This is a genomic window from Lactobacillus sp. N54.MGS-719 (assembly GCF_000980505.1).
In the GTDB taxonomy this organism is placed as follows: domain Bacteria; phylum Bacillota; class Bacilli; order Lactobacillales; family Lactobacillaceae; genus Lactobacillus; species Lactobacillus amylovorus.
Genome location: NZ_LARO01000008.1, coordinates 1 through 50,187 on the forward strand (window position 1 = coordinate 1; position 50,187 = coordinate 50,187).

Sequence of the window (50,187 nt, forward strand, 5' to 3'; positions counted from 1 at the left end):
TTTAACTCGATTCTCCGGGAGCCATTTCCCGATTAGGCCTGTATTTCAAAATAAAATTGCTTAAAATCGTTGATAACACTTGACTTAGAGTAGAAAAAAGCAGCCCCCAATGGGACTGCTTCCACCAGATAAAGGTTTACTTCTTCAAGCCGTACTTCTTGTTGAACTTTTCGATTCGACCATCTGCTTGAGCAAACTTTTGCTTGCCAGTGTAGAATGGGTGTGAATCTGATGAAACTTCAACACGTACTAATGGGTAAGTCTTACCTTCGTAGTCGATAGTTTCTTCTGGCTTCAAAGTTGAACCAGCTAAGAACTTAGCACCAGTAGCTGAGTCCATGAAAACTACTTTTTGATAATCTGGATGAATACCTTGTTTCATAATTTATTACTCCTTTGCCATGACCGTATTACAGATCATAGATTAATCGATTAACGTAGACTAGAATACCATCTTCAAGTTATTAATTCAAGATATTTTTTCAATAACTACTACTTAATTATTTTGCAGGCAAAAGCTTCATATGACTTAAGAGTAATATCGTTTAAATCATTTCTTTCGTCATAGTTAGCAACCAAAACTTGGTCGATCTGATCAGCTGAATTAAACTTCTGCTCCCTACCAGATAAGTTGGCAACTACTAGCCACTTTTCATCACCTAATACGCGGTAGTATGCAAGGACTGCATCCCCTGTATCAGGAATCAATTCGAAATCACCGTTTACCACAACATCATTTTCATGCCGCAACTTAATCAATTTTTGATAAGTGTAAAAAATTGAATCTGGATCAGCCAATGCTTTTTCTACATTAATATCAACATAGTTAGAATTAGTTGCTAGCCATGGCCTACCATCTGAAAAGCCGGCATTCTTATCATCATTCCATTGCATAGGACGACGAGCATTGTCACGGCCCTTAACATTGATGGCATGAATCAGCTCATCTTTGTCATTGCCTTCAGCTAAACGCTCGTTGTACATATTAATGCTTTCGATATCTTCTACTTCACTAATATCTTTTACCGGACAATTAGTCATGCCGATTTCTTCACCATTAAAGATGTATGGTGTGCCGTGCATCATGTGCAAAACGATGGCAAACATCTTAGCACATTGTACGCGATATTCTTTGTCATTGCCCCAGCGAGAAATTACTCGTGGAATATCATGGTTTTCCCAGAATAAACTGTTCCAAGCATGGTCAAAATCAATCTCAGTTTGCCATTTAACTAAAACTTTCTTCAATTCGCCCAGATCGAGCGGACGCAAATCCCACTTTTCTTTACCTGGTTGTTGGTCTAAAGATTGATTTTCAAATTGGAAGACCATCGATAATTCATGACGTGCAGGATCAGAATATTCTTCCGCAATCTTTGGTGTTGCATTCCAAGTTTCACCAACTGTCATCACATCACGCTTGCCAAAAGTATTCTTGTTCATTTCTTGCAAATATGGATGAAGCATTGGGCCATTTTCACGAATCATCTTGTCGGGATCCTTACCGATCAATTCGATCACGTCCATCCGGAAGCCGCCGATACCCTTATTAAGCCAGAAATTCATCATGTCGTAGATCTTATGGCGCAATTCTGGATTCTTCCAATTTAAATCTGGCTGTTGATCAGCAAAAAAGTGTAAGTAATATTGACCTGTTTTTCCATCAAATTTCCAAGCTGACCCTGAAAAGGCTGACTTTAATTCATTAGGTTCATGACCATCAACTGGATCACGCCAAATATAATAGTCACGATAAGGATTATTTTTACTCTTTCTAGACTCAATAAACCACTTGTGTTGATCTGAAGTATGATTGACTACCAAATCCATAACAATGCGAATATGATGTTCTTTTGCCTTTTTAATCAGTTCATCCATATCAGCCATCGTGCCATATTGCGGATCAATAGCCTCATAATCTGAAATATCATAGCCATTGTCGACGCCAGGTGATTGATAAACTGGTGAAAGCCAAATGGCATCAATCCCTAATTTTTCTAAGTAACCTAATCTTGAAATAATTCCTTGCAAATCCCCAATTCCATCGCCATTGCTGTCTTGGAATGACTTAGGATAAACTTGATATACAACTGCTTTTTTCCACCATGGAGTCATATCGTGTTCCTCTAATTCTAAAAATTTACTTTCTTACTATTAAGATAAAAAAAAATGTAAGCACTTGCAAGAAAATGGTAAACTGTTAACGGTATCAATTTTTATTTGGAGGATTTTTATGTCAGAGCTCCCTTTTAAAGCCGTCGCAGTAGATGTCGATGGTACTTTTGAAAATGATAATAAGGAATACAATCACGAAATGTTTGGCGAAATCTTATATAGATTACACAAACACGGTGCTCATTTCATTATTGCAAGTGGTCGTCCTGCTGGTCGCCTAAATGATGATTTTGGCGACTTTATCGATTCCGTTGACTTTGTAGCAGATAATGGCGCTGTTCTTGTTCGTGATGGAAAAATCATTCGTACTACCTGTTTTTCTAAAAAATGCATTTTAAATCTGATCGATTATTTCCGTTTACGCTACCCTGGAGCTGTTAAGACTTTATTAGTTAGTGGAGTTAAACACTCCTACTTTCTAAAAAGCACCCCACCACCCTTTAAACGTAGCCATCATTACTTTTATCCTAACAGCATTGAAATTGATGACTTCTCTCAAATCCCATCGGATGACCAATATACTAAAGTTACCGTTGATTATCCTAGCAAGGTACGACATGAACTAGAATATGGTTTTAATAGTCGCAGTATGGAGAAGATTCATGTTACCACTAGTGGCTGGAATTATATGGATATTATCCCTCAAGGCGTTAATAAAGCTACTGGATTAAAAGAATTTCTAGCCTACCTTGATGTACCAAGAAGCGAATTAATTGCTTTCGGTGACGGTGAAAATGACATTGAAATGCTTAAACTGGCTGGTTTTAGCTATGCAATGGAAAACGGCCAAGATAGCGTTAAAAAGATTGCCAAGTTTATTGCTCCAAGCAACAACGACAACGGTGTGTTCAAAGTATTAAATAAATACCTAAATGAAGCCAATAACTAAAAAGAGCTGCTGAGAAAAATCCCAACAACTCTTTATTTTTGCTTATTTTTATTTTGGACGATGTGTTCGGCATATGGATCTAATTGATCACGACCACTCTTAACGCCCCAGTAATAGAATAAAAGTGAAACGACAATGATAACGACAAAGTCAAATGGGTACTTGATCCAGTTTTGACCGCCAAAGCCGTTACTGCCGATATAGGACATAAACGACATAAAAATCAAATAGCCAATCATCCACCAGCAATTATGCAACTGCTTCTTTAAATCTGAATGCTGGTAGCGAATTTCATAATAGAAGTAAATTGGCAAACCTAGCGCAATTACCAAGATAACTTGAATCGTTGTTGGCCACATTGACCAATATATTGCCAAACTAGTTAAGACAAAAGCAATTGGTGCTAGCCATGGCATGTAACGTGGCTTAAATGGACGATCAAGATCTGGACGAATTTTTCTTAAAGTCATTACCGTCACTGGACCAGTTAGGTAGGCAATCAAAGTAGAAGCTGTAATTACAGTAGCCAATAGGTTCCAGTTTCTAAATAAGCTAACCAAGATCACGGCCAAAATCAGATCGGTAGCCATTGCGTAACGTGGAATCATGTACTTTTGATTAATTCGTCCTAACCACTTAGGCAAATGACGAGTATGAGTCATAGCGGCTAATGCTCTTGAAGCAGTAGCTACAAAAGCAACTCCTGTACCAAACGGCGAAACAAAAGCATCAAGATAAAGCAAAATCACCAACCAATTGATGCCCATTAAAATTGCTAAATCCGCAAATGGCGAGGTGAAATCAATACCATGCCAACCTACTTTGGCTAGCATGCTTGGCTCCACAGCCCCGATAAATGTAACCTGCAACATAATATAAATTGCAGCCGTAATCAACATAGAGATAAGCACACCACGCACAATATTTTTGCGTGGATTTTTTAATTCTCCACCCATATTGATGATCGTTTGAAAGGCATCATAAGACATAATAATCCCTGAAACTGATGTAGCCTCAAAGATTGAACGTGAGCCATATGGCATAAATTCATGGATATTTGTACCAAAGTTATGTTCATGGAATCCACTACAGATCAACGTCACAATTGTTAAAGTAGGTAACAGAATCTTGAAAATCGAGATTAAATTGGTAAAGTGCGTCATAATTTTTACTGACCAAAAGTTAATCATAGTAAAAATAAGCATAAAGATGAAAACAACGCCGATTCCTTCAAAAGTAATATCGCCATTCTTAATGAAGTTCTTCGTCCAATTAGCCCAACTCCACGGCCATGAACTCATATATTGCACGGCGGCTACGGCTTCCATCGGCACTAATGTAACCAGCGAAATCCAGTTAGCCCAAGCCGCGATAAAACCTAACAGCGGTCCGTGGCTATATTGCGCATACCGGCTCATCCCACCACTTTCAGGAAACATCGAACCTAATTCTACATAGGTTAACGCAATCGCAATAATAATTACTGCACCCAAAATCCATGAAAGAATGGCGGCTGGACCAGCAATCTTTGCGGCTGATCCTGAACCAAACAGCCAACCAGAGCCAATCAATGAATTTAGCGCCAGCATAATGGCAGAAAATAACCCTATTTTATGTCGTTTTAGTTTTTCCAAATCATCACTTATCCTATCCTCACCCCAATATCATACATAGCTCTAAATTGTAACAAAAAAACCCCTAGTTTTCTACTAGGGGTTAGCTACTTTATTCAACTGGATGCTTTTGCGTTAAAGCATGTACTTCATCTTTAATATGCTCAATCGTCTTTTCATCTTTTGGATTAGATAAGATTTCGATAATCAATGAAGCCGTCTTCTTAGCATCATCTTCGTCAAAGCCACGGCTGGTAATTGCTGGTGTACCAATTCTTAAACCACTAGTAACAAAAGGACTACGCTTATCACCCGGAATTGATTCCTTGTTAGTCGTAATGTTAACAGAATCAAGCAAGTTTTGCGCATCCTTACCAGTCAAACCAGTGTCAGTAATATCGATGATCATCAAGTGGTTATCAGTACCACCTGAAACCACCCGAATATTGTCTGATTGAGCAAAAGTTTCGGCCATTGCCTTAGCATTCTTTATTACTTGCTTAATATAATCAGTAAATTGTGGTTGCAAATCCTCATAAAAAGCCTGTGCTTTCCCTGCAATTACATGTTCAAGTGGACCGCCTTGAATGCCTGGGAATAAAGCTGAATTAATTTTTTTACCGATTTTAAGATTATTAGATAAAATCATCCCACCACGTGGACCACGCAAAGTCTTGTGCGTTGTAGTCGTGACCACATCGGCAACCGGAATCGGACTAGGATGTTGACCGGTGGCGACCAAACCAGCAATATGGGCCATATCTACCATAAGATAAGCACCAACTTCATCGGCAATTTCACGGAACTTTTGCCAATCAATAATTCGGCTGTAAGCAGATGCACCAGCTACAATTAATTTTGGCTTAACTTTTAAAGCAGTTTCTCTAATCTGATCAAAATCTAATTCTTCAGTTTTTACATTTAAACCATAGCTATAGGAATGATATTCTTTTCCACTAAAGTTGACTTTAGCTCCATGGGTAAGGTGACCACCGGCATCCATCCCCATACCCAAGATAGTATCGCCTGGTTTTAAAAGTGCCTGATAAACTGCCATATTCGCTTGCGAACCAGAATGAGGTTGAACGTTAGCAAACTTCGCATTGAATAATTTCTTAGCATAATCAATAGCAAGCTGTTCAACCTTATCGATATATTGGCAACCACCATAATAACGTCTACCAGGATAACCTTCGGCATATTTATTGGTTAAAACAGAGCCTTGTGCTTCACGAACGGCATCAGAAACAATATTTTCTGAAGCAATTAGCTCAATGGTATTCTGCTGGCGTTTTTCTTCTTGATGAATTGCATCCCATAATGCGGGTGATTTTTCTGCATATTTCAAGGATTTAGCCCCCTTATTATTTTTATTGAAATTATACTATTAATAAGAATGATTTACTATTCTAGCACTGTCATCAGATAAGCTCGATTGCTACGAGGAAACTCTTTTCTAAAAGCTGCTTGTACAGCATGTCGACAAGTAGATATTTCTTTTAATGAATAATTTTTAGAAAAATGCAAATAACCATTTTCAATTAAAGTTAATTCAGTGCCATTATTTTTAACTGTAATAGAGCGGTCCTTTTTAGCAGTGAGCAGTTTAATTTCACGATATTTACTTTTATCGTTACATATTCTTTTAAGCAAAGTAGTTGCCTGCTTAACAGGAATCAAACGCATACAATTCTTCCTTTCAATTTTTGAAAAGTACTCTTCAAATCCAATAATGGTTGTCATCTACTATATTTTTTCTTACAATAAAACCGTCTGTAAAAATACAGGCGGCTTTATTGTATTATGGGACATCATGCTTAGCTTCACGGAAAGCTAAGCATGTTTTTTACACGCCAAATAATAAAACGCCGTTTTTATAATTCTATGTGTACTAATTAATGAAAAAACGTAAAAAAGCTGCTTTTTGTTAAACTTAAAGGAAATACGATGTCAATTCAAATTAAAGCAATTCATAATCAAATAGATATTAATTTACCCAATGAACCATTTAAAATCTGGGGTCAAATGATTCCTAGTCTAGAAAACGGAAAATGGGATTATACTATTAAAAGATTTGAACAAACTTCAACTCAATGTTTTCCCAATGAAAATTATGATTATGATGATAATGCAATCTACTTAGGTGCTTATGAGGGCGAAAAATGCATTGGCTTAGCTATCTTGCAAAAAGACATGTTCAAGTATCTTTATTTAGATGATCTAAAAGTTAATTCTGCTTACCGTAAACATGGTATTGGTAGCAAACTTATCGCAGCCTGCATGAATGAAGCAAAAAAGAGAAAAATGCAAGGCATCTATACTATCGGGCAAGATAACAACTTATCTGCTTGTCTATTTTATCTAAAAAATGGTTTTGAAATTGGCGGCTTTAACAATCGTAATTACCGTGGCACACCACAAGAAAACAAAAGTGATATCTACTTTTACAAAGATTGTGATGCCAATGCTTAAATTGAAATTTAGTCATAAAGGCTGTAAAGCATTTTTTAAAAAACATCCTCAAGCTAAAAAGTTAGCTCAAACCAAAATTACAACTGCAATTACTAAAGAAGTGCAAACCGGCATGACAAAAGTCAAGGTTGCCACTCAACAGAAAATTAATGGACTTCCCTGCTATGAAATGCGACTAAATTTAGGGAAAATGGGTTCCGTCAGAATTGCTTTCACAGTTTATGATAACCAAGCTCAAATTCATTATCTAACTACTACATTGCAAAAAGACGAATTTAGTAAAGAATTAGAAAAAATTTTGAATTAACGCATTCTTTAGCCTTTCCCCGAATATTTCTTTATTAAGATAAACCTATTCAAGCTGAAAAAGATGATTTATCTAAAATTTTGTGCTATTCTGCTATACATCGAAAGAAAATATGTTTATAATTTTTAGGTTGAATAGGGGTGAAATTTCTGATCATGAAAAGTGTTAATTATACAAAAAAACATCACATGTATTTAATGAATCATGTTAATGGTGATGTTATCGAAGTTAAAATGGACCACAAAGATAAGTCTTTCAAAAAATTAAGACTCTATCGTCAAGACGGTTTAGGAAACTATTATTTGGATCCACACGCACAATTGGAAGATCAGAATGGTTTGGCCACTAAGGAGAACATCGTCAATGCTGGTAAGAAAGTGAGCCAACACATTGCCGATACAAAGAATTGGCACCATAAAGTTCATCCAATCTTTAACGCTGATCATAAGATCATCGACTTTGAGCCTAGAATTGCATTAAAACATTATACGCATATTCAAAATGCTAAGAGATATTTGCGTCACCTTAATAATCATCACGCCGATTTTTTATTCCGGCGTAATAATAAGGGGCGTTTATTAGCACCATGGAATTATGTAAAGGATGTCATCTACGAAGATCGTAACAAAGAAATGGTTCTAGCTCATAAAGTGCACAAATTATCTAAATAATGAGAAAGCTCTCAGCATTGTTTCGATGCCGAGAGCTTTTTTGGTGGTCTATTCCCTTATTCTCCATCACAGCTACAGCAGCTTTAGCATAATCACGTTTGTATTCCTGATTAACTTGATTCCAATTAACATTTTTAAAGTGCTTTTTCTAGACAATCACTTACAACATGTCTATAGTAAACACAAAGAGGCGATTTTATTATGGAAACAAAACAATTCTGTTACAGAAAAGCAAACTTTCAAATTTCTAAAGCCCCAACTTTTGTAGAAGACTCTAGTAAAAAATTAAAGAAAATAAAAAAACAAATCAAACAAAATATTAAGCACATTGATAAAGCACAAGCTAAAATGAATGCTCGACATGAATATAGCATTCTAATTGTATTACAGGGTATGGATGCGGCTGGTAAAGATAGTATGGTTAAGCATATTCTCTCTGGCGTTAACCCTAGCGGCTTTAATGCAGTCAGTTTTAAACAACCAACAGCAGAAGAATTAAATCATGACTATCTTTGGCGGGTTAATCGAGAATTGCCACCACGTGGACATATAGGTGTGTTTAATCGCTCTTACTATGAAGATGTTTTAATTTCACGTGTTCATCCACAGATTATATTGAATGATAATTTGCCAAATATTCATTCTCTAACAGATATCGATGATCATTTCTTTGAGAACCGTTATAAAGATATTCGTAATTATGAAGAATATTTAACGAGAAATGGCTACGTAATTCTTAAATTCTTCCTCCATATTTCTAAAGATGAACAAAAAAGACGTTTTATGGCAAGAATTCAAACACCAAAAAAGAATTGGAAACTATCTTCTTCTGATATTAAAGAACGTCATTATTGGAATAAGTACCAAAGTGTTTATGAAAAAGCCATTAATGCCACAGCAACTGAGAAGAATCCTTGGTATGTCATTCCATCAGATGATAAATGGTACTCACGTTTAATCGTATCTGATATTCTGACTAAGCGATTAGAAAAGTTACCATTAGCTTATCCAACGATGTCTCCAGATCAAGAAAAGGAATTGAATTTAGCTAAGCAATTACTACAGGATGAAGATAAATATTAATGCAATATAAACATACTAACCTAGTGTTGGATCATGAATCGACGGATTCGTGATCTGGCACTTTTTATTTTGTCTAAAATAAAAGGTGAAGATAAAGCAAACAAAGTCTTGTCCCTTTTGGCACACTATTTAGAGATGAAAAGATAGTATCATAACTACAAAAATATATTATTACACTTTTTCCTTGCTCTTTTCTAATTCAAGTAAATACTTCTTATTTTCTATTCCCGCTGCATAGCCGGTTAAACTACCATTTACACCAATCACACGATGACATGGTATTAATATCAAAATAGGATTAGTATGGTTAGCCATGCCAATTGCACGAGCAGCCTTCGGCTTACCCATCATCTGTGCGACTTCACCATAAGTTCTTGTTTCGCCATAAGGAATTTTTTGAAGAGTTTGCCAAACCTGTTCTTGAAAATCAGTCCCTTTAGGTGCTAATGGTAAGTCGAAATTTGTACGTTGACCTGCCAAGTATTCTTTTAGCTCTTGAGCACATTTTTTAACTAATTCGTTGGCATCCTCAGATAGTAATCTATTCTTTTCAACCTCAATAGGCTTAATCGCAATAATTGCTTTATCATTTGCTGTAATTTTGAGAAGACCTATTGGTGTTTCTAATGTCAGGCTATAGTTTTTCAATTCTTCACTTTCTTTTGCTTGGGATGTTCCTGTTAACTTTGCTGACATACATCGACCAGCACAAAAAATAAAAACGCCGCTCAATCTATTAACTTGGGTAAGTTATTGAGTAGGCGCATGTCGAAAATATAACTTTTAGCCACCGCTCTTAAGGCGGGCTGCAAAAAGAGATCTACAGATCTCTTTTTTCTTTACTTAAATTATAACAAATTTACATCTAAAAAGCCCACAAAATTAATTGTGAGCTTTTCTTATATTCATTTCTATTCCCATTCAATAGTGGAAGGTGGCTTACTCGTTACATCGTAAACTACACGGTTAACGTTATCTACTTCGTTAACGATTCTATCTGAAATGTGACCAAGTACGTCCCATGGAATTTTCGCAAAGTCTGCAGTCATACCGTCAATTGAAGTTACGGCACGAATACCAATGGTGTAGTCATAAGTACGACCATCACCCATCACACCAACTGAACGAATTCCTGGCAAAACAGTAAAGTATTGCCAAATCTTTTCTTGCAATCCAGCTTTCTTAATCTCGTCACGCAAAATCGCATCAGATTCACGCACGATCTTCAGCTTAGGTTCAGTAACTTCGCCAAGAACACGAATACCAAGACCTGGACCTGGGAATGGTTGACGCCATACTAAGTCATGTGGAATACCAAGTTTTTCACCAAGTTCACGAACTTCATCCTTGAACAACTTGCGAAGTGGTTCAATAAGTTTAAAGTGCATGTCCTTAGGAAGACCACCTACGTTGTGGTGTGATTTGATAGTTTGAGCAGTATTAGTACCTGACTCAATGACGTCAGTGTACAAAGTACCTTGTGCTAAGAAGTCAACATCCTTAATCTTTTTAGCTTCTTCGTTGAAGACTTCGATAAATTCCTTACCGATGATCTTACGCTTCTTTTCAGGATCAGTTACGCCCTTAAGCTTGTCCAAGAATCTCTTTTGTGCGTTAACACGGATAATGTTAACACCGAGGTCCTTGTTCAAAGCCTTCATAACTTGGTCGCCTTCGTCCTTACGAAGCATCCCGTGATCAACGAAAATAGCAGTCAATTGATTACCAATTGCCTTGTGAAGCAAAGTGGCAGTAACACTTGAGTCAACACCACCAGAAAGACCTAAGATAACCTTCTTGTCACCGACTTCCTTACGGATTTCGCCAATCTTCATGTCGATGAAGTCATCCATCGTCCAGTTAGCTACGGCACCACAAACGTCAAAGGCAAAACGCTTCAAGATGTCCAAACCATATTCTGAGTTACGAACTTCAGCGTGGAATTGGATACCGTAAAACTTCTTGTCTGGGTTATTAATTGCAGCGATTGGACAGTTCTTGCTTGAAGCAGTTACTTCAAAGCCCTTAGGTGCTTGGGTTACTAAGTCACCGTGGCTCATCCAAACGTATTGCTTGCTTGGTAAGCCCTTGAATAAAGCACTGTCTGGATCTTCGACAGTAATGTTTGCTCTACCGTATTCCTTGTTATCAGCAGGTTCAACCTTGCCGCCCAAGTCATAGCTCATCAGTTGCATCCCGTAACAAATACCCAAAATAGGAATACCCAATTTAAAGATTTCAGGATCAACCTTCAAAGCACCATCGTCATAAACACTGTTTGGACCACCTGAGAAAATAATTCCTTTAGGATTCATTTCCTTGATCCTGTCAATTGAAAGATCGTGGGGCAAAAGTTCTGAGTAGATGCCAAAATCACGAATGCGTCGAGTGATTAATTGATTGTATTGACTACCAAAGTCAAGAACAATAATCTTGTCAAAATCGTCTAGATTTTTAGCCACTTGATTCTCCCTCTTTTCAACTACACATTTTTAATCAACTTTACTAGGAATTTTCAAAAAGGTCAATCAATATTTATGAAACCGAAGTTAAATGTTCAGCTTTTAGGTAATGCAACTACCAGTTGCAACCGCTAGTTGCCTAAGACGCAAGCAAAAAGTTCTTGTTAGCAACTAATCTTTTTTATAAATTAAAATCATCACCAAAACAGAAAGGACGACCAATTATGAAACTAGGTCAAAAAATTGCAGAATTACGCAAAAAATCTGGTCTTTCTCAAGAAACTTTGGCTGAAAAAATGAATGTCAGTCGCCAAGCCGTTTCTAAGTGGGAAAGTAATCAATCGATTCCTGATATTGAAAAGATTGTCGATTTATCAGAATTATTCGGTGTTACCACTGATTATTTATTAAAAAATGGTACACCTTCTTTTGAATTACCCGGGAAAACAACGGAAGAAGAAACTAAAAAATTACCCAAGATTAGTGATCATGAAATCACTCAATATTTGGAAGTTGCAAAAAATGCAGCTCATTTTGAAAGTTTAACTCTTGCTCTAATTTTTCTATCAATTGCAGCATTTTGTCTATTTTCTTCTTTCACATTTATCTCTCCTAATATTTTAGGGACAGTATCATATGTCTTACCTGTTATTATTATTGCCATTGCATTGGGCTGCTTTATTCATGAAAGATTAATAATGTGTGAATATAAATTACTCAAGAGCAATTCGATTTAACGACCACGCAAAAAGTCAGCTAATTTAACTGCCACAGGAGTTTTACTTTGCATTCTAAGCTCGGCTCCCCTTCTTGCGCTCATTAGCTTTGCCAAGCTTGGTTCATCTACACCATCAGTAGACACGATGACTGCATTAGGCGTCATCATTTTACTGATCATCGTCGCTACCGGTGTCGCATTCTTCATCGCATCTAATCGCTACATCAAAATCTATGAAAAACTAGAATACGAGAACTGCACTCTAGACGAGGAAACGACTAAACAAGTTGAAGCCGAAAAAGAACAATATGCTTCAACCTACACAGCAATGACGATCACCGCCACCGTTTTATGCATCATCTCCGCCATTCCAATTCTCTGCGGCGCATTCTTCACCCAACATCTTTCCGGCAATCAAATCGATTCACTGATGACCGGTTCAGTTGCCATCACCCTGATTTTAATTGCTATCGGAGTTTTCTTCTTTGTCAAAACCAACACCATCGAAGATGGCTACGACATTCTTCTTCAAGTTAAAGACTACACGCCGCAAAACAAGCTGGATCGTTTGGCCTATCTCCGGAATTACCTACGGCATTTTAGAAAAAATCTTCAGTATGAAAAGCGACGACGTCGCCTCCGATTAGAAATAATCGAACATTAATGCTTAATTTCCCACTTGTGTTCGGCAATGTATTTTGTTACTATTAAACCAACACAAGAATATCTATATATCGTCGAAATAAGGTCGACAGTTTCTACCCACTACCGTAAATGGTGGACTATAGGTGAATGAAAGTTAAGAAAAACATCTTAAGGACTTCTTTTACCTAAACGTAGGTAGAAGAGGTCCTTATTTCTTTAGGAGGATTAAGTAGTTGAAGTTATTAGAAGACAGAATTAAACGAGATGGGGAAGTTTTAGACGGCGATGTTCTTAAGATTAACTCATTCTTGAACCACCAAGTTGATCCCAAGTTAATGATGCAAGTTGGTGAAGAATTCAAGCGACTTTTCGCCGATGAAAAAATCGACAAGATTTTGACCTGTGAAGCATCAGGTATCGCACCTGGCATCATGACCGCTTATCAATTGGGCGTGCCAATGGTCTTTGCCAGAAAGAAGAAGCCATCTACTCTTAACGACGCAGTTTACTGGGCAGATGTCTTCTCATACACCAAGAAAGTTACCAACAAGATCTGTGTTGAAGAAAAATTCTTACACAAAGGTGAACACCTTTTAATCGTTGATGACTTCGTTGCCCACGGTGAAGCCGTTAAAGGTATGGTTAACATTGCTAAACAAGCCGGCTGTGACATCGTTGGTGTCGGTGCCGTCGTTGCCAAAACCTTCCAAGGCGGAAGCGACTGGGTTAAAAACGAAGGCTTACGCTTTGAAGCTCTAGCAAGTATCGACAGTTTCAAAGACGGTAAAGTACACTTCGAAGGAGAAGAATAAATAAAAAATGGCACAAAAAGAAGTTAGTCACAAAAAAGCTGCTGTCTTAGGTTTGCAACACCTGCTCGCCATGTATTCCGGTGCTGTTGCCGTTCCTCTTTTGATCGGTACCGCACTTAAATTCAATAGCGAACAAATGACTTACCTTGTTTCCATTGATATCTTCATGTGTGGTCTTGCCACCATGATCCAATTGTTCCGCAACAAATACTTTGGTATCGGCCTTCCCGTTGTTTTAGGCTGTGCCATCCAAGCTGTTGCCCCACTTGAAATGATCGGACAAAAATTTTCGATCAACACGATGTACGGCGCAATCATCGTCGCCGGTATCTTCGTTTTCCTAGTCGCTGGTTGGTTCTCAAAAATTAAAAAGCTGTTCCCGCCAGTCGTCACAGGAACTTTAATTACAGTTATTGGGTTAACTTTGGTTCCTGTTGCTGTCCAAAACATGGGCGGTGGCAATGCTCAAGCCAAAGACTTCGGTGATGCGAAAAATCTTATCGCTGCCTTTCTTACCATCCTCATCATCGTTGCCATCGAAGTCTGGACCAAAGGATTCCTTCGTTCAATTTCTGTTTTGATCGGATTAATCGCCGGAACCGTTATTGCAAGTTTCATGGGACTTGTTTCCTTAAAACCAGTTATACAAGCTTCATGGTTCCACCTGCCACAGCTTTTCTACTTCGGAGCGCCTGAATTTGAATGGTCGTCTTGTTTAACAATGATCATCATTGCATTGGTTTCTATGGTTGAATCAACCGGTGTCTTCTTTGCAATCGGCGACCTGCTTCATAAAGATATTACCGAAGATGACCTTAAACGCGGTTATCGTGCCGAAGGACTGGCACAAGTCTTCGGTGGGCTTTTCAACACCTTCCCCTACACTACATTCTCACAAAACGTTGGCCTGCTTCAATTATCTGGTATTAAAACAAAACGCCCAATCTACTGGGCTGCCGGCTTATTGATGGCTATGGGTCTTCTTCCTAAAATCGGCGCTTTAGTAACCATTATTCCTGATTCTGTCTTAGGCGGCGCCATGTTAGTCATGTTCACCATGATCGCCGTTCAAGGGATCAGAATGTTAACCAAAGTTGACTTTGAAAACAACCGTAACATCTTGGTTGTAGCTATCTCTATCGGATTAGGTTTAGGCGTTACCGTTTACCCACAAATTTTCCAAGACCTTCCTCAAACTATTCAATTGTTCTTGGGTAACGGTATCGTAGTAGCCAGCATTTGTGCTACTTTGCTTAACCTTATATTTAATGGAAGAAGTGGTGCCAAATAAGCTGAATATCCCATTTCATAATTTATAAATCTCACATATTTTTTCTATAAATATTTCTTTAGACCCTACATAAAACGCCTGACAAAAAATCAGGCGTTTTACTTTTTATGATAATGTCGTCTAGGTGCTCGATCAGGTGCGAAGAACGAAATGATGAGCAAAACTAAGTACATGATTAAGGTGATTTTAGGCAAAAGAATTAAAACTACAGCTAGTGGCATCCCGATCAACAGCGTTCTAACTAACGCGGTCTGCCAAACGGCTCCATTATGAACACGGCCATAATTGCCAGCCACAAAGATCCAAAACGCACACACTTGCACCAACAGATAAACGCCGCCGTAGACTGCTAGCGCCATTTGCGAAGGATCAATGATAATCCACTTAGTCATCACGGGAATAAACGATAGTGTCAGTAGAAAAAAATCTGCGATGACGACCTGTTTCGTCGCTCTTTTAAAGGTGATAAAAATGCGGTGCGCATCATACCAAAAGTCGCCGTCACTTCTAAGTGCAGGAATCGACAACACCATAATCGTAATAATAATCGCAATCACGCCATCGTTAAAAGTGAGTAGGTGTTCTCTTAGCGATGTCTGAAATCGTTCAAAAAATCTATCCTGCTTGTCTTTTTCCATACTCATTCTTCCCCTTAATCTTAATCATTCTCTATAATAGGAATAGAAGAAAAGTTTTTCAATAGCGAGGAAAATATGCCGAACCAATATCATAATTTCAACAATCAAAATCTCGAAAGCCACATTCTATTTTATGGTGAGCAAGCTTGTCAGCCTGACGAATACTTCGAAGGCAATAATTTGCGCAAAAACGATGTCCTCTATTACATCATGTCGGGTAAAGGCACTTTTACTTCAAGCGGCCACCACTCAGTCAAATTAAAAGAAGGCGACCTATTCTACATTCCACGTAGTCAAACCTGCTACTTTCAAGCAGATCATGATGAACCATGGCAGTATTTCTGGATTGGGTTAGCCGGTCCTGGCACCAACCAGATGATTAAGGCTTCTAATTTGCCTAATAAAAACTTTTTGCGGCAGATTCAAAACACTAAGTTCTTCACGACTTTACATAAAATCTACGGCATTTTAAACAAGAAGACCTCGCTACTTAATAACATTCAAATTGCCTCTCTCACCTATCAGCTCTTCTATCACCTCGTTAACGAATTTCCTGATCACCCACCGGTTCGCAAAACACCTAAGGTCGATCAATACCAAATCGCTATTGATTATTTGAACAAAAACTACACCGACCCTACTTGCAACATCGTGGAGCTCTGCAACCGGCTTGGCGTTTCGCGTAGTTTTTTGTATGCCCTATTTAGAAAGAATACCAAGATTTCGCCGCAAAAATATCTGATGCAATTGCGGATGGAGGCCGCTAAGAAGGAGTTGCAAAATACTACGCATAATTTAAAGCAAATCGCGCATACGGTCGGCTACGGCGACGAATTCACCTTCTCCAAGGCATTTAAACGATATAGCGGCGTCAGTCCTAACGTATTTCGTGGAAATTAATGTCTTTTTTGCATACAATATTAATATGAAGTAAATCTTATCTAGTAAAGGAATGATCAAATGAAACAAACAGAATGTACTACTATCTTAGTAGGTAAAAAAGCAACTATTGACGGTTCAACTATGATCGCTCGTAGTGAAGATGGTGGTCGTGTTATTATCCCTGAAGGCTTCAAGGCAGTTAACCCAGAAGACCAACCTAAGCACTACACTAGCGTTATCAGCAAGCAAAAGATCGACGACGAAGATTTAGCTGCAACTCCTCTTCGTTACACCTCTGCACCTGATGTTTCAGGCAAAAATGGTATTTGGGGTGCTGCAGGTATCAACGCAGAAAACATTGCGATGACTGCTACTGAAACTATCACTACTAACTCACGCATCCAAGGCGTTGACCCACTTCTTGACCCATCAGAAGGCGGTTTAGGTGAAGAAGACTTTGTTACTTTAACTCTTCCATACCTTCATTCAGCATTTGACGGTGTTAAGCGTGTAGGTTACCTTGTTGAAAAATACGGTACCTACGAAATGAATGGTATGGCCTTCTCAGACAAGGACACTATTTGGTACCTTGAAACTATCGGTGGCCACCACTGGATCGCACGTCGCATCCCTGACGATGCATACGTTATCGCACCAAACCGTTTGAACATCGATGAATTCGACTTCGATGACACTGACAACTTCGCTGCAGCAAGCGACTTGAAGGACTTAATCAGTGAATACCACTTGAACCCAGACCGTGAAGGCTACAACATGCGTCACATCTTTGGTTCATCAACTATCAAGGATGCTCACTACAACAACCCACGTGCTTGGTACATCCACAACTACTTCGACCCAGACTTCGGTGGCACTCCTGCTGACCAAGATCAACCATTTATTTGCCACGCAAATCGTTTGATCTCAATCGAAGACATCAAGTGGGCTGAAAGTTCACACTACCAAGACACTCCATACGATGCATATGGTGATCAAGGTACTCCTGAACAAAAGAAGACCTTCCGTCCAATCGGTATCAACAGAAACTTCGAAACTCACATTTTGCAAATCAGAAACGACGTTCCTGCAGAAATCGCTGGTGTTCAATGGTTGGCATTTGGTCCAAACACCTTCAATTCAATGGTGCCATTCTATACTAACGTAACTACTACTCCAGAAAGCTTCCAAACTACTCCTAAGTTCAACTTGAACAAGATTTTCTGGCTTAACAAGTTGACTGCACAACTTGGCGACACCAACTACCGTGTATACGGCGAACTTGAAGATGCCTTTGAACAAAAGAGTTTGGCACAATGCCACAAGATCCAACACGACACTGACAAGGAAGTTAAGGATCTTTCAGGTAAGGAATTACAAGATAAACTTATTGCAGCTAACCAAAAGATGGCTGACACTGTTTACAACAACACTGTTGAACTTCTTGGTCAAATGGTTGACGAAGGTCACGGCTTGATGACTTTGAAGTACGACTTGCTCGATTAGTAAAAAACTAAATTTTAGATAATAAAAATCGCATGGCGAATGTCATGCGATTTTTTTGTACAAAAAAAGACGGAACAGCCTACCCTGCTATTCCGCCACAATATATGATTTTACTAATCTAAAATAATTATGCAAGTCCTGCTTTTATATATTATCTAAAATGCCGGGAACGGAAGGGTCATCTTTGATACTCACATCAGCACCAAGTTGACGCAACTTCTCTTCGACACGGTCATATCCACGCAAGATATTACCTGCCTTGTCGATTATCGTTGTTCCTGTAGCCATTAAACCTGCAATCATTAAACATGCACCTGCTCTAATTTCACCGGCAGTTACTTCTGCACCGTGAAGTTGAGGGGTTGGATGAGCCAAGATAATATTATCTTCAACCTTAATGTTAGCACCCATCTTTTGCAATTGCGCAATATGACCAATTCGCTTTGGATAAATGTTATCGATCACTACGCCTTCACCAGACTTAGCGGTCAAAAGAAGTGGCGTAATTGGCTGTTGTAAATCTGTCGCAAAACCTGGATAAACATCAGTCTTAACTTGCACCATCTTCAAATCACCGGCTGGGTACACATAAAGTGAATCTTCATCCGCATCAATAACAACGCCCATTTCCTCTACCTTAGCTAGGTATGAATCAAGGTGTTCCTCAATAATATTATGAATTCTAATGCCATTGCCGATGCATGCAGCAAGCGATACATAAGTACCTGCTTCAATTCGATCAGGAATAATCGTATGTGGAATTTGTGCCTTAAGCATGTCCACACCTTCAATTCTGATTGAGTCAGTACCTGCACCACGAATAACTGCCCCCATGTTGTTCAAGAAGGTAGCTAAATCAATGATTTCTGGTTCTTTGGCTGCATTTTCAATAATAGTTTGGCCTTGCGCAGTCACACTGGCCATAATAATATTCATCGTAGCACCAACGGATGGCATCTTAAGGTGAATCTTCGCACCATGCAAGCCATCTTCAGGAGCCGTAATTATAATTTGATCATTTTCATTTTTTACGCTGGCGCCTAAGGCTTCAAAGCCCTTAATATGTTGGTCAATAGGACGTGGTCCAATATCGTCACCACCAGGGAAGCCCACAACTGCTTTGCCAAATCGACCAAGAAGTGCACCCATAAAGTAATATGAAGCACGCAAACTCTTAATCTTACCAGCTGGCAAAGGACTCATCTTAATATCGGTTGGATCAATGCACAAAGTTGTCTCTCCGAAGTCGCAATGCACATCCATCTCACTCAACAAGTCCATCAAGTTAATAACATCAGCAATTCTTGGGACGCCTTCCAAAGTTACCGGTGTTCTAGACAAAATCGATGCCGGAATCAATGCAACAGTTGAGTTCTTAGCTCCACCAATCCAAACATCACCCTGCAGGGGCTTTCCACCATGAATAATCATCTGCTTCATTGGCGAAAACAAATCCTTTTCTACTTTCAATTAATCATAATAATGTTAAAGGATATTCGCAAAAAAAACAAGAGCTGAGTCCCTCGGTTCTTGTTTTCTTAAGATTTTGTATAATTCAAATCTATTATTCTAGAATTTTTCAGCTGGAAGACCACTAGCTGCACCAATAAATGACTTGAACAAGCCTTCTGGACGTTGTGGACGGCTCAAGAATTCTGGGTGGTATTGAGCTGCGATGAAGAACTTCTTCTTTGGCAATTCAATAATTTCAACTAAGCGGTTGTCTGGTGAAACACCTGAGAAGACCATACCGGCCTTTTCAAATGCGTCACGGTACTTGTTGTTAAATTCGAAACGGTGACGGTGACGTTCTTGAATAACATCTTGGTCGTCGTAAGCTTCACGAGTCTTAGTACCCTTCTTAAGAGCAGCTGGGTAAAGACCTAAACGTAAAGTACCACCGATATTTTCTTCGTCACGCTTGTCAGCCATGATGTCGATAATGTTGTTCTTGCAGTCTGGTTCAGCTTCTGCAGAGTTGGCATCTTCAAGGTGCAATACGTCACGGGCAAATTCAACACTAGCCATTTGCATACCCAAGCAAATACCTAAGAATGGGATATCATTTTCACGAGCGTACTTGATAGCAGTGATCATACCTTCAAGACCACGAGTACCAAAACCACCAGGAACGATTAAACCGTCTGAACCCTTCATGATTTCTGCAATGTTGTCTTCAGTTACATCTTCAGCTTGAACCTTATCAACTTCAATCTTAGTGTTGTAAAGGTAACCTGCGTGTTGCAAAGCGTCAGTAACTGAAATGTAGGCATCTTCAAGTTCTACATACTTACCTACTAAAGTAATCTTAGTCTTGTGCTTCAAGCTCTTAGCACGTTCGTCAAGCTTCTTCCAAGCTTCCATGTCAGCTTCTGGCTTTGGACTTTCAAGGTGCAAGAAGTCACAAACTTTTTGATCCATTCCTTGCTTTTGGAAAGCCAAAGGCACATCGAACAATGAAGGAGCATCAATTGATTCAATGATTCGGTCAACAGGAACATCGGTGAAGGTTGAGATCTTGTCCTTGTGTTCTTGGTCGATTGGCTCTTCCGCACGAAGAACAAGCATGTTTGGTTGAATACCGATGCTGCGAAGTTCTGCAACTGAATGTTGAGTTGGCTTAGTCTTCATTTCGTGAGCTGCGTGAAGAAGTGGTACTAAAGTACAGTGAATGTACATTACGTTGTCTTCACCAACTTCACGACGCATTTGACGAATAGCTTCCATGAATGGAGTTGATTCGATATCACCAACAGTACCACCAATTTCTGAAATGATTACGTCAGAATCAGTAGTAAGAGCTGCACGCATGATCTTCTTCTTGATCATGTCAGTAATATGAGGAATTACTTGAACTGTTGCACCATGGTAGTCACCACGACGTTCTTTTTCCAAAACTTCTTGGTAAATCTTACCAGTAGTTACGTTAGAGTACTTGCTAGTTCTAACGTCTACGATTCTTTCATAGTGACCTAAATCAAGGTCTGCTTCTGTACCATCGTCGGTAACATAAACTTCACCGTGTTGGTATGGGTTCATTGTACCTGGGTCAATGTTGATGTATGGGTCAAACTTTTGCATGGTTACCTTTAAACCACGATTCTTGAGAAGTCGACCTAGACTTGATGCAGTAATACCTTTACCAAGTGAAGATACGACACCGCCAGTTACGAAGATGTATTTTGTCATTTTCTGCTCCTTTATTATTTATCCTTCAAACAAAAAAGCTCCCTCAAATTAGGGAGCTAAACGCACATAGGGTGCCCAAGAAAAATACTATCTGCTTTTTCTTCTTAAGTCAAGCGTCAAGCAAATTAATTATCTTCTTCTTCATCATCGTCATCGTTTAATTGTGACAATTGACCTTCGATACCGTCTGGCAATACGTCATCAGTATCATCGTTATCTTCATCGTAATCAGAATCGGCGTCGCCGTAGTCGTCATCGCTATCATCAGCAGTGGCATCTAAGTCGTCGTCTTCTGGGTCGTCATTGTCGTAGTCGATGATGTCATCGTCACCAGTTGCACTGGCTAAGAAGGCATTAACCTTCTTGTGGTGCTTACGTGCATCGTCTTCGTCTTCATCTTCTGGGTGGTTAACTTCTTCGTCAACTGATTCGTATGGGAACCATGAGCGAAGTGCCCAAACATTTTCACCCATGGAAATAAATTCACCATCGGTGTTCATGTCAGTATAGAATTGTGGCAAACGTTCACGAATTTCTTCGTCACTCTTGTTCAAGTATTTTTGTACGGCATTAACAATATCGGCAAATGCCATTCTCTTACCATTATCTTCCAAAATTGCACGAGCAACTTCGATCATTGATAATTCGTCGCGGTTTTTGTCTTTAAATTTGTCTAATCCCACAGCTGTACGTCCTCTCTTTTACAATCTTTACTATTCTACTAGGCGTTTAAGTAAAAATCAACGTGACTGCATAGTTACCTATTAAGTATAGTCCATTAAAGAGGTCATATTCAACCCGAAGTTTATGAGAACCTTCATCTTCTGTGTATTCGAGCAGGTTGGTCACGCTGACCATATCCATTTGTCTGCCTTCAACTACATAACGGCAGCTCTCCTTTTCACCGGGAACAAACTTCATGAACGAGTAGTTGTTGTGATCAACGCCTCGTCTGATCAACAATTTGTCGTCCTTTAAAAGCACTTTGACGGGAATTGCACCCTCTTCAGCGTAGGAAATGCGAATAATGTCCCCGTCTTCGGTCATCTTTCCTGGTGCTGTTCTGGTAAAAGTTTCAGTATCGTTATCTTGAGTAATTTTGCTAGTTAAATTGATTGTAATATCGGTCACGCTCTCATCCCTTCCGTTAAGCACTTCAGACACATCTTTGCTATAATTTATATAGGTATACTCTATTTTAATATATTTTTTCAAAAATTAAATTAACAAGCTTGGTGAATGTTTATGGCAAGATTTCAAAGTAAAAAACTAAAACAAGAAGTTGTACTCCGTGACCCGGTGCACGGCTACATCCATATTGAAGATAAAGTTATCTTCGATATCGTAAAATCAAAAGAATTCCAGCGGCTGCGCAGAATTAAGCAGCTTGGACCTGTCAGCTATGTCTTTCCTGGGGCAACGCACACCAGATTTGAACATAACTTGGGCGTTTATGAATTAACGCGCCGCATCTGCGATATCTTCGCAAAGAAATATCCTTCGATAATACCAGGAGACGGCCTCTGGGACGATGATAACCGTCTGTTAGTAGAATGTGCTGGCCTGCTTCACGACATCGGCCACGGCCCTTATTCGCACACATTCGAGCACCTTTTTGGCACCAACCACGAAAAGATTGGGCAAAAGATCATCAAGGATCCTAATACTGAAATCAACAAGGCATTAAAACAAGTTGCGCCAAACTTTCCTGAACAAGTTGCTAGCGTAATTGCTAAAACTTACCCTAACCCTCAAGTAGTTAAGATGATTTCAAGTCAGGCTGATGCCGACAGAATGGACTACTTGCAACGTGATGCCTACTTCACTGGCGTTAACTACGGACGCTTTGATTTGTCCCACATTTTGCGCGTGATTCGCCCATACCAAGGTGGCATTTGCTTTACCAATAACGGGATGCATGCCGTAGAAGACTATATCGTGTCACGTTACCAAATGTACCAACAAGTCTACTTCCACCGCGTTGGTCGTTCAATGGAAGTTATCTTACATCATTTGCTTGAACGCGCTCAAGACATTTACAAAGAAGGCAATTTAAAAGTTACACCAAGTTTGGCCAAGTTTTTGGCTGGCAACTGGGCGCTTGAAGACTACTTAAAGTTAGACGACGGCGTCATGGAAACTAACTTCTTGATGTGGACAGAAGCGCAAGATCCCATTTTATCTGATTTAGCCAAGCGCTATTTATACAGAAAGCCACTCGCTAGTGTCAGAATCGATGAAGAAACTAAGAACTTGTTGCCAAAATTGAAGAATTTGATCAAGCAAGCCGGCTTCAACCCAGATTACTACACCGCTACTAACTCAGCTTTTGACGAACCATACGATGCTTACAAGCCTACTGGTAAAAATGCCAACAGCCAAATTGAAATCATGCAAGATGATGGTAGCTTAATCGAATTATCGCAATTAAGTCCATTGGTTTGCGCCTTAAACGGTACCTTCCAAGGTGACGAGCGTTTCTTCTTCCCTAAGACAATGTTGTCCCACAATGAAGAGCAGCCTCAGATCTTTGACCCACTTTACGAGCAATTTCAAAAATATATTAAAAATGGTGCATTAAGGTACTTAAGAAGACCTAGAAAAAGGTAGAATATAAGGTGAAAGTGAGGTATTTGTTATGAACAATGATGTAAGAACTCAAATCAACCCAGAGGATGAACCAAAACGTGCTGAAAAGAGTGGCTACACTCAAGTGAAAGACCTGATGAACACTATTCACGGCTACTGCATGGATTACACTAATGCATCTTTCAAATTTATCCATGAAAATAAGGATTTAGTCAAAGATATTGTCGACATTAGTTGTAAGACAGCAATGGTCGCTTGTGTTGCGGCAGCTAGCGTAAGCATTGCTAAGTTCATGTCAGACGTTAAAAAATAAGTAGATCAAAATAGCCTAGTTCAAACGAACTAGGCTGTTTTTTATTGCTTATTCAGTTCAAGCAAAAGCGAATACAAGGCACCATATAAGTTAGAATCGTTGCCATGCTTTGCGGCAACAATTTTTGGTGGGATCATCTGCTTGCCAATCATTGGGTTGATTTCCAGAATTTTAGCTAATTGATTATTGATTTCTTCAATCAAGATTGGCTGGTTGCTGATGCCACCACCAATCACAAACTTCGAGGCATTGATCACAGTTTGAATATTAATAATCATAATCGCAACGTTGCGGCAGTAACGTTTAAAAATTGCCAATACACGTAAATCACCATTATTGATCGCTTCAAAGGCAGTAAGTCCATCATCTAAATCTTTATTTCCAAGAGCTAGATTTACCTTTTTAACCATATTAACGGCAGAACAATTATCACCAGTATATGCAGCCTTGTTCTTTGTGCCGATACCAGAATTAGTAATCATCCAACTAAGCTCACCGGCTTGGAAAGTCCAGCCATGCAAAAGATGATTATTAACAACGACACCGCCGCCAACGCCGGTGCCTAGAGTAATTGCAACACCAGTATCTACTCCGCGCAATTCGCCAAGCCATTGCTCTGATAAAGCTGCTGCTTTGCCATCATTCTCCACACTGATTGGCACATTGTATTTATCCCCTAATGCGTCCTGAAGATTCAAACCATCAAGGAACTTTAACGCACCACCGAAATAAATGATCTTATTTTCAGTATCGATCTTACCTGGTGCACAGATTGCGATACCTTCAAATTGATCCTGATATGAATCGATCACCTCATACATGTTTTCCATAAATGCCGTAAGATTTTTTGCATCTGTTTTAACGCGGTCTTTTTCTAGAATATGTCCTTTTTCGTCGATTAAGGCATACTTCAGATTCGTTCCGCCAATGTCAATTGAGAGATATTTTTTCATTATTTTCCCCTATTAAAAATGAGCTTCTATCTACAAATTAAATGATAGAGATAAAAGCTCATTTTTTCTACTTTAAATTATTTTTCTTCTTTAGCTTTGGCAGCTTGTTCTTGTTTGTAAAGCATGTTGTCATAGCTACGTGCAAATGGCAAATATACAAAGAATGAAATGATTAAGATAATAGCCTGCCAAATAGCAACTTTCCAACCACCGATTAAGAAACCAGAAATTACAGGTGGAGTAGTCCATGGAACCTGGACCCCGTTAAGGTATGGCAAGATACCTGCTTTGATTAACAAGTAAGTTGAACCAGCTGAAAGTGGTGGCATGATAAAGAATGGAAGTGCAAGCATTGGGTTCATAACAATAGGAACACCGAATAATACAGGTTCATTAATGTTAAAAATACCAGGAACCAATGCCAACTTACCAATACTTCTCATTTGAGCTGATCTAGCCATGAAACACATGAAGACAACCAAACCGATAGTCATACCTGCACCAGTTACAGTTGAGAATTGGTCAAACAAACCTTGAATAACGATGTGACCACCGTGTGCAGCGTCTACGTAACCGTATTTCTTAAAGATAGCTGCGTTTTGCAAAGCGTTGGCACTCAAAATTGGACCAGCAATACCACCAACCAAAGTTGAACCGTGAACACCAAAGAACCAGAAGAATGGTACTAGCAAAGTCAAAACTAAGATACCACCAAATGAGTCGGTTATACCTTGAAGTGGTGTTTGAATAGTTGCGTAAATCCATTGAGTTAAAGTAGTATGAGCTACCTTTTCAAAGAAGATATATACAAGAAGCCATAATGCAGTCAATACAGCTGCTGGGATCAAAGCAATAAATGAGTTAGCAACTGCAGGTGGAACTTGTTCAGGCAACTTAATAGTAATCTTACGCTTAACAAACCAACTATAAATCCAACCAGTAACTAAACCAACAATGATCGCAGCGATCATCCCTTGACCCCCAAGCCAAGTACGATCAATAAATCCTGTTAAAAGAGTTGGAGCCTGTTGAGCAGAAACAACGGTTTTAGTTCCGTTCATAACTGGAGTAGTAGAATTCATCAAAATTAGGAATCCTACGAAAGCAGTCATACCAGCAGGGAGTCCTTCAACCCCTTCATTCTTAGCCCATTGATAAGCAATACCAACAACGGCAAATACAGATACAATACCAAATGAAGCATTGTAAGCTTGATTCCAAAATGGAGTCAAACCTGTTTGATTCATCCAATTAGCAACTGCTGGAATTGGGAATGAAGCAAGCAGTAAGAATAAAGAACCGATCATAATGAATGGTAATGACAAAAGCATACCGTCCTTTAAGGCAATAATAGCTTTTGTATTAACAAACTTCATAATTGGCGGCAATATTTTATTGTTAATAAAATTCTTCATAAAAAAATTCCTCCAACTTTTTTATTAACGTGTTTTCATTTGACATCTTTAATTCTATAAAAGCGCTTGCTATTAGACAAGGCTTTGGGAGGAGATAGGTATCATACTGTTTTTAAGCTCAATATTTCGTGATTGGAACACAGTGTTCCAATATAGTACAATTAGTTTAAAGTTTTCACATTAAGGAATAAGATTATGGCATTTTTTGGATTTAAAGATTTATCAAAACTATCTACCGTTGATATGACTATCTATCGTTATATCGAACAAAACAATGATAAGGTAATTTACATGCGCGTCAGAGACATTGCCCAAGGAGCGCACGTCTCTAGTTCTTCTGTTATGCGCTTTATTCATAAGATAGGTTTTAACAGCTTCCCTGAATTCAAAGCTTATTTAAAAAACAATCACCAAAGCCTGCACAACGTGAAAGTACATTACGTTACCGAAGATAACTTCCCTAGCGATACTTTGAGCAAGCTGAACATCGTTGCAGATAAAATCTATCAAGCAGACAACATTATTACTATCGGAATGGGTGATTCAGCCTTTTTAGCAGAATATGCCGCAAGAAAGATGGCAGCTCTAGGATTAAACACCTCTCCTGTCACGGATCCGTTCTATCCGCTCGTTTCCAAATTGGAAAATACTACCAATAACGTCATTATTTGCTTTTCTGTATCAGGCAATACCACTGAAATGGTGGAAATGATCAATCGATTTGTCAACAATGACGATATCCTTCTAATCAGCATCACCGGCGATGAAACTAGCGCTATCGCAAAAATGAGCCGTTATTCCCTTACCTACCATGAACAAATGGTTAGAAAAGAAGCTTACGACTTTTCTTCACAAGTACCTGTAATGTATTTGGTTGAAGGAATCGTCAATATTTTAATTGAAAAAGAAAAACAATAAATAGATGAAACACCCTGTTTCACTTTAGGTACAACCAGCCATTTTATCGAACCATTCCTAAAAGCCCCTTTTGTCTATCATTTATGAAATCGATTTCATATAATGCTTATAACAAGTTAGACAAAAGGAGTTTTTTATTATGACTGAATCTACTTTCCCTAAAAACTTTCTATGGGGTGGCGCCGTCGCCGCTCACCAACTCGAAGGTGGCTACAATGAAGGCGGCAAAGGCATCTCAATCGCCGACCTCATGACTCTCGGCGGACCAAATCACCCTCGTGAATTGACTGCCACCATCGAAAAGGATAAATACTACCCTAACCACAAAGCCATTGATTTTTATCATCACTATAAAGAAGACATCAAATTAATGGCCGAAATGGGTTTCAAGGCTTTTCGCACCTCAATTGCCTGGACCAGAATCTTCCCTAATGGCGACGAAACACAACCCAACGAAGCAGGATTAAAATTCTACGACGACGTCTTCGATGAATGCTTAAAATACGGCATTGAACCAGTCGTAACCCTTTCTCACTTCGAAATGCCATATCACCTTGTAACTGAATATGGCGGCTGGAGCAATAGAAAGTTGATCGACTTCTTCACTCGCTTTGCTCATATTTGCTTCGAACGCTATCACAACAAGGTCAAGTACTGGATGACCTTCAACGAAATTAACAATCAAGCTAACTATGAAAGTGATATCTCCGTTTACGAAAACTCAGGCATCAAATTCAAGGAAGGCGACGACAAGCAAAAGCTAATGTACCAAGCTGCTCACTATGAAATGGTCGCTAGTGCTGAAGCCGTACAAATTGGTCACGCAATCGATCCAGATATGCCAATCGGCTGTATGCTTGCCTTCTGCCCAATTTATCCTGCATCCCCTAAGCCAGAAGACATCCTCTTTGCCCAAAGAGCAATGGACTCTCGCCTCTACTTCGGCGACGTTCAAGTTAACGGTGAATATCCAAGATGGCTTACTCAATACTTCAAAAACAAAAACTACAACTTAGACATCACCGATAAAGATCTCGAAATCTTGAAACATGGTACAGTTGACTACATCGCCTTCTCCTACTACATGTCCTTTGCAGTTAAATACACTGACCACATGGATTATCGCGAATATAGTGATTTAGTTGAAAATCCATTCGTTAAGGCAAGCGATTGGGGATGGCCTGTTGATCCAGTTGGTTTGCGCTACTCCTTAAACTGGATGACTACTCGCTGGCACAAGCCATTATTCATCGTTGAAAATGGTCTTGGCGCTTACGACAAACTAACAGACGATCACAAGGTTCATGATGATTACCGCATCGAATACTTGCGTAGTCATATCAAGGAGATGAAAAAAGCTGTCACAGAAGATGGCGTAGATTTATGGGGCTACTTGCCATGGGGATGCATCGACTTAGTAAGTGCATCAACCGGCGAAATGAACAAGCGTTACGGTTTTATCTATGTTGACGAAGATAATCATGGCAATGGCTCTATGAAACGCTACAAGAAGGATTCATTCGACTGGTACAAGAAGGTCATCGAATCTAACGGAGCCGATTTATAAAATATTTACTTTTCATTACATTTATTTCAAAAACTCTCTCAAACATATGAAAAAAACGGCTAGTCAATTAGACTAGTCGTTTTTCTTATCTTCAAATAATTTTTACTTGTTCTTGTCAGCTTCGTATCTGTTATCGAACAATGGGCTAAGTGCCTTGTGTTCTTGGATGCACTTAATAGCATCACCCATAAGTGGGCCAACAGATACTAAAAGCATCTTGTCCAACTTCTTTTCAGCTGGTTGGTTGATTGAGTCAGTAAGAATTAAGTTCTTAATTGGTGAATCATTCAATCTCTTGATGGCTGGGCCTGAAAGAACGGCGTGAGTTGCACTAGCGTAAACTTCAGTAGCACCTGCATCGATCAATGCTTGAGCTGCTAAAGTAATAGTACCAGCAGTATCGATCATATCGTCGATAATGATTGCACGCTTGCCCTTAACATCACCGATAATGTTCATAACTTCGGCAACGTTAGCCTTAGGACGACGCTTATCAACGATCGCGATAGGACAACCTAAGAATTCAGCAAGCTTTCTAGCACGGTTAACACCACCGTGGTCAGGTGAAACAACAACTGCGTTTTCTTCAAGATGATTACGTAAGAAGTAGTCAGCAAGAAGAGGAGCACCCATCAAGTTATCAACTGGAATATCGAAGAAGCCTTGGATTTGTGGTGCGTGCAAGTCAAGTGAAAGGATACGATCTGCACCTGCAGTTTGAAGCATATCAGCAACAAGCTTAGCAGTGATTGGTTCACGTGCACGAGTCTTACGGTCTTGACGAGCATAACCATAGTAAGGCATTACAATGTTAATTGTACGAGCACTAGCACGACGTACAGCGTCGATCATGATCAAAAGTTCCATCAAGTTATCGTTTACTGGATCACTTGTTGATTGAACAAGGTAGACGTCTTTACCACGTACAGTTTCATCAATATTAATTTGAATTTCGCCATCACTAAAACGTTCAACGCTTGACTTAGAAAGTGGAATGCCCACACGGTCCGCAATCTTTTGAGCCAATGGCACGTTTGAGTTGAGGGCAAAAATCATCATATCGTCTTTATAGGACATAATTTCCTCCGTAAAAAAATTTAACCAGCTCTATTTTAGCAAAAGTTGTTTCAAAAAGAACTACATACTCTTTAATTATAACAAGATTTTTGCTTCAATAGTAAAAAAACAACAAAAGCACTAACTATTAAGTCTTAAAAAAGTTAGAATATATGTGTACTTTCGAGTACAACGAAAATATCCTAAAAAATAAGACGTAACATCTATTGGATGTACGCCTTATTTTTGTTTTCAGTACTATTAGTTGTTGCTAGTAGTAGTACCTACTTGAGCATAGTCATTAATGTTCAAAGCTTGAGTGTAACCGTTAGTTACGATTGCCAAAGTAGTGTTGTTGTTAGTAAATTGAACGTTGCTTTCTGGAACGTTGTTTACTGAAGCTACTAATTTAACAATTGCGGAAACTTCATCTGGAGTTAAGTTGCTTAAGTTAGCTACAGTAACCTTCTTACCGTCAAGCTTAGCCTTTGCACTAGTGATGTTAGCGATAGCTTCGTTAACTTGTGCAACAGTTGCGCTAGCGTTGTTGTTTACAGCAGTAGCGTCAGTAATTGCCTTGTCGTATGCACTCTTAGCACTTGATGAAGCAAGCTTGTAAGCATCTGTGTTCTTAATAGCGTTTGCTTCGTTGATGCTTGGAGTAAGTTTAGCCTTATCAGCTGCAGTAGCTACAGTAACTTCAGTTAAAGCTTGTTCTGGAGTGTTAACTGGGCTTAAAGTCTTGCCGCTGTAGATAACGTCAGTATACTTTAAGTAGCCTCTGCCACTAGCTAACTTGTAGAACAATTCTGGAGTGCTGTTAGCTGAGGTAGCAATGTATCTTAATTCTGAAACTTGTTGCTTTTGGCCAGCACCGAATGATCTAGTTGAGTCTGCTTGACCCTTGATGTCGTAAAGTGGAGCAACCTTAGTAGTAGTTACGATTGATGCATTCAAATTAGTATCGTATGATGAGTTGTCATCTACAGTTGCGCTGCCGTCTGGTTCGTTAACTGGATCAAGCTTGCTTGAAACCTTACCAACATTAGCAGCCTTTACGAATTGATCGTCACCGATCTTGTAGTAAAGCTTAGTACCAATGTATCTTGCTTCAGTAGCCTTTACCTTCTTGCCCTTCTTAACGGTCTTCTTTTCAGTATCACCGTTACCATCGTAGATGTAGGCATTCTTCTTCATGGTAATAGTTACGCTGCTGGCTGAGTCAACGTTGCTTGCCTTAACAAATGCAGTACCTGCAGCGTTAAGTTGGTAGTAATCCTTACCATTGATAGTGTCAGTACCGTATGTGTTAACAGTAGTACCCTTAGTAAGCTTTGTCTTACCGTTGTACTTCTTGATACGCTTGCCATTTTGGTCGTAAACGTATGCGTTGTGGATCAACTTAACCTTGATAGCATCCATGTCTGAATCCTTCTTAGTTGAAGTCTTCTTGGTTGAAGTGGTCTTGCTAGTAGTTGACTTCTTAGTTGAAGTGGTCTTCTTAGTGGTTGAAGTGGTCTTCTTAATGGTTGAAGTGGTAGTCTTGCTTGATGATGAAGCATTTGCACCACCAACTACATTTGCGGCCTTAATGTAAGCATTGTTGCCAAGGCTGTAGTAAAGAACACCGTTGATCTTGGTAGTTCCCATACTCTTAACAGTTACGCCCTTACCAATGTACTTAGTGTCTAAGTAATTAGTGATACGCTTACCGTTCTTGTCGTAAACATAAGCGTTACGAGCTAAAGTAATGTCGTTTGAAGATGCCTTTGAAGTAGCCTTTGATGAAGTTGACTTCTTAGCAGTAGTCTTAGTTGCTGCCTTCTTTGATGAAGTACTCTTTGAGTTTGACTTACTATCAGTAGTCTTCTTGGTTGAAGTAGTAGTCTTCTTTGCAGTGGTCTTGCTTGATGACTTAGTAGTTGTTGCAGCTTGAACTGAGTTTTGGGTGTTAGCTACAAGTGGACTAACACTCATCAATGCGGCTGCTGATACCATAATCAACTTATGATTTAATTTCATCTATTGTTTACCTCAAATCTAAACTAAAAATTAAATTCATTTATATATTGTAAATCCAAAACCGAATTTTGCCAATTTTAGTACAAAAAAAGACATCTTTTCTTAACAAAAAGGTATCTTTTATTGCAAATTATTACTTAACAGTTACATCTGAAGCTTTAACGTAGTAACGGTTTGGTTGTAAAGCGTAGTACTTAACACCTTTGATAGTCTTAGTACCTAAGCCATTAACAGTTACGCCCTTGCCGATGTACTTAGTGTTTAAGTAATTGTTTACACGTTTACCATTCTTGTCGTAAACGTAAGCCTTGTTCTTCATAGTAATCTTTACAGGCTTAACGGCTGCCTTCTTGCTAGTAGTCTTCTTAGTTGAAGTTGACTTAGTAGTAGTCTTGGTAGTCTTTGAGTTGCTGTTTGACTTAATTGAAGTCTTAGTAGAGGTCTTCTTTGAAGAAGTGTCTGACTTAGTGGTCTTAGTAGTCTTCTTTGCAGTGCTCTTCTTAGCAGTTGAAGTAGTAGTTGTTACCTTCTTGCCGTCTGACTTAAGAGTGTATGTAGTGTTGCCTGACTTGTAAGTTACTGTACCTTGAGTTGCTGAAGCTGGAATCCAGTACTTCAAATCAGTTTGGATACTGTAGTAAACTTGACCATTGATAGTCTTAACGTTCCAAATAGTGTACTTGCCACCCTTAGTAGCAGTCTTTGAAGTCTTCTTACCGTTTCTGTCAACGAACTTCATGGTCTTAGTCATTTCAACACGACTATTCTTGCCGTAGGTGTTGTTAACGCCCTTTGCATGTGCAACTGGTGCAGCTTGTACGCTACTTGATGCCATACCTAAAACTGGACTAACGCCCATTAAAACTGCTGCTGATACCATCATTAACTTATGACTTAACTTCATAAATATATACCTACCTCGTTAAAAATATTCTGTGTAAATATATTGTAGGGCTCTTATATAATTTTGCAAATAAATACTTTAGCCTTAATACTTTTTTATCAAAAGAACCCTAGTCCGTTTGAACTAGGGTTGCTGCTTTATTTTTTTTAAAACTATTCCCAATCTTTGTCTTTTGAAAGAGGAAGTTTGTGCCAGTAGTCTGGCTTGTTGACTTGACGACCACGAGCAATTGCCATGTCGTACTTGTCTACGTCCTTAGTGATGGTTGAGTCAGCAGCAATAAATGTATGATCAGCAACATTAATTGGAGCGATCAAAGTTGAACCAGCACCGATGAATGAGTGATCACCAACATTAGTATGGAACTTCTTAACACCATCGTAGTTAGAGAAGATGGTACCACAACCGACGTTAATATCCTTACCCAAAGTAGCATCCCCAACATAAGTCAAGTGACCTACCTTACTGTTTTCGCCAATTTCAGCCTTCTTGATTTCAACAAAGTTACCAATGTGAGCACCCTTGCGAATAACTGCCTTTGGACGAAGGTGTGAGTTAGGACCAATATCAGTATTGTCATCCATTTCAGCTTCTTGAAGAGTTGAAGAAGTAATGGTTACGTGGTTGCCGATCTTAGAATCAACAATTCTTGAACCATTAGTGATGTAACAATCACTACCGATTTCGGTGTTGCCCTTAATCACAACGTTGCCTTCAATTACAGTATCGTTGCCGATCTTTACGCCAGCATCAATATAAGCAGTATCAGGATCGATGAATGAAACACCGTTACGCATGTGTTCTTCGTTGATTCTTCTTTGCATGGTCTTAGTTGCTTGTGCTAAGGCAATACGGTCGTTTACACCAAGACTTTCACTGAAGTCTGGCATCTTGTAAGCACCAACGCGTTCGCCACTGTTACGCAAGATTTCGAGCACATCAGTCAAGTAGTATTCACCTTGTGCGTTGTTGTTGTCAACGTGCTTCAAAGCTTCGAAAAGCTTCTTGTTGTCAAAGCAGAATACACCAGTGTTAATTTCCTTAACCTTTAATTCTTCTGGCTTACCGTCTTTTTGTTCAACAATTCTTAAAACGTTGCCCTGGTCATCACGAATGATTCTGCCATAGCCAAATGGGTTAGGTGCTTCAGCAGTCAAAACAGTAGCAGCGTTGCCCTTTTCTGCGTGGTACTTGAACAATTCGTCAAAAGTTTCGGTGGTAAATAAAGGAGTATCACCAGTAACTACCAAAGTAGCACCGTCTTTATCACCTAATTCTTCCTTAGCAGTCATTACCGCGTCACCAGTACCAAGTTGCTTTTCTTGGAAAGCAAAGTCAGACTTGCCGTCTAAAACCTTTTCAACTTCGCCAGCACCTGTACCAACAACAGTAACGATCTTGGCAGGGTTAACGCCACGAGCGGCATCAACTACGTGTTCAACCATAGTCTTGCCACAAACTTTGTGTAATACCTTATATAACTTTGATTTCATTCTGGTGCCCTTGCCTGCAGCAAGAACAACTACATATTTTTCCATTAGTAATTAACCTCTTAATAATTAAAACTTGGTTCTAGTATACCATTTTAAAAACGGTCGAAATCAGTTTCATCTAAGAAGTTGCCAGGTTCTGCTAAAATAAGCTTCTTTTCGGTATCAATCTTGCTGATCTTAACCAGTGATAGATAGTTGTTGATTAACTTTTCTTTATCAAAATCAGCTTCGCAAAGTACGCACACGCCGGCAATAGTTCCGTCAAATTCCTTAACTAGTTCCTCCATACCAGTTAAAGTGCCGCCGCCTTTCATAAAGTCGTCGACGATCAAAACTTTAGAACCCTTTTTAAGTGCGCGAGTAGGCAATTCCATCTTTGATACACGAGATAAAGATGAAGAAATGTAGTTTACTGAAACTGTTGCACCTTCGGTAACCTTTGAGCGTTTTCTTGCGGTCACGAATGGCACATTAAGGTATCGGGCTATGGCTTGAGCTAAAGCAATACCCTTAGTTTCAACTGTCATTACGGCATCGACATCTTCATATGCATAGCGAGTTGCGATCAATTCACCAATACGACGCAAGTCTTGCGTGTCGCCCAAGATATCTGACAGGTAAACAAAGCCCCCTGCCAAAATTCTGCTTGGATCTTCGATTCTTGATGACAAATCTGATAAATACTTTTCTGCGTGCTTTTGACCTAAAAATGGAATGTAGCGTACGCCACCGGCTGCGCCTGCTACGGTCTCCAACACGCCGTCTTGATTGCTTGCAAGCGTATGCTTCAAAATAGCTAAATCTTCTGAAATAGATGATTTAGCTGCACCGTAACGCTTAGCAAAGAATGGTAGTGCAATTAGCGTATGAGGACGTTCCATTAAATATTTGGTCATATCCACCAATCTTTCTGAACGTTTCATGATATTTCCTTTCTAATGTTTGGTTTTATACTTAATAAATATACTCTAAAAGACAAAAAAAATCACTAACATTTCAAAAATGCTAGTGACTTTTTGTAAATTATAATTAAGCTTCGGCTTCTTCAGCCTCATCATCAAACTCTAATGCAATATTCTTAGTTAATAAATCTGTATAACTGTAAGAAACGTGTTTAAAGTTATTTTGATGTTGATCTAAATCAACCACAAACACTGCAGGGAATGTTTCTCTTAAAATTCCCCGTCTTTTTGTAACCTTCTTACGACCCGCTTGAGCTACTACTGTTATGGTATCACCTAAGTGAGAATCCAACTTCTGTTTAATTGTCATAATTGACGTTGGCACTAAGCAACAACTCCTTCTTACGAATTCTACCATAATTATATAATAAAATCAATATTGTACACTATTTAGCAGGAATATTGCTAGCTATTTTGATAAATTGTTCAATTGTTAAATCTTCAGGTCTAACTCTCGGATCAACGCCCAATTCTTTAATCAAAGCTGCACGCTGATCATTATCTGGAATCAAAGTCTTCAAGTTGTTGTTCAAAGTCTTTCTTCTTTGTGAGAAGCACATCTTCACTACCCAGATAAAGTGTTTTCTATCGTTAATCGCTGGCTTTTCAGCAAGTGGCGTCAAAACAACTACCGCAGAATCAACCTTAGGACGTGGCATGAATGATGAGCTCTTTACTTCAAGCGCCAGCTTAACGTTCATTTCAGTTTGAACGGAAATAGTGAGTGGCCCATATTCCTTGTTGCCTGGCTTTGCTTCAAGTCGTTCAGCCACTTCTTTTTGCATCATCAAGGTTAAACTGGCAAAGTGCAAATCTGATTCAGCCAAAGCAAAAATGATTGGCGTTGTAATGTAGTAAGGCAAGTTAGCGACGACCTTAATTGGCTTACTCATATCGAAAAAGCCAGCCAAGTCTTCTTCAAAGTTAGCCTTCAATACATCCTTAAGTATCAACTTAAAGCGTTCATCTAATGGCGCATCCCCAATCTTTTTGGGTAATTCATTATGCAAAATTTCAGGCAAGCTGTCGTCGACTTCATAAGCAAACACCTTAGCTCCAGCTAAAAGCAATTGCTCAGTCAATGATCCAATCCCAGGACCAATTTCAATTACTTGATCGCCAGGTTGAATATCAGCTGACTCGACAATACCCAAGATAGCAGCTTGGTCAACTAAAAAGTTCTGTCCTAAATTTTTCTTAGCTTTAACAAAGTAACGGTTAATGATCGCTCTTGTTCTGACTGGTGAGCCAATTGGAATATTATTTGCCATTTTCAATCTCCTCTACAGCCTGCTTAAGTTCATCAAGCGAAACGCCAAAGGTATGCAGGCGATTGTAAAATTGCTTGGAATTGCCGTAGCCTACGCTTAACTTAATACCGACTTGTTCGCGTAATTTCCGTGAACCACTGCCGCCTGCTAAACCCAGCTTGCGATATTCAGTTTCAGTTAAATCGCTCTTTTGCGGATCAACTTCATGCAAATCCTTCAGGGCCCGTTCAAGCGCTTCTTTTGAGGCATGCTCAACGCCAAGGCTGCCCTTTTTATGAGGCTCGCCTTCCTTACGCGTAATAAAGGCCTGCTTAGCGTTCGGAACCGCATTAGTTACAATACGACGAATTCGTTCGCCATTAAAGTCAGGATCCGTAAAAACAATAATTTGTCTGGTCTGACTTAACTTTTTTATTTGCTTTAAAACAGCATCAGAAACAGCTGAACCGTTTGTTTCAACCGTCTCAATTCCTGGGAAAAATTGTTTTAAACGGATAGTATCGTCTTTCCCCTCAACAACGATTACCGCATCAAAATTCTTTTTATTTAAGACCATAAACTCTCACTGTATTTTTATAAGTAGCGTCTGCCACTTCTTCAAGTGGAATATTCTTCAACTTAGCGATGGCTTCGGCCACATAACGCACATAACCCGTCTCGTTTTGGTGACCGCGGTATGGCTTAGGCGTCAAATATGGCGCATCAGTTTCAACCAAGATTCGATCAAGTGGAGCTGCCTTGGCACTTTCATGCACTTCCGTTGCCTTAGTGAAAGAAACAACACCGGAATATGAGAAGTAGACGTTTAAATCTAAGAACTTGTTTAACCAATCAACGCCACCATTAAAGCTGTGCAAAATTGCCCCATATTCAAGATTGCTGTGTTTCAAAATGTCGTAGCAATCTTCAAAGGCATCCCTAGTATGGATATCAACCGGCATCTTCAAGTCATGTGCTACTTCAATTTGTCTTGCAAATACTTCACGTTGCACATCGCGAGGTGATTCGTCCCAATAATAATCAAGACCAATTTCACCCATCGCAACTACCTTAGGCATTTTCAATTGTTCAACCAGCTTATCTTCGGCCTTTTGATCATAGTCTTTAGCAACATCGGGACAGTAACCGACCATCGCATAAACATTATCAAATTTTTGTGCCAAATCGACTGCACGCTGGTTAAAATCAGGATCTTGTCCTGCGCAAATCACCTTGGTTACACCCAAAGCTTTTGCGCGTTCAAGGTAATATTGTTCCTTGCCGCGAAACGGCTCATCGTTTAAATGAGTATGGTTATCAATGATTTCCATTAACCTAATTCAGCTCCGTTTGCGTGTTCGTCACCAACAATTGCCAACTTGATCTTGCCGTCTTTTTCACTAGACAAAAGCATACCTTCACTTAAGTGACCAAGCATCTTACGTGGCTTCAAGTTAGTAACTGCCAAGACCTTCTTATCAAGCAATTCGCTTGCGTCTGGGTAGAACTTGCGGATACCACTCAAAATTTGACGTTCCTTACCATCGCCAAAGTCGAGCTTGAACATCAACAACTTCTTTGAACCTTGAACTGGTTCTACTGACAAAACTTGACCTACTTGGATCTTAACCTTGTCGAAGTCATCAATGGTAATTTCGTTACCCTTCTTTTGTTCGCTTCTAGTGGTCTTCTTTGGCTTAGCCTTAGCCATTTCATCCTTGATGTACTTAACTTCTTCTTCAGCCTTAAGTCTTGGGAAGATTGGCTTTGGCTTTTCGATTACCTTAGTGTCCCAAGCAAAGTCGCCAAATGATAAGCCTCTTTGGTCTTCATCGTCCCAGTTCAAGCCAAGTTGTTCAAACATCTTAGGTGCAGTTTCAGTCATTACTGGTTCAATCATAATTGCGATCAAACGAAGACTTTCTGCCAAGTTAGACATTACGTGTGAAAGTTCTTCCTTCTTGCCTTCCTTGTTAAGAACCCAAGGAGTAGTTTCATCGATGTACTTGTTAGCACGAGCGATAAGCTTCCAAATACTGTCTAAAGCTTGTGAGAAGTGGAGTGAATCCATGTATTCTCTGTATTCGTCGATTACGCTAGCAGCAGTATCTTGCAAATCCTTGCCAAACTTGTCTTGTGCGACAGGAACTGGATCAACGTGGCCATCTTGGTATTGGTTAATCATTGAAACAGTACGGTTCAATAAGTTACCCAAGTCATTTGCCAAGTCGTAGTTGATTCTTTCAACGAAGTCTTCTGGAGTAAAGATACCGTCAGCGCCAAATGGAAGTGCACGCATCAAGTAGTAACGAAGTGGGTCAACGCCGTAACGGCTAGTAAGTGATTCTGGGTAAACTGCGTTACCTTTAGACTTAGACATCTTACCGTTCTTCATTAATACCCAGCCATGACCAATAATGTGCTTTGGAAGTGGCAAATCAAGAGCCATGAGCATGATTGGCCAATAAATAGTGTGGAAACGAACGATTTCCTTACCTACCAAGTGAACATCTGCTGGCCAGTACTTCTTAAACAATGAATCATCGTCTGAGCCGTAACCTAAGGCAGTGATATAGTTTGAAAGAGCATCGATCCAAACGTAAACAACGTGCTTAGGATCGCTTGGTACAGGAATACCCCAGTCAACTGTAGTACGAGTAACTGAAAGGTCTTCAAGGCCTGGCTTAATAAAGTTGTTGATCATTTCCTTTTCACGAGAATGAGGCAAAATAAAGTCAGGGTGTTCCTTGTAGTATTCAACCAATCTATCAGCGTATTTGCTCATCTTGAAAAAGTATGAAGGTTCCTTAACCAAACGTACTTCGTGACCACTTGGAGCCTTACCGCCGATTACGTTACCGTCATCATCCTTATAAACTTCGGCAAGTTGTGATTCAGTGAAGTATTCTTCGTCTTCAACTGAGTACCAACCAGTGTATTCGCCTAAGTAGATGTCGCCCTTCTTTAAAAGCTTTTCAAAGATCTTTTGAACAGCCTTAACGTGTTGTTCATCAGTAGTTCTAATGAACTTGTCGTAAGAAATATCAAGGCTCTTCCATAATTTCTTGTAAGAATCAGCCATCTTGTCAACGAATTGTTGTGGCTTGATTCCTTGTGCTTCAGCCTTTTGTTCGATCTTTAAGCCATGTTCATCAGTACCTGTTAAGAAGAAGGTGTCATAGCCTTGTGCGCGCTTGTAGCGAGCCATAGTATCAGCTGCGATTGTAGTATAAGCATTACCAATAGTTAATCTACCGGATGGGTAGTAAATAGGGGTTGTAATGTAAAAAGTATCTTTATCAGCCATTAATATTCATGCTCCTTTTTTGTCTAAAATATCTATTCTATCTTACCACGAAAACAATATTAAAAAGGAATTGGAAATAATCCAATTCCTTTTTTCTAAAATTTTCCATTTTTCAAATATATTTTCTTCACGATCGTGTTAAGCAAAATATAAATTATTTCAAGAACCAACACAACCAGCATAAAGCTGAATGGCAAATTCGTCATCCCTAAGCTTGAAGCGATGCTGGAAGATGGCAATGCCGAACCCCAAATTGCTAGTGAAAAGGTAACCAAGAAGACGATTGGTGTTGCATGTTGACCAAAGAATGGAAATCTTTCGTCACGCAAAACGTGGATTGCCATTTCTCTTGTCCACAGTGATTCAATAAAAATCCCTGAGTAAAACAGTGAAATGAAGACCCAGTGATGGTAGTTTGAACCAACCAAATATGGACAAACCACGTAAAACATCATTGCCATCGCAATAAAGTCGATAATCGCAGGAATCGGGCCAAAGGCTAAAACAAACTTAGGCCATTTTCTGATCGACCATTTCTGTGGCTTTTTAACATAGCTCTTCGAAACACTATCGAATGGAATTACCAAACAGCTGATGCTGTAGATCAAATTAAGAATCAACAATTGCAGTGGCAATAATGGTAAGAATGGCAAAATCAGTGAAGCCACAACCATGGTGATGATACTGCCGAGGTTGGTTACAAGGAAGGTCTTGATGTACTTCATCGTATTGGAGAAGACCTTTCTCCCCGTAATCACCATTTCTTCAAGCAGCTGCAAATCTTTTTGTTTAAAAATGATATCTGCAGATTCTCTCGTAATATCAACCGAGTTTTCTGAGGTAACCGTCACGTTAGCCACCTTCATGGCAAGAGCGTCTTTATTGCCATCGCCCATGTAGCCAACTGTATGACCATTTTTCTTTAACGCTTCAATGATCCTGGTTCTAAGTTCTGGCGTTAAATGAACAAAGATATCGCACTTTTCAACGATCTCAGCTAATTCTTCTGGACTCGCCTTTTCGATTTGTTCACCATCGTAAACAGTATCAACGTTTAAGCCCACCTGCAAAGCAATCGCACGCGTTACCGCCTCATTGTCACCGGTAAAGATTTTGACATCGATATTGTCATTTCTAAGAGCTTGTAAGGCTTCCTTAGTACTTTCCTTTGGTGGATCTAGATATGCAAGATAGCCCACAATGGTTAAATCATTTTCATCCTTAGCTGAAAATTCTCCAACTGGAGCTGGATTTAACTTGTAGCCTACTAAAAGCACACGCAAGCCATCATCGTTTAATTCATCGATCTGCTTTAAGATCTTTTTGCGCCAGTCATCGGTCAACTCTTCACTTTTACCGTTAATTTCTACTTTATCAGAAATATTGAGCATCCCTTCAGCGGCGCCTTTTGTAACCAACATGTGCTGGCCGTGGTGTTCATCGTTATCAACCACCACGACGCTCATTCTTTTGCGTGTATAATCAAACGGAATTTCGTCGATCTTGTTGTAGTCACGCTGGATTTCATTGACGTCAAGCTCGTCACCCGCCGCATCGATTACGGCCTTATCAATCAAATCCTTCATTCCAGTTTGATAGTAGGCATTCAAATACGAGAACTTCAAAATTCGTGGCGTTTCTTGCATCTCCAAGTCATAGTGCCGCTCCAGCACTACCTTGTTTTGCGTTAAAGTCCCCGTTTTATCGATACAAAAAGTATCAATTGAGCCCAGATTTTGAATGGCATTCATCTGCTTGACTACGACACCTTTTTTGGACATTTCCAGTGCCCCTTTAGTCAAGTTGCTGTTAACGATAATTGGCAAAACTTCTGGCGTAATCCCTGCGGCGGCCGCCAAGGCGAAGATCAAACTTTCACCCCAGTCACCCTTAGTCAGGCCATTAATAATGAACAAAAGCGGAATTAAAATCGCAGCCGTGACGATCAAAATCTTGGCTAACTGTCTCATCTCACGATCAAATAAGGTCGTCTTTACCTTCTTGCGTGAAATTTCCTGCACCTTTTTGCCAAAGACAGTATTGTTGCCGACCGCAAAAACAATGCCGCTACCCGAGCCAGAAACAATCGTCGTTCCCTCATATAAAATGTTAGGGTAGTTCAAATAGTCCTGCATACTCGGTTTAATGGTCACATTGGCCATTTTTTCTACTGGTTCCGAGTCGCCATCCAAATAACTGTATGAACAAAACAGGTCCTTACTCGTAAGGAGCTTCATGTCTGCAGGAATCATGTCGCCGGCAGACAAATTAATCACGTCGCCCACAACTACTTCGTCGGTGGGCAGTTCCACGTTTTTACCATCCCGACGAATGTTAGTCGTTACCGAAACCATGTCCATCAATTTTTCAGTTACTTTGGCAATCCTAATCTTTTGGGCAAAATTTACTACCACAGAAATGATCAACATAATGATCATCACAATGACTGTATCTATATCACTATTATCTTGTGGCACCAATATATAACTAGTAAATGAAGTTAAAATAGTTAATCCAATTAAAGCAAGCGTGAACGGAGTAGCGATTGATTCCCACAGCAATCGCCAATTAGAAGCATTGGAGTTAGTCCTAATCCTATTTTCGCCATATTCTTTTCTATTTTCTTCAGCCTTATTCGTGGAAAGTCCTTCAGCACTTGCCTGAAGTCGCGCTAGCGTCTCACTACGCGATTCGCGTGCAATCTGCTGAATCCTTTGAATGTCGACATTTGACTGCTTTTTGCCAGCTGCTTTTACCATTCTTTGCTCCTCTCATTTAATTGACAAGCAAAACAAAAAAGCCACCTACTGTTTCTGTAGGTGACCTAATAAGGCTTTGTCATACTCGTCGTTCAGTTTTAACACTACGTGACGTAAGCACATGCTAGCTATCTGGATCTCGCCTTAAGTCGACGACACCTATTTAACCCGTTGGCATCTCTGGATGTTTCTGGGCGATAGCGTGTGTTCACGTAGGAGTCTCACCTAACAGTTTAATTGCTAATTATATCCACAAGAAAGTGTAAGGACTAAATTTAAATAAGTCAAGCCACCTAATTGCGTGAATTGTAGTTATTGCGGCCGAATCTTCTTAAAACATAAACGATTCCGACGATCAAGAATGCTAGTGCTAACGCAATCGGAAGCGCTACGCGATGTGGATGCGAAATTTTATCTTGCTCGCTGCTCGATAAATCATATTTGTCTAGTGCATATTGATACTGCTGATCCACCTTGGTAGCACAAGCTCTAAACACGAAGCGTAATCCTTCATTAAAGGTGGCATTATCTTGACTGCGCAACTTATCTACTTCAGCTCTAATAATGTTGGTCCGTGCGTCAGCCGTAAAGGCGCCATGCAGGTCCTTAGTAGAAAAGATTTGCACGTTGCGCTTCTTGCCTTTTTGTCCAACCACGATAAATACCGATCGCTTAGTACGGTTCAACGCCTCAGGAGTGAGGTTATTCAGTCTCTTAACCGTAATCACAGAGATCTGCGGCTGCTCCTTAGTTTGAAAATAGCGATTATTCTTTTCAGTAATTAAAGTCTTAGTTTCTTTATTCAGAATATGAGCATGGTCTTCAATATTAGGCTGCACAAATCCCGTAGTCGTTAAAAAGACTAACAACAAACCTACTAAGCCAACTAAACTAATTCTCGTCTTCTTCAAGTTTATGGGCCAAACCTTCCACATATTTTCGATCGATCTTAATTTGCTCATATGGTACCCCGCAATCATGAAGCAACTTCAATGCTAGTGGATTATCACGATAGTCAAAATAATAATTTATCTTTTTAATGCCTGCTTGCACTAAAGCCTTGCAGCAGTTGTAACAAGGAAAATGGGTCACGTAAATTTCGGTATTTTCAGTAGAAACACCAAATTTCGCACATTGAATGATGGCATTCATCTCTGAGTGAATCGTTCTTACGCAGTGGCCGTCAACCATTTGGTGGCCAACGTCATCGCAATGCGGCTGTCCTGAAACCGAACCGTTATAGCCAGTACCGATAATGCGGTGATCTTTGACTAAAACGCTGCCGACTAGCGCTCTATTACAAGTAGAACGCTGAGCAATTACTAACGCCTGCATCATAAAATATTGTTTCCATGGAATTCGATCATGCATGACTTTGCCCCTTGCTTTTATTTATCTATTCTTAAAGTAGTTCAAGCCGATAGCATCACGAACTTGTTGCAAAGTTTCGTTAGCTACCTTGTTAGCCTTCTTTGAGCCTTCCAAAAGCATCTCGTAAACTGCATCTTCATCTTGAGCAAACTTTTCACGACGTTCACGGATAGGTGCAAGTTCTGCTTCAAGGACCTTGTTTAAGTAACGCTTAATCTTAACGTCGCCCAAACCACCCTTTTGGTATTCTTCCTTAAGTTCCGCAACCTTGTCCTTGTCTGGGTCAAAGACATCAAGGTAAGTAAAGACAGTGTTACCTTCGATCTTGCCTGGATCTTCCACGTGAATGTGGTTTGGATCAGTGTACATTGACATAACTTTCTTTTGGACGGTCTTGGCATCATCAGCTAAGTAAATAGCATTGCCAAGTGACTTAGACATCTTAGCATTACCGTCAAGACCTGGAAGACGACCTTGACCCTTTGGTGGGAAGTAACCCTTAGGTTCAACCAAAATATCGGTGTTGTAAACTCGGTTGAAAGTTCTAACGATTTCACGAGTTTGTTCAAGCATTGGTTCTTGGTCATCCCCTACAGGAATAATAGTTGCCTTAAATGCAGTAATATCTGCAGCTTGAGAAACTGGGTAGTTCAAGAAACCGACAGGAATGGAATCTTTGAAGTCCTTTTGCTTAATTTCAGTCTTCACAGTTGGGTTTCTTTCAAGACGAGCAACTGTTACTAAATCCATGTAGTAAGCAGTCAATTCAAACAAAGCTGGAATTTGTGATTGTACATAGATAGTAGACTTGTTTGGATCAAGACCAACAGCTAAGTAGTCCAAAGCTACTTGGATCAAGCTGTTGCGGATCTTTTCTGGATTACGAGCATTGTCAGTTAAAGCTTGCGTATCGGCAATCATAATATAAGGATCATACTTGCCTGAATTTTGTAATTTTACTCTGTTCTTTAAAGAACCAATGTAGTGACCTATGTGAAGTTTACCAGTTGGACGGTCACCGGTTAATAAAATTTCTTTTGCCATGCTTCTTACTCTTTTCTATTATTAATGTTTATTTTTTATTTAAGTAATTACTTAATTTTAACAAATATTAGGCTATGATTAAACTAATCGTAGGTGATCAAAATGTGTAATCAATTTCGTATACCCAAACTCGCATTAATCAAACAATATCTAACTGAAGACCTAGATCTGCCTTTAGTTGAACCAAAAATAAATGATGAAGAAAAAGACGTCTTTCCTAACCAAACAGCGCCAGTTTTGCTTTATCAAAACAAACAGCTGCAATTAGTAAATAAAAACTGGGGCTATCCTAGTCCCGTCGATGCAAATAAGCCGCTATTTAATGCTAGAATCGAGCGTTTTTATGAACAAAAACCATCAATGTGGGATGAGTCCTTTGCCAAGCAGCGCTGCATTATCCTGGCTAGCGAATTCTTCGAATACGCCAAAAACACTTATCAAGCAGATAACGGTAAGAAATACCATGAACGCTATAGTTTTAAAAGCAAACAACCAATTACGATGATTGCTGGTATTTATGACCATAATAATTTTGCCATGGTGACGACCGACCCGAACTCAGATATGCGGCCCATTCATAACCGGATGCCGCTGGTCATTGAACCAAGCGAACTGCGCCGCTGGCTCTTTCAAAACTTTACCAGCTTAATCAACAGAGATAGTATTTCACTTTCTGTCCAGAAGCAGCCCCACAAAAAATAATTGTTCTATTGCCCGAAAGCATGATAAAATAAAGATATATTGCGGGTATAGTTAAATGGTAGAACGACAGCTTCCCAAGCTGTAGATGCGGGTTCGATTCACGCTATCCGCTCTAACCAAAAAACAGGGATGAATTTTTCATCCCTGTTTTTGTTTTATCTTGTTTTCTTTTTAAACCATGATCACAGTTAGAACACTGCTTAAGATTGCCAGATAGATTGGCATATAAATCGTTTGTGAATATAAATAGCTCCAAGCAAAGAGCATGCCGTAAATTGCTTCAATAATGAAGTTAATGAGTGAACTTTGATAATTCAATACGCTGAAGATCAAACCGGAAACGATGATTCCCACAACGGCAACTTGAACGCTATCTCTACGGAAAGCATAGTTGAATAAAAAGCCCGTTGCTAGGAATTCCTGCAGAATCGGTAAGATGATTCCTTGAACGACGATCAAGAACCAGAACATCCCTGTTGACTGACTCTTAAGATAAATCGTCTGGAAATCATACAGAGGTATTTTGCCATACGCCTGCAAATATGAAATCGAAATTCGAGTAGCCGTCAGCACCAGCGTTAATAAAACTACCGCCGAGAAATTCCCCAGCCACGGCAATTTAAAATCACGCGCAAAAAAGCGATTCTCACGATTATAGCGATATACATAAAACAGTAAAATCATCGCAGCCACGACACCGAATAAAATCAGGTCCCAGACATGCAACGGCGACTTTCTAGTAACAAGCTTCACTACTGCAAAGACCATCAGGTAACAGATTAAATACACTGCATAGCGAATGACATTGCCCTCTCTCGATTCTGGCGTATTCAAGATTTTCACTCCTATTCTGGATTGTATCCTACAAATCCCATATTATACCAAAAAAATACAGTTAATTGAATACAGATTATTTTACTTCCACAATAGTTACCTTATATTCTCCGGCCGGTGCACCAACTGTTGAAGTCGTCCCTGCCTCTTTTTTCATAATTGCTTGGCCCAGTGGTGAACCAAAGGAAATCTTGCCATCGGCTAAATCAGCCTCCATCCGGCCAACAATCTTATATTCTTCAGTATCTTCATCATCGTCAAACTTCAAGACAACGGTTTTGCCCAAATCAACCTTGCCATCGTCCTTAGTTTCAACGATTTCCGTATACTTTAATTGTTTGCCTAAGTAACGCTTAGCTTCAGTATATTCCGTATTTTCTGAAAGGTCGCCGAGCGCACGTGCTGCCTGCAAAATTTTAATTCTGCGTGGACGACCCTTCTTTAAGCGAGCAATTTCATCTTCAATTTGTTTGTAGCCTTCTGGCGTCATCTTTTGAAAATATACCATAATAGTTATTTCTCCTTTTGCTTTTTAATTATGTAAGAGTTTTCCACAAGTGTTAATCCTTAATTTGATCAACTTTTTAATCAAAAATTAGCACTATATGTTTTTGAGTGCTAAATAGTTTAACTTTGTTTCAAAACGGCTACAATAATCAGTGTAAGGAAAAAGAGATCAGATAAACAAATGATTCGCTCCTTACAAATTAACTTAGACAAAAAATGAAAGGAAGTTTTATTTATGGCAAACGATATGATGAATCGTCGTAATGATATGATGGATGCAATGAACGACTGGTTTGGTTTTCCAAGAAACTTCTTTGATGACAGTGAAATTGAAAACATCATGCAATCAGATGTTGCTGAAACTGATAAAGATTATGTAGTTAAGATTGATATGCCAGGCATGAACAAAGATGACATTAAGCTTAACTATAAAGATGGTGTTTTGAGTGTTGCCGGCACCAGACAAGCCTTTAAGGACACCAGCGACAAGAACAGAAACATCATTCACCAAGAGAGAAGCGAAGGCAGTATCTCAAGAAGCTACAGATTACCAAATGTAGTTGCAAGTGACATTCATGCAAAGTATGATAATGGTGTATTGACCATCACTTTGCCAAAGCAAACCGCTAGCGATGATGGCAATTCTATCCAAATTGATTAATTATTAGATAATTGCAAGAAATCTAATAAGTAACGGATAAATAATTCTCTGAAGCGAGTTCATGTTGAACCCGCTTTTGTTTTGGCTTAAAATAGAGATAATTTAAGAAAAAATTAAAAATGAAAAAGGAGATTTTTTATGGCTCATGAATTAACTGTACAAGAGCTGGAAAAGTTTTCTGCAGACTTTAACAAGAACCCAGAAAACAAAGTTATTGCTCGTGCTGCACAACGTAGTGGTGTGCTTGAAGCATCATACAATGATCGCGTTCAAAGTAAATTAACTCGTGTCTTCTCTACTGAACTTGACACTGACAACGTTACTAACCAAAAGCATTCAGGTCGTTGCTGGGAATTCGCAACCTTAAACGTTTTGCGTCACGCTTTCGGCAAGAAGTACAAGGCTAAGAACTTCACCTTCTCACAAGCCTACAACTTCTTCTGGGACAAGATTGAACGTGCCAACATGTTCTACAACAGAATTTTGGACAGTGCTGACATGCCCCTTGATTCTCGTCAAGTTAAGACTGACTTAGACTTCGCCGGCTCAGATGGTGGTCAATTCCAAATGGCAGCCGCATTAGTTGAAAAGTATGGTGTCGTTCCTTCATACGCAATGCCTGAAACTTTCAACACTAATGACACTACTGGCTTCGCTACTGCACTTGGTGACAAGCTTAAGAAGGATGCTTTGGTTCTTCGTCACCTTAAGCAATACGGCAAGGACGACGAAATCGCAAAGACTCGTGAAAAGTTCTTGAGCGAAGTTTACCAAATGACTGCTATTGCCGTTGGTGAACCACCTAAGACTTTTGATCTTGAATACCGTGACGACGACAAGAAGTACCACTTGGACAAGAATTTAACTCCACTTGAATTCTTGCACAAGTACTTAGGCGACGTTGACTTTGACGACTACGTTGTTTTAACTAACGCACCTGACCACGAATACAACAAGTTGTACGGTCTTCCAGCAGAAGACAATATCGAAGGCTCAATCAGAATCAAGCTTTTGAACGTACCAATGGAATACTTATCTTCAGCCGCTATCGCTCAATTAAAGGATGGCGAAGCTGTTTGGTTCGGTAACGATGTTCTTCGTCAAATGGACCGTAAGACTGGTTACCTTGACACTAACCTTTACAAGTTAGATGACTTGTTTGGCGTTGACTTCAAGATGTCAAAGGCTGACAGATTAAGAACTGGTGTCGGCCAAGTTTCACACGCTATGACTTTAGTTGGTGTTGATGAAGACAACGGCGAAGTTCGTCAATGGAAAGTTGAAAACTCATGGGGTGACAAGTCAGGTTCAAAGGGCTTCTACGTAATGAACAACGAATGGTTCAACGACTACGTATACGAAGTTGTTGTTCACAAGAAGTACTTAACTGACAAGCAAAAGGAATTAGCTGAAGGCCCAATCACTGACTTACCAGCATGGGATTCATTAGCTTAATGAAGAAATTTGAGTATATTAAAAAGCCAGATCCACTAAGGACCTGGCTTTTTAATATCGATTCAATTTCTCAGAATTTACGATATTTATTTATAAATATAGCTTCCATCTGGATAAAAAGTTATAATTTTCAAATTTTTAAATAAAGAAAACATTTCATGTATCGATTCTTTATTCGTCAACTACCCTAGACTGAAGTCTAGGGCTTAGTGGCTCGTTAGCTTGCGCTAACCAGAACACCAACTTGCTTAGATACGGACTTGACTTACCAGCAATAGTCTTTTGACTATTGCCGATAGAGGTCGTCTAATTACCAAAGCCTTTTAAGTCCGCGAGTTGCTAACGGACTGCAGCCTTTCTAGGCTGCTTTTTTTATTTTAGGATTTTGCCACTTGCTTAATCCTTTTTCTAAGATGTTCACTGCCGCATTCCAATCACGAATATGGGGCATTCGACAAATTGGACAAGTCCACTCCCGATCCTTAAGGGTTAATTTCTTATAACCATTTTGGCCCATAATACTGCCACAAGCATGACAGCGTTGAGTAGTATATTTAGGATCAATTGTTAGAAATTCTTTACCATATAGATCTGCCTTATAAGCCAGCATATTCAGGAAACTACGCCAGCCGACATCAGAAATTGATTGCGACAAAGCATGATTCTTTAACAGGTTTCTGTTTCTTAATTCCTCGGCAACTACTAAATCGTGGTTTTTGATTAGTGCAGTTGAGAGTACTTGTAAAAAGTCATTA

General features: G+C 39.4%; 50 protein-coding genes, 1 tRNA gene and 2 riboswitches. Of the genes, 19 read left to right on the forward strand and 32 right to left on the reverse strand.

Going from position 1 to position 50,187, the window contains the following annotated elements; all coding sequences use genetic code 11:
* Positions 1-136: 136 nt before the first annotated feature.
* Together WS44_RS02535 and WS44_RS02540 are read right to left on the reverse strand one after the other, a co-directional pair.
* Complete coding sequence (locus WS44_RS02535; RefSeq protein WP_013437106.1) at positions 137-382, reverse strand: type B 50S ribosomal protein L31; 246 nt, start codon at positions 380-382, stop codon at positions 137-139.
* A gap of 110 nt (positions 383-492) precedes the next feature.
* Positions 493-2,115, reverse strand: a complete 1,623-nt coding sequence (locus tag WS44_RS02540) for an alpha-glucosidase (RefSeq protein WP_046432934.1) — start codon at positions 2,113-2,115, stop codon at positions 493-495.
* Between the two features lie 118 nt (positions 2,116-2,233).
* On the opposite strand from WS44_RS02540, the gene WS44_RS02545 reads away from it, so the two are divergent.
* The gene (locus WS44_RS02545; protein WP_013641452.1) at positions 2,234-3,064 is read left to right on the forward strand and encodes a Cof-type HAD-IIB family hydrolase; all 831 of its coding nucleotides are present in this window, start codon (positions 2,234-2,236) and stop codon (positions 3,062-3,064) included.
* A 32-nt stretch (positions 3,065-3,096) separates the two neighbouring features.
* On the opposite strand, the gene WS44_RS02550 is transcribed toward WS44_RS02545, so the two are convergent.
* From WS44_RS02550 to WS44_RS02560, 3 genes are all read right to left on the reverse strand, one after another.
* The gene (locus tag WS44_RS02550; protein ID WP_046432937.1) at positions 3,097-4,698 is read right to left on the reverse strand and encodes an APC family permease; all 1,602 of its coding nucleotides are present in this window, start codon (positions 4,696-4,698) and stop codon (positions 3,097-3,099) included.
* Between the two features lie 91 nt (positions 4,699-4,789).
* Positions 4,790-6,025: a serine hydroxymethyltransferase gene (gene glyA, locus WS44_RS02555; protein WP_046432939.1), complete on the reverse strand. Its 1,236-nt coding sequence runs from the start codon at positions 6,023-6,025 to the stop codon at positions 4,790-4,792.
* Positions 6,026-6,081: 56 nt separating this feature from the next.
* Entirely contained in the window at positions 6,082-6,363 is a 282-nt protein-coding gene (locus tag WS44_RS02560) for a hypothetical protein (protein ID WP_013437102.1), read from the reverse strand.
* 261 nt (positions 6,364-6,624) lie between these two features.
* Between WS44_RS02560 and WS44_RS02565 the strand changes: the two genes are divergently transcribed.
* The 4 genes from WS44_RS02565 (at position 6,625) to WS44_RS02580 (ending at position 9,210) form a co-directional block, all read left to right on the forward strand.
* On the forward strand, positions 6,625-7,149 hold the full coding sequence (locus WS44_RS02565) for a GNAT family N-acetyltransferase (protein ID WP_013437101.1): 525 nt from the start codon (positions 6,625-6,627) through the stop codon (positions 7,147-7,149).
* Positions 7,136-7,456 carry a hypothetical protein gene (locus WS44_RS02570; protein ID WP_046432941.1) on the forward strand — a complete coding sequence of 107 codons (321 nt, stop codon included), beginning with the start codon at positions 7,136-7,138 and terminating at the stop codon, positions 7,454-7,456. Before WS44_RS02565 ends, WS44_RS02570 begins: the two co-directional genes overlap by 14 nt.
* Before the next feature lie 155 nt (positions 7,457-7,611).
* Positions 7,612-8,127, forward strand: coding sequence for a hypothetical protein (locus WS44_RS02575; protein ID WP_046432943.1), 516 nt, complete (start codon positions 7,612-7,614; stop codon positions 8,125-8,127).
* 201 nt (positions 8,128-8,328) lie between these two features.
* Positions 8,329-9,210, forward strand: a complete 882-nt coding sequence (locus WS44_RS02580; protein WP_046432945.1) for a phosphate--nucleotide phosphotransferase — start codon at positions 8,329-8,331, stop codon at positions 9,208-9,210.
* A 171-nt stretch (positions 9,211-9,381) separates the two neighbouring features.
* Here WS44_RS02580 and WS44_RS02585 read toward each other — a convergent pair whose 3' ends face one another.
* Positions 9,382-9,906, reverse strand: coding sequence for a methylated-DNA--[protein]-cysteine S-methyltransferase (locus WS44_RS02585; RefSeq protein WP_013437097.1), 525 nt, complete (start codon positions 9,904-9,906; stop codon positions 9,382-9,384).
* Positions 9,907-10,121: 215 nt separating this feature from the next.
* Positions 10,122-11,672: a glutamine-hydrolyzing GMP synthase gene (guaA, locus tag WS44_RS02590; RefSeq protein ID WP_046432946.1), complete on the reverse strand. Its 1,551-nt coding sequence runs from the start codon at positions 11,670-11,672 to the stop codon at positions 10,122-10,124.
* A gap of 224 nt (positions 11,673-11,896) precedes the next feature.
* On the opposite strand from guaA, the gene WS44_RS02595 reads away from it, so the two are divergent.
* The gene (locus WS44_RS02595; protein ID WP_046432947.1) at positions 11,897-12,409 is read left to right on the forward strand and encodes a helix-turn-helix domain-containing protein; all 513 of its coding nucleotides are present in this window, start codon (positions 11,897-11,899) and stop codon (positions 12,407-12,409) included.
* Here the strand turns inward: WS44_RS02595 and WS44_RS09850 are convergent.
* Positions 12,406-12,558 carry a hypothetical protein gene (locus tag WS44_RS09850; RefSeq protein WP_013437094.1) on the reverse strand — a complete coding sequence of 51 codons (153 nt, stop codon included), beginning with the start codon at positions 12,556-12,558 and terminating at the stop codon, positions 12,406-12,408. The two genes, WS44_RS02595 and WS44_RS09850, sit on opposite strands and share 4 nt — an antisense overlap.
* Between WS44_RS09850 and WS44_RS02600 the strand changes: the two genes are divergently transcribed.
* From WS44_RS02600 to WS44_RS02610, 3 genes are all read left to right on the forward strand, one after another.
* Positions 12,536-13,054: a hypothetical protein gene (locus tag WS44_RS02600; protein WP_240933572.1), complete on the forward strand. Its 519-nt coding sequence runs from the start codon at positions 12,536-12,538 to the stop codon at positions 13,052-13,054. The two genes, WS44_RS09850 and WS44_RS02600, sit on opposite strands and share 23 nt — an antisense overlap.
* A 43-nt stretch (positions 13,055-13,097) precedes the next feature.
* Positions 13,098-13,195: riboswitch (purine riboswitch) on the forward strand.
* Positions 13,196-13,268: 73 nt separating this feature from the next.
* Positions 13,269-13,847, forward strand: a complete 579-nt coding sequence (locus WS44_RS02605; RefSeq protein WP_013437092.1) for a xanthine phosphoribosyltransferase — start codon at positions 13,269-13,271, stop codon at positions 13,845-13,847.
* Between the two features lie 7 nt (positions 13,848-13,854).
* A complete protein-coding gene (locus WS44_RS02610) occupies positions 13,855-15,138 on the forward strand; it encodes a nucleobase:cation symporter-2 family protein (RefSeq protein ID WP_013437091.1) in 1,284 nt (427 codons plus the stop codon).
* Between the two features lie 98 nt (positions 15,139-15,236).
* Here WS44_RS02610 and WS44_RS02615 read toward each other — a convergent pair whose 3' ends face one another.
* The gene (locus WS44_RS02615; RefSeq protein WP_046432948.1) at positions 15,237-15,776 is read right to left on the reverse strand and encodes a membrane protein; all 540 of its coding nucleotides are present in this window, start codon (positions 15,774-15,776) and stop codon (positions 15,237-15,239) included.
* 75 nt (positions 15,777-15,851) lie between these two features.
* Between WS44_RS02615 and WS44_RS02620 the strand changes: the two genes are divergently transcribed.
* Positions 15,852-16,676, forward strand: coding sequence for a helix-turn-helix domain-containing protein (locus WS44_RS02620; protein ID WP_013437089.1), 825 nt, complete (start codon positions 15,852-15,854; stop codon positions 16,674-16,676).
* A 60-nt stretch (positions 16,677-16,736) separates the two neighbouring features.
* Positions 16,737-18,161, forward strand: coding sequence for a C69 family dipeptidase (locus tag WS44_RS02625; protein ID WP_013437088.1), 1,425 nt, complete (start codon positions 16,737-16,739; stop codon positions 18,159-18,161).
* 144 nt (positions 18,162-18,305) lie between these two features.
* Here WS44_RS02625 and WS44_RS02630 read toward each other — a convergent pair whose 3' ends face one another.
* From WS44_RS02630 to WS44_RS02645, 4 genes are all read right to left on the reverse strand, one after another.
* Positions 18,306-19,601, reverse strand: a complete 1,296-nt coding sequence (locus tag WS44_RS02630) for a UDP-N-acetylglucosamine 1-carboxyvinyltransferase (protein WP_013437087.1) — start codon at positions 19,599-19,601, stop codon at positions 18,306-18,308.
* Positions 19,602-19,730: 129 nt separating this feature from the next.
* Positions 19,731-21,350: a CTP synthase gene (locus tag WS44_RS02635; RefSeq protein ID WP_013437086.1), complete on the reverse strand. Its 1,620-nt coding sequence runs from the start codon at positions 21,348-21,350 to the stop codon at positions 19,731-19,733.
* Positions 21,351-21,475: 125 nt separating this feature from the next.
* Positions 21,476-22,033, reverse strand: a complete 558-nt coding sequence (gene rpoE, locus WS44_RS02640; RefSeq protein WP_046432949.1) for a DNA-directed RNA polymerase subunit delta — start codon at positions 22,031-22,033, stop codon at positions 21,476-21,478.
* Positions 22,034-22,079: 46 nt separating this feature from the next.
* Positions 22,080-22,481, reverse strand: a complete 402-nt coding sequence (locus WS44_RS02645) for a DUF1934 domain-containing protein (RefSeq protein WP_025014757.1) — start codon at positions 22,479-22,481, stop codon at positions 22,080-22,082.
* A 114-nt stretch (positions 22,482-22,595) separates the two neighbouring features.
* Between WS44_RS02645 and WS44_RS02650 the strand changes: the two genes are divergently transcribed.
* Positions 22,596-23,960 (forward strand): HD domain-containing protein, encoded by a 1,365-nt coding sequence (locus tag WS44_RS02650; protein WP_046432952.1) that lies wholly within the window; start codon positions 22,596-22,598, stop codon positions 23,958-23,960.
* A gap of 28 nt (positions 23,961-23,988) precedes the next feature.
* Positions 23,989-24,252, forward strand: a complete 264-nt coding sequence (locus tag WS44_RS02655; protein WP_013437082.1) for a hypothetical protein — start codon at positions 23,989-23,991, stop codon at positions 24,250-24,252.
* A gap of 41 nt (positions 24,253-24,293) precedes the next feature.
* On the opposite strand, the gene WS44_RS02660 is transcribed toward WS44_RS02655, so the two are convergent.
* A complete protein-coding gene (locus tag WS44_RS02660; protein ID WP_046432955.1) occupies positions 24,294-25,205 on the reverse strand; it encodes an ROK family protein in 912 nt (303 codons plus the stop codon).
* Between the two features lie 77 nt (positions 25,206-25,282).
* Positions 25,283-26,620 carry a PTS sugar transporter subunit IIC gene (locus tag WS44_RS02665; protein ID WP_013641443.1) on the reverse strand — a complete coding sequence of 446 codons (1,338 nt, stop codon included), beginning with the start codon at positions 26,618-26,620 and terminating at the stop codon, positions 25,283-25,285.
* Between the two features lie 195 nt (positions 26,621-26,815).
* Between WS44_RS02665 and WS44_RS02670 the strand changes: the two genes are divergently transcribed.
* Together WS44_RS02670 and WS44_RS02675 are read left to right on the forward strand one after the other, a co-directional pair.
* Positions 26,816-27,538 carry a MurR/RpiR family transcriptional regulator gene (locus WS44_RS02670; protein ID WP_013641442.1) on the forward strand — a complete coding sequence of 241 codons (723 nt, stop codon included), beginning with the start codon at positions 26,816-26,818 and terminating at the stop codon, positions 27,536-27,538.
* A 139-nt stretch (positions 27,539-27,677) separates the two neighbouring features.
* Complete coding sequence (locus tag WS44_RS02675; protein WP_013641441.1) at positions 27,678-29,105, forward strand: 6-phospho-beta-glucosidase; 1,428 nt, start codon at positions 27,678-27,680, stop codon at positions 29,103-29,105.
* A 102-nt stretch (positions 29,106-29,207) separates the two neighbouring features.
* Here the strand turns inward: WS44_RS02675 and WS44_RS02680 are convergent, their stop codons facing one another.
* The 14 genes from WS44_RS02680 to trpS all read right to left on the reverse strand — a co-directional run bounded on the left by WS44_RS02680 (position 29,208) and on the right by trpS (position 45,273).
* Positions 29,208-30,182, reverse strand: coding sequence for a ribose-phosphate diphosphokinase (locus WS44_RS02680; protein WP_013437079.1), 975 nt, complete (start codon positions 30,180-30,182; stop codon positions 29,208-29,210).
* Between the two features lie 240 nt (positions 30,183-30,422).
* Positions 30,423-32,183 carry an SLAP domain-containing protein gene (locus WS44_RS02685; RefSeq protein WP_046432960.1) on the reverse strand — a complete coding sequence of 587 codons (1,761 nt, stop codon included), beginning with the start codon at positions 32,181-32,183 and terminating at the stop codon, positions 30,423-30,425.
* Positions 32,184-32,316: 133 nt separating this feature from the next.
* Entirely contained in the window at positions 32,317-33,087 is a 771-nt protein-coding gene (locus WS44_RS02690) for an SLAP domain-containing protein (RefSeq protein ID WP_046432963.1), read from the reverse strand.
* A gap of 152 nt (positions 33,088-33,239) precedes the next feature.
* Complete coding sequence (gene glmU, locus WS44_RS02695) at positions 33,240-34,625, reverse strand: bifunctional UDP-N-acetylglucosamine diphosphorylase/glucosamine-1-phosphate N-acetyltransferase GlmU (protein ID WP_013437076.1); 1,386 nt, start codon at positions 34,623-34,625, stop codon at positions 33,240-33,242.
* A 47-nt stretch (positions 34,626-34,672) separates the two neighbouring features.
* Positions 34,673-35,503 (reverse strand): pur operon repressor, encoded by an 831-nt coding sequence (gene purR, locus WS44_RS02700; protein ID WP_013437075.1) that lies wholly within the window; start codon positions 35,501-35,503, stop codon positions 34,673-34,675.
* Positions 35,504-35,609: 106 nt separating this feature from the next.
* The gene (locus WS44_RS02705) at positions 35,610-35,867 is read right to left on the reverse strand and encodes a Veg family protein (protein ID WP_013437074.1); all 258 of its coding nucleotides are present in this window, start codon (positions 35,865-35,867) and stop codon (positions 35,610-35,612) included.
* A 61-nt stretch (positions 35,868-35,928) separates the two neighbouring features.
* Positions 35,929-36,813 carry a 16S rRNA (adenine(1518)-N(6)/adenine(1519)-N(6))-dimethyltransferase RsmA gene (gene rsmA / locus WS44_RS02710; RefSeq protein WP_046432966.1) on the reverse strand — a complete coding sequence of 295 codons (885 nt, stop codon included), beginning with the start codon at positions 36,811-36,813 and terminating at the stop codon, positions 35,929-35,931.
* Positions 36,803-37,369, reverse strand: a complete 567-nt coding sequence (rnmV, locus tag WS44_RS02715; protein ID WP_013437072.1) for a ribonuclease M5 — start codon at positions 37,367-37,369, stop codon at positions 36,803-36,805. Before rnmV ends, rsmA begins: the two co-directional genes overlap by 11 nt.
* Complete coding sequence (locus WS44_RS02720) at positions 37,356-38,123, reverse strand: TatD family hydrolase (RefSeq protein WP_046432969.1); 768 nt, start codon at positions 38,121-38,123, stop codon at positions 37,356-37,358. Before WS44_RS02720 ends, rnmV begins: the two co-directional genes overlap by 14 nt.
* Positions 38,123-40,099, reverse strand: a complete 1,977-nt coding sequence (gene metG / locus WS44_RS02725) for a methionine--tRNA ligase (protein ID WP_013437070.1) — start codon at positions 40,097-40,099, stop codon at positions 38,123-38,125. Before metG ends, WS44_RS02720 begins: the two co-directional genes overlap by 1 nt.
* A gap of 95 nt (positions 40,100-40,194) precedes the next feature.
* Positions 40,195-42,858, reverse strand: coding sequence for a magnesium-translocating P-type ATPase (gene mgtA, locus WS44_RS02730; protein ID WP_013641436.1), 2,664 nt, complete (start codon positions 42,856-42,858; stop codon positions 40,195-40,197).
* Between the two features lie 76 nt (positions 42,859-42,934).
* Positions 42,935-43,098: riboswitch (M-box (ykoK) riboswitch) on the reverse strand.
* Between the two features lie 53 nt (positions 43,099-43,151).
* Positions 43,152-43,793, reverse strand: a complete 642-nt coding sequence (locus WS44_RS02735) for a TPM domain-containing protein (protein WP_207301795.1) — start codon at positions 43,791-43,793, stop codon at positions 43,152-43,154.
* Complete coding sequence (locus WS44_RS02740; protein WP_013641434.1) at positions 43,750-44,229, reverse strand: ComE operon protein 2; 480 nt, start codon at positions 44,227-44,229, stop codon at positions 43,750-43,752. Before WS44_RS02740 ends, WS44_RS02735 begins: the two co-directional genes overlap by 44 nt.
* Before the next feature lie 21 nt (positions 44,230-44,250).
* On the reverse strand, positions 44,251-45,273 hold the full coding sequence (gene trpS, locus WS44_RS02745; RefSeq protein WP_013437066.1) for a tryptophan--tRNA ligase: 1,023 nt from the start codon (positions 45,271-45,273) through the stop codon (positions 44,251-44,253).
* 102 nt (positions 45,274-45,375) lie between these two features.
* Between trpS and WS44_RS02750 the strand changes: the two genes are divergently transcribed.
* On the forward strand, positions 45,376-45,975 hold the full coding sequence (locus tag WS44_RS02750) for an SOS response-associated peptidase family protein (protein WP_013641433.1): 600 nt from the start codon (positions 45,376-45,378) through the stop codon (positions 45,973-45,975).
* A gap of 41 nt (positions 45,976-46,016) precedes the next feature.
* Positions 46,017-46,087: transfer RNA gene (locus WS44_RS02755), tRNA-Gly, on the forward strand.
* Between the two features lie 59 nt (positions 46,088-46,146).
* On the opposite strand, the gene WS44_RS02760 is transcribed toward WS44_RS02755, so the two are convergent.
* Both WS44_RS02760 and greA read right to left on the reverse strand, forming a co-directional pair.
* Positions 46,147-46,809, reverse strand: a complete 663-nt coding sequence (locus tag WS44_RS02760) for a CPBP family intramembrane glutamic endopeptidase (RefSeq protein WP_022087203.1) — start codon at positions 46,807-46,809, stop codon at positions 46,147-46,149.
* Between the two features lie 76 nt (positions 46,810-46,885).
* Entirely contained in the window at positions 46,886-47,317 is a 432-nt protein-coding gene (greA, locus tag WS44_RS02765; protein ID WP_013641432.1) for a transcription elongation factor GreA, read from the reverse strand.
* A gap of 234 nt (positions 47,318-47,551) precedes the next feature.
* Here greA and WS44_RS02770 point away from each other — a divergent pair, with 234 nt between their 5' ends.
* Positions 47,552-47,977 (forward strand): Hsp20/alpha crystallin family protein, encoded by a 426-nt coding sequence (locus WS44_RS02770; protein WP_013437062.1) that lies wholly within the window; start codon positions 47,552-47,554, stop codon positions 47,975-47,977.
* Between the two features lie 138 nt (positions 47,978-48,115).
* Positions 48,116-49,432 (forward strand): C1 family peptidase, encoded by a 1,317-nt coding sequence (locus tag WS44_RS02775; protein WP_013437061.1) that lies wholly within the window; start codon positions 48,116-48,118, stop codon positions 49,430-49,432.
* Between the two features lie 358 nt (positions 49,433-49,790).
* Here the strand turns inward: WS44_RS02775 and WS44_RS02780 are convergent.
* Positions 49,791-50,187: RNA-guided endonuclease TnpB family protein (locus tag WS44_RS02780; RefSeq protein WP_288145668.1), on the reverse strand; the 397-nt coding region annotated here is incomplete at its 5' end.

What these genes read in the sequence shown, in the direction of transcription:
- rsmA (WP_046432966.1), bottom strand. Translation starts at nt 36,813, where the DNA reads ATGGCAAATAATATTCCAATTGGCTCACCAGTCAGAACAAGAGCGATC.
- WS44_RS02625 (WP_013437088.1), top strand. Translation starts at nt 16,737, where the DNA reads ATGAAACAAACAGAATGTACTACTATCTTAGTAGGTAAAAAAGCAACT.
- WS44_RS02575 (WP_046432943.1), top strand. Translation starts at nt 7,612, where the DNA reads ATGAAAAGTGTTAATTATACAAAAAAACATCACATGTATTTAATGAAT.
- WS44_RS02650 (WP_046432952.1), top strand. Translation starts at nt 22,596, where the DNA reads ATGGCAAGATTTCAAAGTAAAAAACTAAAACAAGAAGTTGTACTCCGT.
- WS44_RS02675 (WP_013641441.1), top strand. Translation starts at nt 27,678, where the DNA reads ATGACTGAATCTACTTTCCCTAAAAACTTTCTATGGGGTGGCGCCGTC.
- glmU (WP_013437076.1), bottom strand. Translation starts at nt 34,625, where the DNA reads ATGGAAAAATATGTAGTTGTTCTTGCTGCAGGCAAGGGCACCAGAATG.
- WS44_RS02735 (WP_207301795.1), bottom strand. Translation starts at nt 43,793, where the DNA reads ATGTGGAAGGTTTGGCCCATAAACTTGAAGAAGACGAGAATTAGTTTA.
- WS44_RS02680 (WP_013437079.1), bottom strand. Translation starts at nt 30,182, where the DNA reads ATGTCCTATAAAGACGATATGATGATTTTTGCCCTCAACTCAAACGTG.
- trpS (WP_013437066.1), bottom strand. Translation starts at nt 45,273, where the DNA reads ATGGCAAAAGAAATTTTATTAACCGGTGACCGTCCAACTGGTAAACTT.
- purR (WP_013437075.1), bottom strand. Translation starts at nt 35,503, where the DNA reads ATGAAACGTTCAGAAAGATTGGTGGATATGACCAAATATTTAATGGAA.
- WS44_RS02740 (WP_013641434.1), bottom strand. Translation starts at nt 44,229, where the DNA reads ATGCATGATCGAATTCCATGGAAACAATATTTTATGATGCAGGCGTTA.
- WS44_RS02685 (WP_046432960.1), bottom strand. Translation starts at nt 32,183, where the DNA reads ATGAAATTAAATCATAAGTTGATTATGGTATCAGCAGCCGCATTGATG.
- WS44_RS02585 (WP_013437097.1), bottom strand. Translation starts at nt 9,906, where the DNA reads ATGTCAGCAAAGTTAACAGGAACATCCCAAGCAAAAGAAAGTGAAGAA.
- metG (WP_013437070.1), bottom strand. Translation starts at nt 40,099, where the DNA reads ATGGCTGATAAAGATACTTTTTACATTACAACCCCTATTTACTACCCA.
- WS44_RS02750 (WP_013641433.1), top strand. Translation starts at nt 45,376, where the DNA reads ATGTGTAATCAATTTCGTATACCCAAACTCGCATTAATCAAACAATAT.
- WS44_RS02545 (WP_013641452.1), top strand. Translation starts at nt 2,234, where the DNA reads ATGTCAGAGCTCCCTTTTAAAGCCGTCGCAGTAGATGTCGATGGTACT.
- WS44_RS02630 (WP_013437087.1), bottom strand. Translation starts at nt 19,601, where the DNA reads ATGAAGCAGATGATTATTCATGGTGGAAAGCCCCTGCAGGGTGATGTT.
- WS44_RS02660 (WP_046432955.1), bottom strand. Translation starts at nt 25,205, where the DNA reads ATGAAAAAATATCTCTCAATTGACATTGGCGGAACGAATCTGAAGTAT.
- WS44_RS09850 (WP_013437094.1), bottom strand. Translation starts at nt 12,558, where the DNA reads ATGATGACGCCTAATGCAGTCATCGTGTCTACTGATGGTGTAGATGAA.
- WS44_RS02535 (WP_013437106.1), bottom strand. Translation starts at nt 382, where the DNA reads ATGAAACAAGGTATTCATCCAGATTATCAAAAAGTAGTTTTCATGGAC.
- WS44_RS02570 (WP_046432941.1), top strand. Translation starts at nt 7,136, where the DNA reads ATGCCAATGCTTAAATTGAAATTTAGTCATAAAGGCTGTAAAGCATTT.
- WS44_RS02580 (WP_046432945.1), top strand. Translation starts at nt 8,329, where the DNA reads ATGGAAACAAAACAATTCTGTTACAGAAAAGCAAACTTTCAAATTTCT.
- WS44_RS02620 (WP_013437089.1), top strand. Translation starts at nt 15,852, where the DNA reads ATGCCGAACCAATATCATAATTTCAACAATCAAAATCTCGAAAGCCAC.
- WS44_RS02720 (WP_046432969.1), bottom strand. Translation starts at nt 38,123, where the DNA reads ATGGAAATCATTGATAACCATACTCATTTAAACGATGAGCCGTTTCGC.
- WS44_RS02770 (WP_013437062.1), top strand. Translation starts at nt 47,552, where the DNA reads ATGGCAAACGATATGATGAATCGTCGTAATGATATGATGGATGCAATG.
- rnmV (WP_013437072.1), bottom strand. Translation starts at nt 37,369, where the DNA reads ATGGTCTTAAATAAAAAGAATTTTGATGCGGTAATCGTTGTTGAGGGG.
- mgtA (WP_013641436.1), bottom strand. Translation starts at nt 42,858, where the DNA reads ATGGTAAAAGCAGCTGGCAAAAAGCAGTCAAATGTCGACATTCAAAGG.
- WS44_RS02610 (WP_013437091.1), top strand. Translation starts at nt 13,855, where the DNA reads ATGGCACAAAAAGAAGTTAGTCACAAAAAAGCTGCTGTCTTAGGTTTG.
- WS44_RS02690 (WP_046432963.1), bottom strand. Translation starts at nt 33,087, where the DNA reads ATGAAGTTAAGTCATAAGTTAATGATGGTATCAGCAGCAGTTTTAATG.
- WS44_RS02635 (WP_013437086.1), bottom strand. Translation starts at nt 21,350, where the DNA reads ATGACAAAATACATCTTCGTAACTGGCGGTGTCGTATCTTCACTTGGT.
- greA (WP_013641432.1), bottom strand. Translation starts at nt 47,317, where the DNA reads ATGGTATATTTTCAAAAGATGACGCCAGAAGGCTACAAACAAATTGAA.
- WS44_RS02775 (WP_013437061.1), top strand. Translation starts at nt 48,116, where the DNA reads ATGGCTCATGAATTAACTGTACAAGAGCTGGAAAAGTTTTCTGCAGAC.
- WS44_RS02665 (WP_013641443.1), bottom strand. Translation starts at nt 26,620, where the DNA reads ATGAAGAATTTTATTAACAATAAAATATTGCCGCCAATTATGAAGTTT.
- WS44_RS02560 (WP_013437102.1), bottom strand. Translation starts at nt 6,363, where the DNA reads ATGCGTTTGATTCCTGTTAAGCAGGCAACTACTTTGCTTAAAAGAATA.
- WS44_RS02615 (WP_046432948.1), bottom strand. Translation starts at nt 15,776, where the DNA reads ATGGAAAAAGACAAGCAGGATAGATTTTTTGAACGATTTCAGACATCG.
- WS44_RS02540 (WP_046432934.1), bottom strand. Translation starts at nt 2,115, where the DNA reads ATGACTCCATGGTGGAAAAAAGCAGTTGTATATCAAGTTTATCCTAAG.
- WS44_RS02670 (WP_013641442.1), top strand. Translation starts at nt 26,816, where the DNA reads ATGGCATTTTTTGGATTTAAAGATTTATCAAAACTATCTACCGTTGAT.
- WS44_RS02595 (WP_046432947.1), top strand. Translation starts at nt 11,897, where the DNA reads ATGAAACTAGGTCAAAAAATTGCAGAATTACGCAAAAAATCTGGTCTT.
- WS44_RS02600 (WP_240933572.1), top strand. Translation starts at nt 12,536, where the DNA reads ATGACTGCATTAGGCGTCATCATTTTACTGATCATCGTCGCTACCGGT.
- WS44_RS02565 (WP_013437101.1), top strand. Translation starts at nt 6,625, where the DNA reads ATGTCAATTCAAATTAAAGCAATTCATAATCAAATAGATATTAATTTA.
- WS44_RS02655 (WP_013437082.1), top strand. Translation starts at nt 23,989, where the DNA reads ATGAACAATGATGTAAGAACTCAAATCAACCCAGAGGATGAACCAAAA.